The following is a 57,671-nucleotide window of genomic DNA, read 5'->3' on the forward strand; positions in this document are numbered from 1 at the left end:
AAAACTTCGTGCGTTTAAAATCATTGCATTGCCTAATTTATAAGCTAAATGATTATGGATTCGCGCTTTTGCGGAATCTTGCTTAGGATTTTGGGTATTTGCGCATTTTTGTTTTTCAGATACTAAGGATTCTATCTTTGCTTCAAGATTCTTAATTTCTTGCTGTGGAGATTTTACCAACCCCAACGCCAAGCAGTATTGCTCAATCACTTCTTTGATGAATTTTACATCAGGAATCAGGGCTTTAAAATCATATTGGGATTCTACGATAACATTTGCCTTATCAAAAGGAATCCCATATTCCCAACGACCGCCCTTTGCTAGGAAAAAGTCAATCAGGTTAAAATAAGGAATTGTATAAGAATGAGGCGTCAAAACCACCGCTTCACTTTTTTCGGTAAATTTCGCATTCTCATCAAAAGCACAAAAACTCTGTTCATCAAGCACTAATTGCGTATTTAGAGTATTAAAAAGCCGAATCAGCGAACTTGCCTTACTGATTTTGTCTGTCTTTGTCGCAACACAAATGCAAGAATAAGGGTTATACACACTGCAAGGTTTTGTGGGTTTTTCAAAATTCCACGCGTGGATTCCAATAAGAGTCCAACCCGCGCAATCTTTAGGAAAATAAAGCCTCTCACCCACCCTTAGCGGATAAGCTTCTTCGCAAAACGCAGAGTTTTGCAGAAGAATTTTAGAATCTAATAGGCTAAATCCCCCCCCCCCCCCGCAGAAGTGTGCATTGCTTGTGTTTCTTTGTGCATTTGTGCTGGAGTTAGGATTCTAAATTCTGGATTTTGATTGCAAGGCACATTGGCTTTAGGGTTCTTGAAATTTGAAATATTTTGGATAATTTTCTGCCCAAAATAGCTCATCAAAACCGCCATTTGGTGCGCCCCAAAAAAATCATAGAATCCAAAAACACCTTCTTTTTCATAATGCGTCTGCATATCAATGATATTAAAACCATATTGATTTGCGCAGATTCTATGGGCATTATCGATACGACGCGCCTGTGCGTAACGGTTTGGATTGTAAGGTAATAACAAAATCAAGACTTTTTTGCCCACACGATACAGCTCCTCATAAAGCCAATAAATACCCGCTAGAATCGTGGGAAGTGGAATCTGTGAATAGGCATGATGATTTGCAATCTCATTAATATTACTTTCTGTGATAATCAAATCTGCATTTTTTAGAATCTCTTGGTTTCTCTCACGCTTCAATTCATAGAGATTTTGCAACGCAATAGACGAGCCTAGAGCCAAATTTGTTAGTCGGATATTTTCGCCTTTTAAGCCCTTTTGCAAACCATTCACCATTACTGAATTACTCCCACCCAACAAAACCACTTGATAAATTCCCATTTGAAGAATCCTTGTAAAAAAGTCTTGTATTTTACAATAATTCCTCGCAGATTCTCTAAAAGATTCCAAAACTTGCAAAAATCTGCTAAAATTCCAAACTTTATTAATCTTAATCAAGGATTTATTAGTGAAAGTTTTATTACTACAAGATGTCAAAGGTTTAGGCAAAAAGGGTGAAATCTGCGAAGTAAAAGATGGCTATGGAAGAAATTTTTTAGTTGGCAAAGGATTGGCGGATTTCGCGACTAATGAAGTGATTAATCGCTACAAAGCTGCGCAAAAAAAGGCGGCAGAACTCGCAGCAGAAGAAAAATCTCTAATGGAAATGACAGCCAAAAAAATCTCTGAAATTTCAGTAAAAATTGTCCAAAAAGTAGGGGCAAATGGCTCACTCTATGGCGCAATCACCAAAGAAGATATTGCCGAAGCTTTAGCCAAAACACACCGCCTAGAAATTGACAAAAAAACAATAGAACTTAAAGCCCCAATCAAATCTACAGGAATCTACGAAGTAGAAGTGAAATTAGGACACGGCATTAACGCAACACTAAAAGTTGATGTAGAGGCGCAATAATGTTTCACGCAACAACCATTTTAGCCTACAAAAGCGACAAAGGAGCGGTGATTGGCGGAGACGGGCAAGTAACCTTTGGAAACTGCGTTTTAAAAGGCAATGCGACGAAAATCCGCACACTCTATAATGGCAAAGTCCTAAGCGGATTTGCTGGAAGCACAGCGGACGCCTTTACGCTTTTTGATATGTTTGAACAAATCTTGCAAAACAAAAAAGGTGATTTGCTAAAATCCGTTATGGAGTTTTCTAAAGAATGGCGTAAAGACAAATACCTAAGGCGACTAGAAGCGATGATGATTGTGCTAGATAAGGAACATATTTTTATCCTTAGTGGCACAGGCGATGTTGTAGAACCCGAAGATGGCAAAATCGCAGCAATCGGAAGTGGTGGAAACTATGCCCTAAGTGCCGCGCGTGCATTGGAGCGGTTCAACAACACCTTAGAACCCAAAGAACTCGTGCTTGAATCCCTAAAAATCGCGGGCGAACTTTGTATTTATACCAATACAAATATTAAAATTTTAGAACTTTAGGAAAAATCGTGGAAAATATGACAGCAATGACCCCCAAAGCGATCGTGGAATATTTAGATGAATACATTATCGGGCAAAAAGATGCCAAAAAAGTCGTAGCAATCGCACTTAGGAATCGCTATCGTAGATTGCAGCTCCCCAAAGAGATTCAAGAAGAAGTAATGCCAAAAAACATTCTAATGATTGGCTCAACAGGCGTGGGCAAAACAGAAATCGCAAGAAGAATGGCGAAAATGATGGGATTGCCTTTTGTTAAAGTAGAAGCAAGTAAATACACAGAAGTAGGATTCGTCGGGCGTGATGTAGAATCTATGGTGCGGGATTTGGTGGTTGCTTCTATTAACCTTGTCAAAGAAGAACACCGCCAAAAAAACACTAAAGATATTGAAAAATATGTGCTGGACAAAATCATAGAAAAGCTGATTCCACCGCTACCTAAGGGTGCGAGTGAGCAAAAAATAGAAGAATACGAAAATGCAAGTGCCAAAATGCGCACCAAAGTGCAAAATGGAGAAATGGACCATTTAAAAATAGAGATTGAAACACCTAAACGCGCCTTTGAAATTGAAGATAGCAATATGCCAGCAGAGTTTGCTAAGGTGCAAGAGACGATTGCCAAAGTCTTCATCGCTTCTCCCAAAGAAAGCCCCAAAAAAGAAGTAACCATCAAGGAAGCCAAAGAGCTACTTAAAATTGAAGCAAGTGAGGCGTTATTGGATTTAGAAGCCATCAAACACGAGGGATTAAAACGCGCGGAGAGTAGTGGAATCATCTTTATTGACGAGATTGATAAGGTTGCCGTTAGCAACAATGGACAAAGCCGCCAAGACCCTAGTAAAGAGGGTGTGCAACGCGATTTGTTGCCTATTGTCGAGGGGAGTGTTGTTAATACCAAATACGGAAGTATCAAAACAGACCATATTTTATTTATCGCCGCGGGTGCATTTAGCCTAAGTAAGCCTAGTGATTTGATTGCTGAATTGCAAGGACGATTCCCATTGCGTGTGGAGTTAGACAGCTTAGATGAAGAGGTGCTTTATAAGATTCTAACACAGACAAAAAATTCTATTTTGCGCCAATATGAAGCACTCTTAGGCGTAGAAGGAGTTACGCTAAAGTTCAGTGATTCGGCTATTTTAGCCTTAGCGCATTTCTCGCAATTAGCAAACGAAAAAACAGAAGATATTGGCGCAAGACGCTTACATACGGTGGTAGAACAAGTGATTGAAGAAATTAGCTTTGAAGCAGAAAATTACCAAGGGCAAGAAGTGGAAATCACCGAATCCCTTGTTAAAGAAAAGCTAGAATCGCTCGTAGCAGACACCGACACTGCGCGTTATATTTTGTAGTTTTGGATTCCTTTGAAACACTCACAAAACACTCAAAACCCCACGAACAACGCAGAATCCAAAGCCCACGCACAGGATTCTTTAGAATCCACAAAGGCAGGATTCGTAGCCGTGCTTGGACGACCCAATGCGGGTAAAAGTAGCTTCTTAAACGCGCTTTTAGGGGAGAATCTCGCTCTTGTTTCCCACAAAGCAAATGCAACGCGTAAGCGAATGAATCTCATTGTAATGGAAAAGAACACCCAAATCGTGTTTGTGGATACGCCCGGAATCCATATTCAAGAGAAATTGCTTAACCAATATATGCTCAAAGAAGCCTTAAAAGCGATGAATGATTGTGATATTTTGCTATTTTTAGCTCCCATTACAGACAAAGTAAGCTTTTATGAAGAGTTTTTAAAAGACGCGAAAAAACCGCATATTTTGTTGCTTACCAAAATAGATTCCGTTCCTAAAGAAACGCTTTTTGCGGCGATAAAAGCTTATGAAAAATATCAGCAAAACTATCTTGCTTTGATTCCTATTTCTATCAAAGATTTAGGTAGTTTGCGGCGCGTGGTAGAAGTCGTCGCCAAACAAATGCCGCACAATCCCTATTATTACGACCCCGAGATTCTAAGCCCAAACACGACTAAAGAAATCGCAAAAGAAATGATTAGGGAAGTGGTGTTTGAAAATCTTAGTGATGAATTACCTTATGAAAGTGATGTGCAAATGAATTTTTATCGCGAAAAACCCCACATTCACCATATCAAAGCTACTATTGTCGTGCATAAAGAAAGCCAAAAAGGTATGGTGATTGGCAAAGGTGGCGCGACGCTTAAGCGGATTGGGCGTGAGGCGCGGTTAAAACTAGAATCCTTTGTAGGGCAAAAGGTATTTTTGGAATTATTCGTCAAAGTTATTCCTAGCTGGTGCAAAGAATACGAAAGTCTTAAAAAAATGGGGTATAATTTTGAAGACTAATTATGAAAGTGGAGTTTTTATGAAAATTTTTAAAATTTTTGGATTATTTTTAGCAGTCGCAGTAGCACAAGCAAACGATTTAGAATGGGTAAATCTCTATAAAGAGGGCGGAATCAAGGCGGTAGAACTTAAGCTTAAACAACTCATACAAAGCTCACAACCTCAAGAAAAACCTCTCACCCAAGAAAACCTTTTCAAGGGAAGAGATGTGCGTTTTGGATATTATGAGGATTTACGCTATTTATTTATCGCAAGTAAAGACGCTCCAACCTTGAAACTTTATGTATTAAACGACAAAAACCAATGGGAAGAGAAGCTTAATGCCGATAGTTTGGTAGGTTCTAAAAGCGGACACAAAGAAAAAGAAGGGGATTTGGCAACACCTATTGGCGTTTATACGCTTAATGCGCGTCTTAAAAATTTAGACCAATACTATGGACCTCTTGCGTTTAGCACAAACTACCCAAATCTTTTTGATAAACTACAAAAACGCACAGGATATGGCATTTGGATTCATGGTATGCCGCTTAATGGCAATCGTGAAGAGCGCAACACGCGCGGCTGTATCGCTATTGAAAACAATCTACTCTCTTTTGTAGATAGCATTATTGATTATAGAGATTCTCTGCTTATCACTTATGAAAATGCGATTCAAGAAGTCAATGAAGCGGATTTACGCATACTTCTTAACGATTTACAGGCTTGGAAAGAAGCTTGGAAAAATAATGATGTAGAGACTTATTTGGGATTTTATAGCCCTAATTTCGTCCGCTTTGATGGGACAAAATACAATAAATTTGCGGAGACTAAACGCATTATCTTTGCCAAAAAAGAATCCAAACAAATTACATTTTCTAAAATCAACATTTCACCCTACCCTAATGACGAAAACAAAAATTTATTTAGAATCTCATTCTTTGAAGATTATAAAGCCCCAAGCTACAAGTTTCACGGCAACAAAGAGCTTTATGTAGAATTAAAAGATTCTAAAATGCGAATTTTGGTTGAACGCTAAAATCTCTGCATTTAAGGGATTCTACTACTGCGTCATTGCGAACAAAGCGTAACAAAGTGTGGCAATCTATAATATTTGGCAACCCTTGACTTCGCAATGGAATCTTTTACTCTATAATTTTAGGCACAATAAAAAAGTTATCTTCCGTGCTTGGGGCGTTTTTGAGAATGTCTTTTGCAATCTCTGGCTTGGATTCTACGCAATCTTGGCGCATGGGCAATTTAGAATCTAGCGGGTTAAAAGAAGCAGGAATCCCGTCCAAATCTAGTTTATTAATGTTTTCAACAAAATTCACAATCTCGCTCAACTGATGCTTTGTTTCCTCTACTTTTCCCTCTTCTAGCGCGATTCCGCCAAGCTTAGCTAATCGTTGTAATAAATTCTCATCAATAATCATTAAATCTCCTTATAATATTTAAGATAAAGCATAAAAAACTTAACTGCTCGTTTCAAATCCTCTTGAATCTTGTCGTCCTTTGGAGGCTGATAATTAGAATCTAATAGCGAATCAAACCAATAAGATTCAATAATGAGATGAATAAAAAGTCTCGCACATCTTTCTATCTCTTCGTCTTTTAGATTCAAACTTTGCTCACTATTATAGTGCTTGATTCCTTGAGAAACAATGCTAAAAACCATAGAATCCGAAGAGCGGCGAAAAGTCTCAATGAAACTTTGATTGCCATAACCCTCCAAAATCATCAATCGCAAAAAAGCAATATTATTCGCCTTTAAAACCTCCCGAATCAAATGCAAACCAATATTATAAAGATATTCATTTAAATTCAAATCCGAATCCATATTTTGGATAAAAATTTGATTCATCGTTTCGATGAATTTTTGTCCATTAAACTCTATCACCTTTTGAAACAAATCTTCTTTGTTGCCAAAAACCTTATAAATCGTGGCAAGAGAACCGCCTGTTTGCTTGACAATCATTTGGAGGCTTGTTTTTTTGTAGCCGTATTTTAAAAAAAACTCATTCGCGACTTCTAGAATCTTTCTTTGTTTTTGTTCCGTAATATGCGTTTTATAGGGTTTTGGCTTCAAATAATCCCCCCCCCCCGAAAAGAATCCAATGTGGAATCTAATGCAAATTCTAGTGCTTGTTTGTTTTTCATTCTTTGTCTTCGCAACGCCCAACCTTTTCTAATAAACCACCATAAAAACCTAAAATTCAGCTTTTATGCCCAAAAATCTAAAAAATTCTAATAATTTTATAAAAAAAGAACTTAATATCAACTGCGTTTAAAAACTTTTAAATTATTATTCCTCTTAAATTTTAAGGAGTGGCAAGTGAAAAAAGAAACCAAAACTTACAGACCCAATGTCGCTGCTATTATCCTTTCTCCCAAATATCCCTTAACTTGCGAATTGCTCATTGCAAGTCGCACAGATATTAAAAACGCTTGGCAATTCCCGCAAGGCGGTATTGACAAATCAGAAACGCCAAAAGAAGCGTTATTTCGGGAGCTAAAAGAAGAGATTGGCACAAACAAAGTAGATATTGTCGCGGAATATCCGGAATGGATTAGTTACGATTTCCCTCCGCAAGTGGTTCAAAAAATGTATCCCTATGATGGGCAGATTCAAAAATATTTTTTGGTAAGGTTACGCGAACAAGGAGAGATTGATATTGACACAGAAAAACCGGAATTTGACGCATATAAGTTTGTAAGTGTGAATGATATTTTCAATCACATTACTTATTTCAAGCGACCTGTTTATAAGCAGGTGTTAGAATACTTTAAACGAAAGGGTTATTTATAATGTTGATTGTCCAAAAATATGGTGGAACAAGTGTTGGGGATTGTGAAAGAATCCAAAATGTTGCAAAACGCGTCATTGAAGCAAAAAAAGCTGGAAATGGCGTTGTAGTTGTCGTTTCTGCAATGAGTGGAGAAACTGACAAGTTGTTGGGTTATACAAAATTCTTTTCTCGTTTGCCAAATGTGCGTGAAACAGATATGGTTTTAAGCGCGGGAGAGCGCGTAACAAGTGCGCTTTTGGCGATTGCGCTAGAGGAATTGGGTTATAAAGCAATCTCTCTAAGTGGCAGAGGCGCGGGAATGATTACGAATAATTCACACACAAAAGCAAGAATAGAATCCATAGACACGACGCGGCTCAATGAACTCTTGGCAAAAGACTATATCGTCGTAGTTGCAGGATTCCAAGGCGTTACACAAGAGGGCGAAGTAACCACACTTGGGCGTGGCGGAAGCGATTTATCTGCAGTTGCCCTTGCAGGTGCATTACAGGCAGATTTATGCGAAATTTACACCGATGTTGATGGAGTTTATACGACAGACCCTCGCATTGAACCCAAAGCAAGGAAAATTGACAAAGTCAGCTACGATGAAATGCTAGAACTCGCTTCTATGGGGGCAAAAGTCTTGTTGAATCGTTCAGTAGAACTTGCCAAAAAACTCAATGTCAATCTCGTTACAAGAAACAGCTTCAATCACAATGAAGGAACATTAATCACAAAGGAAGAAGAAATTATGGAACACCCAATCGTAAGCGGAATCGCATTAGATAAAAATCAAGCAAGAGTGAGTATTTGCAATGTTGAAGACAGACCCGGAATCGCAGCGGAGATTTTTGGAGCGTTAAGCGAAGCAAATATCAATGTAGATATGATTGTGCAAACCATTGGTAGAGATGGCAAAACCGATGTGGATTTCACAATCCCTGAAGTGGAGCTAGAAAACACAAAACGCGTTTTAAAATCGTTTGAAGGAAGCGTGGAGAGCATTGATTATGATAGCGACATTGCGAAAGTCTCTATCGTTGGCGTAGGTATGAAATCTCATAGTGGCGTGGCTGCAAAGGCATTTCAAGCACTCGCAGAAGATAATATCAACATTATGATGATTAGCACAAGCGAGATTAAAATCTCTATGGTGATTCGCTTGAAATATGCAGAATTAGCGATTCGCACTTTGCATAGCGTTTATGAATTAGAAAAACAATAAACCTTATGCAAGATTTATCTAGCTGGACTTTACAAGCCCTACGCCACGACGCAAGCCACCCAACTTGGCTTGAAGAGCGTAAATTTGAGTGGATTCCATTAATCAAACGCGCCTTGCAGAGAATCTTTAATGGCGAAAGTATGATTTTAGTTACCGATAGAGATAGGGAATGGTTTAGCCATTATGTCATTCACTCTATCAACAAAACCAACAATCGCCCTTATGTGCCGATTCTTAGCATTAACGCGCTTTTTCCTCAACTAGATAAAACACACAAAGACGAAACCGAAATCCCTCTAATCACGGATTATTTGGATAATATCTTTTCGCAAAAATATTTTTTTTGGTATGTGGGACGCAACGACACAACACAAGCGAAACTTGCGCTAAGCCACGAGGATTGTTTTTTGTGGATTTTTGATACACATTTGCAAAACAGCTTTGCTTTGCAATCCACCGATTCGCTAGTAGATCTTCGTCTAATGCAAATGTATAGAATCTTTAATCTCACTTTAGAAGCTGTGATGTTTGGACAGATTAACTTGGAAATCTAGGATTCCAAATGCAAGATTCTAATGCCTCAACCAGCTTCACCGCGCCCAATCCAAATTCAAAAATCGGACATATCTTGCTTGTAAATGACCCAATCTCTGAAGCAAATGCGTATTACGAACAGCAAAATCCACAAAACTATCGTCTTTTTTGTGCAGAAGAACTCAATATTGAAACTTCACGCGCCATCATTGATGAAAGCTATATTGCGAGTGAGGGGACGAAAACTATTCTAATTGCGGCAAATTCCTTTAATATCTACGCCCAAAACGCGCTTTTAAAGGTTTTAGAAGAGCCACCAAGTGGCATTGTTTTTATTCTCTATGCGAGAATGAAATCCCTGCTTCTCCCTACGATTCGCTCCCGTTTGCCTATTTTAAAACATATCACCAAGCAAAAATTACCACATTTCGCGCTAGAAATTCGCACACTTAATTTAGAAAATATTTATTTATTTTTAAAAGAAAAACAAAAAGAAATCCAAAGCACGACCCTAAAAGCAGAGATTCAAAGCCTCTATTTAGATGCTATCAAGAGCGGATTGCATTTTGATTCCAAAGAAACGCAAATATTTGAACGCGCGATTCTTTGGGAAGAACAGCACGAAAAACCCCACAATATTCTTTTGGTTTTGTTGTTGCTTATTTTGCGCAAGAAAAAGCAAACATTCGTCTCCCAAAATCATTTTATCTCTTAAAGGAACAAAATGGCATTTGTGCAATATCTAGAAAATTGCGAGAGAGAACTTAAGAATCTTCAATGCGACCCAATGGGCTATCAGATTCTGCGCAAGAAAAGCAAGGTTTTTTGTTTTTTTATCCAACACTTAAAAGCCCCTGCGGCAAATATTTTAAAACAAGAATCCCTAGCCATAGGTGCGGACTTCGCCCTGCCAAGAGACGCGATTTGCTACCAACAAGAATTTTATAGCGGAATCCTAATGCTCACCCTCTCGCAAAGCAAAGCATTATTAAAAAAGCTTAAAATACAGCCTTTTGGGCTTAAACAAGTCGCGTTTGCGTTAGAATCGCATTTGCGATTCCACACCCAGAAGCCAAAAATTATGGGCATTATCAATGCAACTCCTGATAGCTTTTATCAAGATTCTAGAAAAAACACACAAGAAGCCAAGCAAAGAATCCTAGAAATGATTGAAGAGGGGGTAGAAATCATAGATATTGGCGCAGCAAGCACGAGACCGGGGAGTGCTTGGGTGAGCGAAGAGGAAGAACACGCGCGTCTAAAGGAGATTTTGCAGTTTTTAAAGCAAGAAAAAATCTATGAGCGCACTACCTTAAGCATTGACACTTACACGCCAAGTGTTGCAAGAAAATGCCTTGATTTTGGCTTTGGAATCGTCAATGATATTACGGGATTCACCAATAAAGCGATGATTCAAGCTCTGCAAGGATATGATTGTGAGTGTGTTGTTATGCATATGCAAGGAAATCCTAAAGAAATGCAGAAAAATCCGCATTATCAAAATTTATTCTTAGAAATTGATAATTTTTTTGAACAACAAATTCGCGCCCTAAAAGATTGCGGAATCTCAAAAATCATTTTGGATATTGGGATTGGATTTGGCAAGACCTTAGAGCATAATTGTGCGCTTATTAAACATTTAGGGCATTTTCTGCACTTTGGCTATCCCCTATTAGTGGGCGCAAGTCGCAAAAGTATGATTGACAAAATCACTCCTTGTAATGTGGAAGACAGACTAAGTGGGACTTTAGCAATCCATTTAGAATCCCTCAAAAATGGCGCGAGTATTATCCGATGCCACGATACAAAAGAACATATCCAAGCACTCAAAGTTTGGTTTGCGCTACAAAATGCAGAAATCAACGCACCCTCACAACAACTTAAGGAACGACAATGAATCGCAGAGAAATTATTTGGCAATTAAGCCATCATGGGTATCCTAAAGAAAAGCTTGAAAGTATGCCAATGACAGACCTTGCAAAGCTTTTTAAGCAAACCAGCAAAGAACGCATTATGGATTATATGAATGCTTTACGCGCCGATAAAGAACACGAAATCATACCCGAGGATGAGGGCAACTACATTGACCGCGAAATGGAGTTGGTTTATCATGCTATTTCCATAGAAGAAGTTAATTTCCCGATTCTTTATGATGCAATTGAAAGAATCTTTGAAAAATACGATTTAAACGAGGCAATTGAACTCGTGCTATCCCAAGCAAGCGATAAACAATACAAACAAATGACGCAAATCACAGAAGTCGCCTATCGCGCCTATCAAGAGATTCTTTTAGATAGGATAGAAAAACTTTGCGAATTTTATCCCGCAGAAGAAAGGTTTGAACAATTAAAATTCTATGGAGATAGACGAGAGGATATTAACTTTTTGCGCGAAAGCATTGCAAATATGAGCGCACCCAACAACCAAGAGCGTTTAAGTAAAATCGCCTTGCTTAAATACGATATTATTTGTGATTATTTTCCTGATTCTATGTATGAAAACTACGAAGAATTTTATGAGAACGAAGAAAAGAAAAACGATATTATCGAACGCATTATGTCTCTAACAAAAGCCTACACGCGCGCCGCATTAAAAGCCAAAAAGTTTCAAGTGCTTTCCCATATGGAGCGCGTTTTGGTTGAAGATAGAGATAGAGAAAAAGAAGAAAAAGCCCTCATTAAACAATATACCAAAAAGCTTGGCGATGTGATTTTAAGCGAAGATGAACTCGCCTTTTCAATGACACTTAAAGAGGCTTTAAGCGTGTTAGATGAACGCGATGTTGCACGCATTATTAGCAACTTTGACATTTCAAGCAACCCTATTTTATTGCAAAGATTCAATGTGATTATGAGAGACAATCGCAGGACAAATTAAGGACATATTATGGAATCAGGGATTCAACTAGAAAACATTAAAATAGATTCAAGCTGGAAAGAAGTGCTAAAAGACGAGTTTTTATCGCCCTATTTTGCAGAAATCAAACAACACTATCTTAAGGCGAAATCACAAGGTGCGATTCTCTATCCACCCGCCAAACTTCTCTTTAACGCTTTTAATCTTACGCCTTTTGATAAAGTCAAAGTGGTGCTTTTAGGACAAGATCCTTATCATCAGCCAAATCAAGCTATGGGATTGTCGTTTTCTGTGCCTTATGGGGTGAGGATTCCGCCATCATTGCAAAATATCTACAAAGAACTACAAGCAGACTTAGGAATCCCACCTAGCAAAAGCGGGGATTTGAGCCATTGGGCGCGTGAGGGTGTGTTGCTACTAAATAGCATTTTAAGCGTAGAGGGGGGCAAACCTGCTTCGCACCAACATTTTGGTTGGCAACATTTCACCGACGCAGTCATCGCCCAAATCAACGCGCATTGCAATGGAATCGTCTTTTTGCTTTGGGGCAACTATGCAAAGGCTAAAAAAGCTTTAATTGACACCAACAAGCATTTCGTCCTTGAAGCAGCACACCCCTCGCCTTTAGCGCGAAGCGGATTTTTAGGTTGTCGGCATTTTTCAAAGACGAATGAGATTCTACTAAGCTTAGGCAAAACCCCCATTCATTGGAATCTCGATTAACTCCTTATGGTTAAATTACGACGCAATAGCAAATTCTCGCAATTTAAAATCCTATATCCAATCCAACAAAATATTACCAATATTATTTTCTTCTATTTTTGCTTTAAGATTCTGCATTTTCTCCTTTCCATCAGCGAAAAACCTCTTATGCGTCTCGCACACGATATAATCAATTCTTTGCCAAAATTTTTGTGCAATGATTTTATTAAGGATTCCAAACTCCACTTCCTCCACATCAAACTTTAGCAAGTAAATTCTTAGGGTTTTTCTAGGATTTGCGAAAGAATCTCGGTCAAATCTAGCACTTCTACTTCGTAAGTTTTCTGCGATGGAGGACCAAAATCCGCGATACGATTCCCCTCACTCACGATATGATATTCTGCAAAATGCGTTTTAAAATTCGTATCTCCTATGGCATTTTAATGCAAGATAACATTGGGATTGCCTTGATATTTTTGCCTCAAAATCCAGCCAAATAAATATTAGGCTCAAAAGCATAGGAGATTCCGCCACATTGCAAAATAATAGAAGTTGTAAATTTGTTGTCCTTTTAAACATTGATTTAGCTTATTACTTTATATTTTTTTGCTTAATCTACTTCTATGAAATCCTCTTTTAGCGGAATCTCTAACGCCTTGACATTGCCAATCGCATTTCCCGCGATTCCTTTAAAAGAACCATACATATTAATCGTGCTTTCAAGCACTTTTTGGATTTGCTTCTCACGCTGCTTCCATAGCCGCTGCATTGCGCGTTTTTCACTATCCAAATCATTTTGCATTTGCACAAACCCTTCCACAATCGCTTCCATTTGCATTTTAAATTCAGAGCTTGTGAGATATTGGTAAAGTAAAGCCATTTTATCTTGTTTGTTTTCTTGCGATTTTTGGGCAATCTGCACCTTGATTACACTCTCCCTTAGCACCACACACAACGCCTTAAATTCCTCAAAAGTGCAAACCCAAACCCCCTCAAACAACCCCATTCTTTCCATTTCCTTTGGCATTGCTTCACTGACAATCACGCCCACATCTGCGCCAATTTCTCGCATATCGGACTTAAACTTCTCAACCCAAACGCGCTGAAAATCTTTCGTGCGTTTGCTTTCGTAATAAATTTTACCACAATTTGGAATCTCCCTCGTATGCACAACCTGCAAACAATCCCCACCATGCGCACCTTTTTTAATCTCCACAATCTCATCTAATGGGAATTGCGCCTTTAAATACTCTTCAATTGCGATTTCTTGCACCTCTCCTTGAAGCTGTTGTGAGCCTAATTCCACCTTGCGTTGCGCTTCTTGCAGTTGTTTTTTAAGCTGTTCTAACTGCTGTTCTTTCTCGCGAAACTTCATTTGATTTTGCGATTCTAGCTCTTTATAGGTTTTTTCCTTAAAATCTGCCATTTCCTTCGCCAAACGCTCCTGTTCTTGGGCTTTGATTTTGGATTCCATTTCGCCTTTTTCTCGCTTTAGCTTCTCTATCTCCACTTTGCTAAGATTCAATTCTTTGACTTGATTGGATTTTTCCTCCAATTCTTTTGTTAGTCGCGTCATTGCTTCTTGATATTCTTGCGTCATTTCTTGCTTTAAAGATTCTTCAAGCTTCTTTCTCTCTTGCTTTAAAGATTCCTTTGTCGCTTCTGCAATCCTCTCTTGCATTTGCTCTTGTTCTGTTTTTAGAGATTCAAAAGCCTTTTTATATTCTTCTCGTTTTTGTGCTAACTCTGCTTGAAATTGTTTTTTAGATTCTAAATTCTCTTGATAAATCTTTTGCTTAATCTGATGATACACAATTTCTTGCACATCAATTTCTTCACCACAATTTGGGCATTTGATACTATTTTCTTGATTCATTCCTGCTCCTTTGGTTTATTATAACTCAAGATTCCACAATGCAATCTTTAGAATCCTATTATTCCTCCTATTGGCACATTTGCACAAAGCCCAAAACTTAGCTATAATCCACAAAAACTTCAAGGATTCCTAATGCAATTTCTTTTTAGATTACAACCTTATTTTTTGGCTTTTTATTTGTTGCTTATTGGCGTTACGCTTGGAGCAATCATCGCTTGTGGAGTATTTAGTGCACCTACGATTTTCCGTGCTTCTATGATTGTGCCAAACTTAGAAATCACCCTCTTCCAATCGGGTATTTTAATGACAAGCATTTTTACAAAATTAAATTTTTTGTTGAATCTCTTAGCGGTTTTTATTTTGTTTTATGAGATTCTATCCATGCGCATAAGTGGAGCTAAAATCGCTCCTATTTTAGGGCTTTGTAGCCTGATTTTAATCTTTCTTTTTACGCTTTATTACACGCCTTATATTTTACAAGCACAAAGTTTAGGCGAAGAGGCAATCGCAAACCACGCATTTGATGCGATGCACACGCAATCTGTCTATGTTTTTAAAGCTTTAATGGTGAGTTTGCTTCTGCTTTTTATCATCAGAGCTTTAGATGCGATTAATAGCGGTTGCAAAGGTAAATAAAATCGCAATACTTGCAAGTCTCATATTTGGGTGCTAACTCAAAATTGACTTCTTTGCAATTTGCTCGGATTTTTTCTAGCTTTTCTTGCAAATCCTCAATTTTGGCATTCAAATCTTTTTCTTGCTCAATCTTTGCTTCATACAAATCATAAAATCCCGCTTGGATTTTCTCTGGCACACTTCCTATTACGCCCTTTTGAACCGCCAACGCATAAAGCGGTAGTTGAAAATCTGTGGCTTTTTCGTAATTTTTGGATTCCACTTTTAAATTGCGTTTGTATTTATAATCTAGCACACAAACTTCATCTCCTCTTTTATCAATCCTATCCATTCTTCCTCTTAGAGTGAAGCCAAACAAATCAAAGCAAAAATCTTGCTCAAAACAAAAAGGAATCCAACCACTCTCCAAACGGCTTTTTTCCGTTTCAAAGAATCTTTTAAGATATTTTGCCGCCAATGCGCTGTCAAAAAATTCTCGCGCAGAATCGCTTTTTTTTAGCTTTTCACAAACCTCTTGATACATAGAATCCATATCATAAGTTTTTGCGCTACAATAAACCATTTTCAGGATTTCATGAATCTTGCTTCCGATATTTACCGCCCCGCTAGGCGGCTCTTTGAACCCCAAAATATAGCGATAATAATATTTCCTCTTGCAAGTCAAAAAGCATTGCAAACTCGTCGCACTAAAGGATTCCACATTCATCGGAGCGATAATCTCGCGCTCTTGATAATTCAACGCCTTGCCACTCAAAAAATACTCGCTATATTTCAAACTTGCCTTTAAGAATCGTGCGTGTCCAAAAATAGAATCCTCTAACAAAAAGCGCGAGGGTTTGCTTTCATCATTATCAAGGCACATAATCCAAGTTTGGCGGCTTTTTTGGATTAATTGAGCGTAATAATGTTTTTGCAGATTCTCGCGATTCTCCCTTGTTGGCAAACCCACCCTTTGACGAATCGCAGTGTTCAAAAACAAATCTTTTTCGCTAAAGCTTGGCACATTTCCTGCATTGAACTCTGGGATAATCAAATAATCAAAGCAAATGCCGCGCGTCTCCAAAATCCCAATCACACTAATGCGTCCGCCCCCCACATCATCAAGGCTCACTTCCTCTATGAGATTCAAAAAAACTAAAATTTGCTCTTTTAAAGAAAGGGGCTTTAAATACTCTAAAGCAAACTCAAACTGCCCCAAAGTTTCTAAAAACTTTTCTTTGATGGTTTGTGATGCTTTAGAGTGGGTTTCTAAATTTTGCAAAAATTCCTTAAATGCTTCAAAACTTTGAAAATTTGGAATCAAACTAGAATCGCAAACATCCCCTTCTTGTGGCGATTCTAAATTTTCTTGTGCGGATTCCGACTTTTCTTGCACGAAACTTTTAAGATTCCGATACAATGCAGAATCTTTTAAAGAATTTCCCATAGCAAAGTTAAAATTCCGCGCCTTGTCAAAAAGCTTCAAATACTGCGCGAAATCTTCATTGGGCAATACAACACAAATTTGCTCCGGCTTAATCCCTTGTTCAAGCCACACATCAATTTGCGCAAAAATCCCTCCCACTTCTGCAATCTTATCATTGAACTCCAAAACTTCAAGGGTTGGATTCTGCCAAGCTTTTTGTTGCGCGTCGGGATTCTCTAAATTTGAACCTTTAACGCTAAACTTCTCACGAAATAGTGTAATTTCATAGAATCCCAAATCCAACTCTAAACCAAAAAGATTTTGATAGTAAGCTTGATTAAAGGAATCCAAAGTGAGCCTAAAAGTAATTGGCAGCTTTTGTGCAATTTTCGTAAAAACTTGCATTTCAAAGCGATTTAAAAACCCTTCCAAATGAACCATAATCGCATCAAATCTATCAAGCAATTCAAAAGTGATTTGATAATCTTCTAAGAAATATTTATCAAAAAAATGAGCATTAGTTAAGATTTCTTGATAAGTTTTAAAAATCGCCTTTAAAACTTTCAAATGATCATCGTAAAAAGCATAAATATCAAGCTTTTCTAGCGACTCTATCAAAACGCATTCGGCACAAAGCTCATCATAAAACTTTAAGAAAAAGTTAGAATTAAGTAAAAATTGTGTGAAATTTCTCGCGAAACTTCCTAATTTTTCTGTTTCTTGAGCATTAGCACGGATTGCCTTATAGAGATAAAAATGACGCAAAAATGGAGGAATCTTGCGCTTTTTATCCACTCTTAAAATGAAATCCAAAAACTCGGCAATGCTCTTGGAAGTCGGCAAAAAATCTTCTGCGAAATTCTGCGCAAAAAAATGCTTCATTGCGCGCATATTTGAAAAAAGATGAAGAATCTCCACCGATAAACTTTATCCTAAGTGTTTCTTAGCCATCGCAACTACATTTTCAACACTAAAACCAAAGTGTTGGAACAAAATTTCTCCCTTGCCACTCGCACCAAAACTAGACATACCTACCACCTCATCTGCAAAGGCAAACCATTCTAAACCTCTACTTGCTTCAATGGCAATCACTTTGCCTTTAAGTAAGGAATCTTGATAGGTTTTGTCCGTCTGAATAAACAAATCAAAACAAGGTGCACTGACGACTTGCGTTGCGATTCCACATTCTTCTAACTTTTCTGCGCTTTTCAAAGCCAATTCCACCTCGCTACCACTTGCAAGAAGCGTGATTTGTGGATTTTGTGGATTGGTTTTAGAAGCGAGTTTCAAATACGCTCCTTTGCGCACTTCTTCTGAATTCACATTATCTAAAATCGGTAAATTTTGGCGACTTAAAACAAAAGCACAAGGTCCTTCACATGCAAAAGCAACCTGCCAACAAGCCACATTTTCTAGCGCATCGCATGGGCGGAAAACATTGAGATTCGGCATTGCGCGGAAATGGCTTAATTGTTCAACAGGCTCGTGTGTCGCGCCATCTTCCCCTACACCAATAGAATCGTGCGTCCAAATATAAAACACTTTGCTTTTCATCAAACTTGCCACGCGCACACTAGGAGCTAAATAATCGCTAAAGACAAAGAAAGTCGCACAAAATGGTAAAAATAAGCCATAATTTGAAATCGCATTGCTAATTGCACCCATAGAATGTTCGCGGATTCCAAAGTGAAAATTGCTTCCATTTGGGAAATCGCCCTTGCCTTTTAGCTCGGTATTATTTGAAGGTGCTAAGTCCGCACTTCCACCTACAAATCCGGGTAAAGTCCGCGCAATGGCATTTAAGATTTCCCCATTACTCGCGCGTGTTGCGATTCCTTTGCCATTTTCTTTTTGGGCTTCGAAGTTGGGATACACGATTTTGCTAAAATTTGGATTCAACATTTCTTCTAAAAGGGATTTTTTATCGCTATTTTCTAATGCTTTATTCCATTCTACATTTGCCAATTCGCCTAATTCAGCTGTATTTTGGAAACGAATCCTAGAAGATTGCGGGACAAAAAAGAGTGCTTCGGGGTTAAATCCTAAGCTTTCTTTGGAGATACAAATCTCTTCCGCCCCCAAAGGCGCACCATGCGCTTTATGCGAACCGCAAAGGTTTTGAGAGCCTTTGGCGATTTGTGTTTTAGCGATAATTAACACAGGTTTATGTGCGCTTTTTGCTTTTTTTAGGGCTTCATCAATCTCTAGTAAATTATGCCCATCTATGCTTAAAACCTCCCAATTCTGTGCTTCAAACCGCATTTTGATATTTTCGCTCATCGCGACACTACAATCTCCTTCAATCGTAATATTATTAGAATCGTAAATCAAAATCAGATTATCTAGCTGATGATGCCCGGCAAGAGAAGCCGCCTCATAGGAGATTCCCTCTTCCAAATCCCCATCACCACACAAACAATAGACTTTATGATTAATTAAATCTTCTCCAAGCATTACGGAAGCGAGTTTGCCAGACATTGCAAACCCTACTGCATTCGCGATTCCCTGACCCAAAGGTCCTGTGGTGATTTCTACTCCGGGAGTGTGCTTGTATTCCGGATGTCCGGGTGTTTTAGAGCCAAATTGACGAAAGCATTTCAAATCCTCCAAACTCACATCAAAACCCCACAAATGCAACAAAGAATACACAAGCGCACTTGCATGTCCACCGCTAAATACCAATCTATCGCGGTTAATCCATTTGGGATTCTTTGGGTTGATTTTGATATGCGCTCCAAGCACCACAGCAATCTCTGCCAATCCCATAGGAGCACCGGGGTGTCCACTATTGGCGTTTTGCACCATATCAGCGCAGAGAAAACGCAGGGAATTTGCCATTAAGGCGTATTCATTGATTTCGTTTTTGTCTAACATTTTATTCCTTTATGGCTTTGGTTGGATTGCTTGTTTGCAAGCTTTGCAGTTAAAAACCCCACCTGCACGAATCTTCTTATCAACATCAACAGGCACATAATGAATCTTGTTAGGACACCCGCAAATGTATTCAATCTTGTTGTCTGCTGTTTTGCTTGGCTGTTCTTCAATCTCGGGTTCTGCTTGTTTTTGTGGGAGAGGACAAGTGTTGCGACGGAATTTTTCAATCTGCATATCCTCTTGAATAATATGCACTAAAAGCCAATTTTTGGCGATTTTTGCGATTTCATCTTTCAAATCATTAAGATTCTGCACTCTCGTAACAGCTCCCACCATATCTTTAATAATTCCTTGATGAATCGCCCTATGAGCCTCTAAACGCGGGAAAGAAATGGATTGCATATATTCTTCCTCGTCCTTAAAATGCTCTTTTGTGTATTCAAGCAACTCACGCAAAACCCCAATCACTTCTTCCTTGCTTGATTTTTTCTCCGTCATCATATAGGCACGACCCGCAATTTCAAATAACTTTTTGTGTTGCGCATCAATTCTATCATTATGCACACTGATGTCTTTAGTCCAAGTTGGCAACATAACAACCCCTTTCTAACCACAATCACTTAAATTTCCCAATTCTACTATAAAACTACTTAATTCTTTTTGTTTTTATATAATTTCGCGCTTAAGTTTGTAGAATCTATCTTGACAAAAGGATTTTTGAAATTTTTTCTTTTGATTTTTGAAGAAAAAGATTTTGATAATTTTTACGATCTTCTTGCCAATTTGGAGGCAGAACTACATAATCATACCAACCTCCATAAGCTCCACATGCCCATTTTCTACTTTCGCTTTGTCTGACGATTTCCAAAGTTGGGATTCTAAGATTATCGGCAATATGGACATTTGCAGTATTCACGCTAAGCAATAAGTCTAAAATTTGAATGAGTGCCACTAGATTTAGCAAATCCTCATTGTTTTTAAAAACCTTAATATTGTTCTGCGTAAAATCCACAAAACTAGCCTTAGATTCGGGATAATCCATCAAAATAAAATCCACTTCTAGATAAACATCTGCTAAGATTTGGGTAATTTCTATCCATTCTTGCAAAGTAAAATTACCATTAAAGCGCAAGGAGCTTCTCCCAAAAAGGTGAAATTCCAACTATTTTTCTCCTTTTGGGTGGAATCTTTATCCCCAAAGACCGCATCACAAAACTTCTATTTTCTTCTCCAACCCCAATCCTAGCCTCTAAAAAATCGTATCTATCCTGCTGTCATAATACTTTTTATCCAAGGAGCACACGAGATTCAAACTGCTCTCTATAATGATATATTTTTGCCGCCAATAGGGGTTAATCACTTTTGTGATATTATTATTCTTGCCAACTTTATACCAAAGATATTGGAATCCCATTTTAAGAAAAAGGGGGTTAGAAAAAGTCGTAATAAACCTTTTAGCTTGGATTTTTAACGCTTCAACTAGCATATCTAAATCATTATGCTTAATGACAAAAAAACACAATATCAAAGTTTATTGCAAGATAAGTAAAAATCCTAGAAACACTGCAAGAACGCGATAAAAGATAAGTTTCATATTGTGGATATAATTTTTTAAGAACAAAAAGCATCGGAAGCATCATAACTTCATCGCCTATTGCATTAGGTGTGCCAAATACAGCTATTTCTAGCTTAGAATCCCCCCCCCCCCGCTAACCTAGATAAAAATTTCATTGGCGTTTCCTTTGTTTTTCAAACCATGCTTTCCAAAGTTTATAAAAAATCAAAATCGTTTTTTGAGGATTCTTTAACAAGATGAGATTCTCATCAAGATGAGCCAAAGCTCACCTTAAATAAGTCAGTGGTGTGAGACTTTGTCTCTGACAAGGAAGAAAATGCTTCCTAAGATTCCTGCGGTGAGTGAGGCAATCAAGATAGAAATTTTCGCAACATCTGTTGCTACAAGCGCGTGTTCTCCGCTAAATGCAAGGTTTGTTACAAACATAGACATTGTAAAGCCGATTCCGCCTAATGCTCCAGCACCAAAAATCTCAACCCACGAAACGCCATTAGGACGCGCTGCGATTCCAAGCTTTTCTGCGATAAATGTGAAAGCAAAGATTCCAATAGGCTTACCCACAACAAGACCAAGAAGAATCCCTAAAAATACATGGTCAATATTGAAATCAATATTAGAACCAATCGTAACACCTGCGTTTGCAAAAGCAAAAATCGGCATAATAAGGTAATTACTATAAGGCGCGAGTGCGTGTTCTAGTCTTAGAAGCGGATTTTGCACTGCATTTTTTTCTTTACCAAGATGGTGCAACGCCTCTACTTGCTCATTTTGCAACAAGATTCCGTCTTTCTTACTCTCTGCTTCTTGAAAATGGCTTACGATAGTTTTTAGTTTTTCCATAAAAGAAAGCGTATCAATCTTTGGCGCAACAGGAATCGTAAAGGCAAGCATTACCGCTGCAATAGTCGCATGCACACCGCAATTATGCACGGCAATCCATAAGAATACACCCAAAACCATATAAGGCTTTAAGGATTTTACACCCATTTTATTAAGCACGATTAGCACCGCGACGATTCCAGCCGAAATTGCCAACCATTCAAATGAGATTCCGCTTGAATAAAACAATGCAATCACAATAATCGCACCCAAATCGTCCGCAACTGCCAAAGAAACCAAGAATACCTTAACAGAAATTGAAACGCGCTTACCTAAAGTCGCAAGCACACCCAAAGCAAAGGCAATATCTGTCGCCATTGGGATTCCAAATCCATGCTCTGAAAGCGTGCCGGCATTAAGTGCGTAATAAATAATTCCCGGTCCTATCATACCACCAAGTGCCGCGATAATTGGCAAAGCAGCGCGTTTAAAACCCGCCAACTCCCCAAAAAGCACTTCGCGCTTAATCTCTAAACCAACAACCAAAAAGAAAAATGCCATTAAAACATCGTTAATCCAATGCTCTAAACTCATTCCGATAAACACGCCATCGACGCTAAATCCGAACTTTGTTTTCCAAAGTTGCGCATAAGCTTCACCCAAAGGTGAGTTTGCCACAATCATCGCTAAAACCGCGCAACAAAGCAACAACACACCCGCAAACGATTCGCTTTGTGTGATTTTACTTAAAGTTGCTAAAAAACCTTGTTTTTTTTCTGCTTCCATACTTTCCCCTAAACTTCAACTAATCTTCCCTTGCCTTGTGTGTAAAAAATATACCCATAAGCTTTTTTATTCAATATCGCATTAACGGATTCCATATATTCGCGCACTTGTATTCTATGAGATTCTTTTGGTGCGCCACTCTTGTAATCCACGATAAATGCTTCTTTCTCTCCTACGATGAGAAGATCTAAACGCTTTTGCCTACCACTAGACAAGAAAGGAATTTCACATTTTACACTTCCTTTAGCCAAAATTTCAATTAATTTTTGATTTTTTAATACAAAATTACATTGCGTAATGATTTTTTGCAAATCTACTCGCTCCAAATAAAATCCCATTTGGTTATCTAAAAGCTCCAAAATCAACTCATCGCACAGCTTGTTTTGAATCTTTTGTTCCATCACAAAATGCAGTGCGATTCCATAATAAATTGCTTTTAAATTCCCCTGTTCTCTCTCTTCATTATCTTTATTGGATTCTAACGCATCTTCTCCCACATACATTTCTTGTTGTCTTCCTAGATTTTCCAAGCTCAATGGAGCGGACGCAGTCGCATAAAAAGCCTCTTTGGATTCTATGTGTTGTATTTTTTGTCGGTTTTGGATTTGGATTCTTATTGCTTCTTTCAAATCCCCCAATTCTTGCGTATCTAGCCCCAAAGTTTCAAAGGCACTTTTTTCGTTCAGACAAAAAAGATTCATCGTGTTTTTCGCGCGTGTGAGTGCGACATAAAGTTGGTTTTTCAAATCCTTTATATGCAGAGATTCTTCTTTGATTAAGGCTTTTTGATACTCCTCATCTAAGGCACTTCTAAGGCTACTAATCTCTTTGTTGGAATATTGGAATATTCTTTGAATCCCAACTCCATCATCTTTTAATTCAAAAAGAATTCTCTGATGCCGATTATTAGTCGTCTTCCCTCTATCTACCACAAGCACATTTTCAAACTCCAATCCTTTAGACTTATGAATCGTCATAATCACAATCCCGGAAAAATCGCTAGAAATAACATCTAAAGCAAAGGATTCCACCTGCTCTAGCAACTCCTCTATCGTAGAAAATTGTAAAGAAGATTCCAAAAATTTCTTCGCACTTAAACTTGCAATGCGATAGAATTTCATAATCTTTAGCAAAACTTTTGCAGGTTCTTTAATCCGCACAATAGAATCCAAAAAACTCTCCAAATCTTTACGACTAGATTCCGTAATCTCCAGCCCTAAAAGCATAAAAAATTCTTGCTCGTATTGAATGTTTTTTGTTTGGATAAACTTCAGAATCTCAATGAGTGCGCGCACTTCGTTATGATTAATGAGTTTCGCACTTGTATCAATCACTACTTTTACGCCCTTTTCTTGCAAAAACTGCGCCAACTCTACGACAGATTGATTATCAAACACTAAAATTGCAATCTCTTCTTCTATTGCACCCAACACCTTAAGGGATTCTAATGTCTTAAAAACTTCCAAATAAAGATTCTCTTCTTCGCACATTTGCACACCGACATAGCCCTCTTCCTCTGCCTTTGGAATCTGCGGGATAAAATCCTCAATATTATCTTTAAAAACCTTATTCACAAACTCTACGACAAACTTAGCACTCCGATAATTTTCTTCCAAATTCTGGGATTCCATTCCAAGACTTGCGACTTTAAACAGCTCTGGATTCCCTCCACGAAAACGATAAATAGACTGCTTAATATCTCCGACATAAAAAAAGCTTCGTTCAAAATTCTTCTGCCCGATTCCGCCTTTAATCTCCTCAATCAGCGGCTTTAGAATCTCATATTGCAAAACACTTGTATCTTGAAATTCATCAATTAAAATATGGCTTAGTGTGCTATCTAGTCTAAAATACAAAAAATCTTTGTTAATGAGATTTTTTGCTAATAAATCATAGACTTTAGAAGCCACCGCATTGAAGCTCAAACAATTTTTTTGCCGATAGTATTGTTCTTTTGCATTCAAAAAACACTGAAAAATCCGATAAACTTGCGCTAAATATTCTGCTTCTTCTTCAAGCAAGACTTGATGGACTGCCTTTTTTAACAGCACAAAATCTTCTGTTTTAAAAGGAATTGTTTTAAAGCCTCTATAATCGTTGATATTTTCCTTTGTCAGCCAAGTTTTGCCTTTGTCCAACAAGCCTTTAAAATCCTTGAAATCCAAACTACTCGGAATCTCTCCCTTTGTATTATAATAAGTCTCTTTCAGGGCATTTGCGTATTGCATTGCCATTTCTTTAGTGTTTTTTTGCAATTCCACTCGTTGGGCGTTTTTTTCCAAAATTTCATAAACAAACAAAGAAGAATCCAACATTTCTTTAAAAAAATCCAAAAACACACATAAATCCAAAATGCTTTTTAAGCTTTGCTTCTTATGGTAACAAATCTCTAAGATTCGCTCAAAATCCGATTCTTTTAAATGGGACAAAAAAATCTCTGTAATTGTATCCAAGTCCTCTTCTTGTAGCTCAAAATCATATTCCACGCCCACATACCAACAAAAATTCTTCAAGATTTTTTGGAAAAACGCATCAATTGTGGTAATTTTCAAATCTTCGCGCAAAAACTCATGATAAACTTGATGGATTTTATCTTGCCATTTTTGCCAATCTTGTTCATCTTTGATAGTAATAAACTCAAAATTATTAATATAATCTCTGTTATTTTTATTATCATAAAGTTCTTTAATCTTTTTTAGGATTCTTTCTTCCATTTCTTTGGCGGCTTTTTTGGTAAAAGTAATCGTCAAAATACTTGATGGTTTTGCACCTAAAAGCAATAAATTCAAATAACGCATAGTGAGTTGATAAGTTTTGCCACTTCCCGCACTTGCGCTCAAACATAAAAGCGGATATTGCATAGATTCCTCCAAAAATTGTAATTATAACAAAAGCAACCCAAAAAATAGAATCCCAAAAAAAACCCAAGATTCTTTCTTTGCATTCTTTTTTGTCAAGATTTTCTCTTCAAAGTTGATTGACATAAACTAAAGTTTTATTATATAATAAACTAAAAGTTTTGAATTATTTTAAGGAATCAGAAATGTCAAAAAGTCTTTATGAAACACTTGAAGTCTCTCAAGACGCAAGTAGCGAAGAAATTAAAAAATCTTATCGTCGTTTAGCAAGAAAATATCACCCCGACATCAACAAAGACGCGGGTGCGGAAGAGAAATTTAAAGAAATTAATGCCGCTTATGAGATTCTAAGCGACGCCAATAAGCGCAAACAATACGACCAATTTGGGGATTCTATGTTTGGCGGACAAAATTTCCATGATTTTGCAAGAGGGCAAGGCAATGTCAATTTAGATGATATTTTAAGCCAAATTTTTAGTGGCGGATTTGGTGGATTTGGCGGGGCAAATTTCGGTAGCTCGGGATTCAATGGCTTTAGCAGCAATGGATTTAACTTCTCTAACACACGCAACCAACCCAACCTAGACATCAATGCGCAAGTTACGATTCCGTTTGTAACCGCTGTTTTGGGCGGCAAACATAGCGTCCAAGTGCAAGGTAATCATTATGATATTAAAATCCCAGCAGGAATTAAAAATGGCGAGACGATTCGCCTTAAGGGCAAAGGACAAAGTTTAGGAGCACAAAGCGGTGATTTACTCCTTAAAGTCAGTGTAGCACCCCACCCACAATACAAGCAAGAGGGCGATGATTTGACTAAAAAATTTGATTTACCGCTTAAAATTGCGTTATTTGGTGGCAAAATTGAAATTGAAACTTTGCAAAAAACTATTACTTTAAAAATACCCAAAAACACCAAAAATGCCCAACGATTCCGCGTAAAAGAGCTTGGCGCATTCAATCGCAAAACAAAAACTTATGGCGATTTATATTTGGAAGCAAATATCATTTTGCCTGATTGCGATTCTATGCCAAACGAACTTAAAAACGCACTTGAAAAATACTTATAGGAGTTTTTATGTATAGTTATGATGAACCTGTTTATCTGATTAGTGTGGTTGCTAAAATTCTAGCTATTCACCCCCAAACACTGCGCCAATACGAACGCGAAGGCTTAGTAGAGCCGGGAAGAACCGATGGCAAAATGCGCCTTTATTCCCAACGCGATATTGATAAAATCAAAATGATTCTGCGCTTGACACGAGATTTAGGCGTCAATCTTGCAGGAGTTGATATTATTTTGCGTCTCAAAGACAAGCTAGATGAGCAAGATAAAGAGATTGAAGAATTGCACCTTAGCTTAGAAAAGCTTAAGGCAAATCAACCAAGCAAATCAGTTGTCAAAAAACAAAGCTCCTATGAAGTGATAATCTTTAAAGAAAGCTAACGCTTTCTTTAACCGCGCCAATTTGCCTTAAGATTCTTGATGTTTTGCTCAATATTTCCTTGCCAAATACTGCTAATACACGCCACCATTTGTGCGGATTTTAATTGCGCAATATTCTCTGCATTGATTCCGCCAATCGCACAAGTAGGAATCGGATTTGGCATTGCGCTAAAATTCTCAAATAATCTCAAATCAATCCTTTTTGCCTTAGGCTTTGTGGGAGAGCTAAAACAAGCTCCAAAAGCCACATAATCCGCTCCAGCTTTCTTTGCATTTAATGCCAACTCTAAGCTCCCATAGCAAGAAACGCCCAAGATTCCACGATATTTAGCGCGAATCTGACGCAACTCCTCCAAAGTATAAGGGGTATCATCGGGCTTTTTGCCAATATGCAAAGCCTCCACATTAAAACGAATCGCCAATTCTACCTTATCATTCAACACAAAAAGAACGCAATTCTCCTTGCAAATTTGCCCCAATGTCTGACAAAGCCTTGCGATTTCCTCCTCACCACTTTCTTTATCACGCAGCTGAAAAATCTCAATCCCTCCAAGAATCGCTTTTTGCAGAGATTGTTCTATTGTGTTTTTTGGCGTCAAACGCGTATCGCTAATTGCATAAATTCCTTTTAACATTATCCAAATCCTAATCAAAAATATTTTAAAATTCTATATTTTAAAAAATAAAAAGAGTTTGAAAATGAATGGAATCGGACAATCTAAATCCACGATAAAGCCTCTAACTTATGAGTTTCGTCTGCAAGGAGTAGTGCAAGGAGTGGGATTCCGTCCTTTTGTCTATCAAACTGCTATAAAGCACCATATTCAAGGCTTTGTGCGCAACGATACGCAGGGAGTTTTTATCCTCGCTCAAGGCAAAAAAGAGGATTTAGAGAACTTCACCAAAGCCCTACAAAATCCCCCAAGTGCTGCAAAAATCACACATTTTGCCCATTCTAGGATCCCAACCCAAACCATCTACCCAAATTTTACAATCCAACAAAGTGAGCGAAATTCTCCTTTAAGTGCTACGATTCCAGCCGATATTGCCCTATGTCAAGATTGTTTGCAAGAATTGTTGGATTCCAATAATCGCCGCTTTGGTTATGCCTTTATTAGCTGCACAAACTGCGGAGGACGCTATAGTCTCATATCCTCTTTGCCCTATGATAGAAAAAACACTGCGATGAATCGTTTCTTAATGTGCAAAGAATGCCAAGATGAATACGATGACCCAAATTCGCGCAGATTCCATTCAGAAATTAACTGCTGTCAAGTTTGCGGACCAAAATTATTTTACGCGGATAATTTAAAGGATTTTATGAATCTCAAAGAATTTTTTTCATTGCCAGATTCTAGGCTTTGCGAGATTTTAGAATCCCAAAATCCACATCTAACTCTAAACCCCTTAGAAAAGGCTATTGAAGCCTTAAAAAATGGCAAAATCCTAGCCCTCAAAGGAATCGGGGGATATACACTTATTTGCAACGCGCTCAATCCTCAAGCAATTTGTGAGCTTAGAAAACGGAAGTACCGCCCAAGAAAACCCTTTGCGATTCTATGCAAAGACTTCACAATGGCAGAAAAATATGCGATTTTAAACGCACAACAAAAGGAGATTCTAAACGCGCCAAGTGCACCAATCCTCCTCGCACAGGCGAAACTTCCCAATAACCTCACAGAATCTCCCAATACTTCTTATTACCAAGATTCCACTTTGCCTTTTTCTTTGATTGCGCCAAATTTAGATACTTTGGGCATTATCTTGCCCTACACTGCTTTGCATTATTTGCTAGTCAATGCACTAGATTTCCCGCTCATTTTTACAAGCGCAAACATCAGTGGAGAACCAATTATTAAAGACTTTGGTACTATCTTGAAGAATTTAGGGGAAGTTTGCGATGGTGTGCTGTTTTTTAATCGGGATATTTTCAATGCCATTGATGATAGTTTAGTGCGGCATTTTGGAATTCCAAACCGCACGGAAAAAATGCAGATTTTAAGACGCGCAAGAGGGTTTTTATGTGATATTTCTTTGCCAAAAACCGCTAATTCTTCCAAAAGCTTTATCGGCTTAGGAGCGCAACAAAAGGCGACTTTTTGTCTGCATTTTAGAGACAAAATACTCTTAAGTCCGCATTTAGGGGATTTGGATAATCTAGCAAGTTTGGAGAATTTCACTCACACCCAACAGCTTTTTTGCACACAATACCAAACCAAGCTAGATTCTTGCGCACTAGATTTGCACCCCAACTACACACAAAGGAATCTAGTGGAAGCAAATATGCAAACCTATTTTGTCCAACATCATTTTGCGCATTTACTTTCCAATATCGCCGAAAACTCCATTGATTGCGAGGTTTTAGGCGTCATTTTTGATGGCACAGGCTATGGCATAGACAAGACAATATGGGGTGGCGAGTTTTTACAATGGAATCCCAAAAAACCCTTAGAATTTTCTCGTCTTGCCCATTTTGACCACTTCGCTCTTTTGGGCGGAGAAAAGGCAATCAAAGACATTAGAAGACTTGGGATAGAAGTCCTATTTTGCGCATTTAAAGAAGATTCTATAAAACTAGATTTGCCCTTATTGGAATCCCTTAAAGAAGAATTTAATCCCACGATTTTAGAGACTTTTTATAAGCTTCACCAATCTAGCGCAAAAGTCCTTTGTGATTCGGTGGGAAGATTGTTTGACGCAGTGAGTGCGCTTTGTGGCGTTTGTTTCAAAACCGATTATGAAGGAGAGGGTGGAATGATTTTAGAATCCCTTGCAGTAAAGAATGGAATCCCACAAGCCTATCCCTTTGAAATACAAAACAACATTATCCTTTGGCAACCCATTATCAAGGCAATCCATCAAGATTTATGCCATGCGATTCCATTGCCACAAATTGCACTAAATTTCCATTATACTCTTGCACAAATTATTGCACAAATCGCCAAAGATTCTCCTTGTATCGCCCTAAGTGGCGGGTGTTTCCAAAATGCACTTTTAACGCGCCTCACCTTAGAAGCATTATCGGATAAACAAGTCTATTTGTCTTCTAAAATCCCTTGCAATGATGGCGGAATCAGCTTTGGACAAGCATATTATTTGCAGCTCAAACACTCTCTCCAAGAATCCATAAATCCATAAGGACTCCAATCCTTAAAATGTATGGATTAATCAAGAATCTTAATCTTTCCATCTTGCAACAAATTTCATCAAAGTGTGTAGAATCTTTAAAATACACCAACAAATCCACCCTCTTTAATGTGGAAATTTTAAAACTGAATCTTATCAAGATTAATTTAAAGCTTTACTTTTTGATAGTTTTGCCCTCTTGTATTTTCACACGAAAAACCGCCTCACGCACTGCATTGAGATAGCTTGTAGAATCTGCTTTGTGTTGATAAGCAATATCAAAAGCCGTGCCATGATCTACTGAAGTGCGAATAATAGGCAGATTCAAAGTCAAATTAATGCTTTCTTTAAAATACAAAGTCTTCAAAGGAATCAATCCTTGATCGTGATACATTGCAACATAATAACGCAAATGCTTACCAACAAATGCTGTATCTGGCACAAGAGGTCCGACAAAGAGCCTTTGTTTAAGCGCGTTATTGGCTTCCTTGATTGCTTGTGTAATTGCCTCTTCTTCATCTCCTAAGACGCCAAAATCCCCCGCGTGAGGATTCAGTCCAAGTACACCACAGGGAGCTTTAGTGATATGTGGCGCAAGACTAAGCAAGAAGTTTTTAAGGGATTGCGCATCAATGGATTGCGCGACGCATTTTAGCGGTATATGGTCTGTAAAAAGCGCGACATAGAGCTTTGGAGAACCCAATACCATAATGGCTGGATTCTGCTGTGGTTTTAGCAATGCGCGCATCGCCTCTGTATGCCCCGCATAAGGAATCCCAGCTAATTGCCAAGCTTTTTTATGGATTGGCAAAGTAACGAGTGCTTTAGTTTTGCCTTGAAGCGTCCAATCTAGCGCAGTTAAAAAGCTTTCATATGAATACGCGCCACTTTCCGCGCAAATCTTTGCAGGTTTAATAGGCGGAATCTTGGCATTTGGAGCAATGCACTTTAGCGATTTTGGGTATTTTATCTTCAGTTTTCGTGCGGCTTCTTTTAAGAGAGCTTCCTCTGCACAATAAAGCGGTGTGCAAAGCTTAGAAACTCGCTTATGATTAGCGAGTAGAATCTCCAAACCCACCCCATTACAATCCCCAATGCTAATTACGATTTTCATAGCACATCTTTTGCTTTAATAACAAGCCCCTTTAGTCTCCATAATAAAATCCATATTTTCTTTTGGAGAGGGGATAATCAGCTTAAACTCCATAGATTCTAACTTTTTAAGCGGAATCTTGTAATTTTCTATATGAAGATATTGCGGCTTGATTTGATATTTAATGCGTTTGTGTTTTTTCAGTCCTGCAGGGATAAAATTCACACTCAACACACAACCTCTAAAATCCAACAAACCCACATTTGTGAATTGCCCTTCCACGAAATACGCGCCATCATAATGCAATCGTTCATTATGAAACAAAGTCAAATCTATTTGCTTAAGATAGGATTCCATAATCATCTGATACAAAAAAGGCGCACTAAAAAGCAAGATTCCACTAATAAGGAAAGTCAAAGTCGCAACAATCGCATTAAAACGCAATGCAACACTCAACAAAAAAAACAACAAAATCATTAAAAAAATGCAACTAAGCACCAAATAATCGGGCAAAGAAAAATAATTTGCAACATCTAAAAAAGTCATCAAATGATTTTTCATTTCATTCATTAAATAAAATCCCTTTATTTTAATAAATCCTCATTGCGATTCCGCGAGTTTTTCTCTTCAATCCCGCTCAAACCGAAGCGGCGCGCTAATTCTTGTCGCACCAAATCAGGAGAAATATCGCGGAAACTAAGCCCCACTAAAGCATGGTAAAGCAAATCTGCGGCTTCATAAATGATTTCTTTGGAATCTTTGTCTTTAATAGCAAACCCAAGTTCCGCCGCTTCTTCAACGATTTTTTTCGCGATTGTATTCTCGCCCTTACTATAAAGCGACGCCGTATAAGAAGTCTTACAATCCGCACCCTTACGCTCTTGTAAAATATGATAGAGAGAATCCACAGCTCCATAAACTGCACTCATATCTTTCTGTGGCAAAGACAAATCTACCACAATTCCTTGTATGGTAATTGCGTTAAAAAAGCAACTCATCACGCCACTATGACAAGCCACGCCCTTTTGCTCCACTTTCAAAAGCAAACTATCTTTGTCGCAGTCTAGCAAAACTTCGTGGATTTTTTGCGTATGTCCGCTTTGCTCACCCTTTTTCCAAATGCGTCCTTTGGAGCGCGAAAAATAATGCGCAAATCCACTTTGCAAACTCAACTCCAACGCCTCTTTGTTCATAAAAGCAAGCATAAGCACCGCTTGCGTTTGATAATCTTGCACCACAACAGGAATTAAGCCATTAAGCTTTTCCCACGCAATAGACTTTAGAATCTCTTGCACCTAGAATCCTTAACGACTTATAGAAGAGGAGCGTTGGCTATCTTTGGAATCCAACCAAATATTTGGTGTCGCTCCGCCGGGTGTTAAAAATATCTTGGCATCACGATTATTTTGCAACGCTTCATTAAATTTACCCTGCACTTCAATTTGTCGTAATTGCAATAGCGGAGCATTAAGGCTTTGGCTAATCAAACGATTCGCTTTTGCTTGTGCGTCTGCTTCAATAATCGTCGCATCGGCGACCCCTTTAGCAAGTGCAGCTTTTTTTTCTGCTTCTTGCTTTGCGCGTTCTACCTCATATCTTGCGCGTTCCGCTTCTTGTCGTGCAACTTGTACGCGTTCAATTTGCTCTTTAATGGCAATAGGCAAAACAATTTCTGTTAGCTGGATAGAAACTAGCTCCACAGGGCGATTTTCAAGCCCATTGATATTTTCGCGGAATTTTTCATCAATCAGCGTTGCAATTTCATTGCGTTTGGTAGGCAATTCCTCTGCAGGGAAACTTCCTACAACATTCCGCACGATTTCACGAATCACAGGAGTAATAATTCTTTCTTCCCAATTTTGCCCCCATGTCGCAATAGTTTGTGGCACACTTAAAGGATCTAATCTATACTGCACTGCAAGTTCCACGGAAACAGACAAACCCCTAGAATCCAATACGCTAATCGCTTGGTTTCTCAAACTCCCCTCATCGCGATTCCGATAGCTTGAAGTCTCCACGCTTGTAAATTCCGCGATTCTAACCTTTGTATTCACAGCAATAATTCTTTGAATACCCGGAATATAGAAATGAATGCCCGGTTGCAAGGGGGTAGGATCAAATTCCCCCGTGGTGATTTTCACACCTACTTCCCCACTATTAATGATTGTAAAAGGCTTTAGCAAGAAAAATAGAATCACAAGAATTGCCAACACATACAATCCCGCCATCTTCCTGCCATTTGGCATACTAAAGCTAGGCATTTTGGGAGCTTGAAATCCATGATTCCCATTGTTTCCTCCATTATCTCCACCCCCATTATTAGAATCCTTATTGGGGTGCTGATAATTCTTGTTTTTCTGTCTTAAATGTTCATTTAAATCAATCGGCATAGATGACCTTTATTTAATATAAGTAAGCCAATGAGCAAATCTCTCATTGCGCCCATAAACCACATCAAAAAATGCGTTTTGGAGTTTATGTGTTACCTCACCGCGTTTGCCATTGCCAATCACACGCGCGTCTAATTCGCAAATCGGGGTAACTTCCGCCGCAGTGCCGGTAAAGAATGCTTCGTCGGCGATATAAACTTCATCACGCGTAATATTGCGTCTCTCTACTGGAATCCCTAAAGTCTTCGCAATCTGTATCACGGAATCTTGCGTGATGGATTCTAGCGCACTATCACTTGGAGGAGTAATCAAAGTCCCATTTCTCACAATGAAGAAGCATTCTCCGCTACCCTCTGCAATCATTCCACTATCATCTAACAACAAAGCCTCTTCATAGCCACATTCAATCGCTTCAAACTTCGCCATTTGTGAGTTTAGATAATTACCACAAGCTTTTGCTTTGCCAAAAAGTGATTTCGCAGAATTTCTAACCACAGAGGCAGTTTTCACGCGAATCCCTTTTTCTAAACCCTCATCACCAAGATATGCACCCCATTCCCACGCAGCAATCGCTACTCTTACCGGTGCTTTTTTGTGATAAACACCCATCACACCATAGCCCAAATAAATCAAAGGGCGAATATAGGCATTGCTTGGGAATTGATTGTCTTTCAACAATTCAATTTGCGCTTGTTCAAGCTCTTCTTGTGTATAAGGCACATTAATAGCTACAATCTTGGCAGAATTTAAAAGTCTCTTTGTATGTTCTTTAAGACGAAAAATCGCCATACCTTTATCAGTTTTATAAGCTCTCGTGCCTTCAAATACACCATTTCCATAATGCAAAGTATGAGTTAAAATATGGACATTTGCTTCTTTCCAAGCAACTAACTTGCCGTCCATCCAAATTGATTTTGCTTCATTCATCATAAACTCCTAAATCAAAGCTGTTTTAAAGTTGTTTGCCATTTTGTGGGCGGATATAAAATTTTAGCAAGGTAGCATAACAAAATCTTGCTTAAAAGAATGGTAAATAAGGAATTTTATTAGGAGATTCTGCAATTCTAGCAGAATCTTTTGGGATTCTGCATTTTATGCCAAGCCATAGAATCGCAACATCTTTTTAGAAGATATTGAAGCTGTGTTTTTGCGAGGATTATTCCTCTTCTTGATAACTCGCTTTATCCCAACCCCCACCAAAAGCTTTATAAAGGCTAATTGCGGCACTTAAAGTTTCTAATTTTGCGCTTTGTTGATTTAATTCCGCGCCAAAAAGCGAACTTTGCGTGTTTAAAACTTCAAGATAGTTCGTATAGCCCTCGCCATAGCGCAAGTCTGCAAGCTCCAATGTCCGCTTTAATGCCAAAACTTGCTCATCTAAGCTTACCAACTTTTCACCTGTCATTTGGTAGTTAAACAAGCTCTCACGCACTTCTCCAAATGCTGTGCGCAAAGTTTGTCCATAGTTTAACACCATTTCTTCATATTGTGATTTTGCCAAATCAATATTCGCGTTTGTGCGCCCAAAATCAATCACATTGCCGATAAAATTCCCACCAAAATTCCATGTAGAATTAGAAGTGCTTATCAGCTCGTTTAACTGCGGACTAACATAGCCAAAAAGCCCTGTGAGAGAAATTGTAGGGAAATAAGCACTTCTTGCGATTCCGATATTAAAATTCGCAGCTTTGAGATTCTGCTCTGCTGCTTCAATATCGGGTCGTTTCTCCAAAATCGTTGAAGGCAATCCCGCTTCAATCGTTGGAGGATTGGGTAATTCCTGCGGCTGTGTTGGAATCTCATTTGCAAACACTCCTGCGCCATCGCGTCCAAGTAGAATCAAAAAGGCACTTTGTGCGGAATTTTGCTCCATCAAAATACTTTGCAACTGCGCCCTAACACTTGCCATTTCAGATTTCGCTTGTTGCATATCAATCTCTGAAATTTTTCCCACATCAAACTCTTTTTTGCGGTATTCGTAATTTTCCTCACGACTTTTTAGAGTATCTTGAGAAATTTGCACTTGATTATTAAGTGTTAGGATTCCAAAATAACTTTCCACAACACTAGCAACGAGACTTAAACGCACCATATCACGATTTGCCTTGATTGCAAAAAGCTGCGCTAAAGCTCGTCTATCTGCATCTCTAGCCCTCCCCCACAAATCAAGTTCAAAGTTCAAAATCGCGCTTAGAGAAAAGTTATTGTAATTCTCCACTTTTCCAAGTGTTGGATTCTTGCGATTCTTTAAAGCCTCACCACTTGCCTGAATATTAGGATAACGATCACTTCTAGCATAGCTCCATTGACTACGCGCTTGTTCTACTCTCTGCATTGCAACCAAGAAATCATAATTATTATTTAATGCTTCTTCTACAAAGCGATTTAGCGTCTCATCTCCAAAATCTTCCCACCATTTTTGAGAGATTGCTATTTCTTGTGCTGCTTGTATCGCCTCTTTGGAATCCGGCAAACCTGTTGTAGGCTGCACATATTTAGGAGAAAGCGAACACCCGCTTCCTACAATCGTAAGCAAAGCAATATAAAAACAAAATTTAAAACTCTTAATCATGTTTGCTCCTAAAAGATGCAATAAATTCGCTTAATCTTGCAAAATAAGTATAGAATAGTGGGATAAAGAAAGTCGCGATAAAAGTCGCGGCTAACATTCCTCCAATTACCCCTGTCCCAATCGCATGACGACTAGCCGCCCCTGCTCCTGTGCTAATCGCAAGAGGAAAAACACCAATAGTAAATGCAAGAGAAGTCATTACAATCGGGCGGAATCTAAGTCTAGCTGCTTCTACTGCGGAATCATAAATATCTTTGCCCTCATACTCACGCGCTTGCATTGCAAATTCAATAATCAAAATCGCATTTTTTGCCGCTAACGCAATGAGTGTAATCAAGCCAACTTGGAAGTAAATATCATTATTTAAGCCTCTAAGCCAAGTTGCAAAAATCGCCCCAAATACCGCAAATGGCACAGCAGTAACAACTGCTAAAGGCATAAGCCATCGCTCGTATTGTGCCGCTAGAATCAAGAATACAAACACAAGCCCAAATACAAAAGCCACCGCACCCGTTCCGCTACTTGCCTTTTCTTGATAAGAACTTCCGGAGAATGCCACAGAATATCCTTCTGGCAATACTTCTTCTGCCACTTGTTCAATCGCCAAAAGTGCGTCCCCTGATGAATAGCCTTGTGTAGCATCTCCCATAAGTTTCGCTGCAGGGAAAAGGTTGAATCTCTCCAAAATATCCGGACCAATCACGCGCTCATAACTGACCAATGCGCTAATTGGGACTAATTCCCCATTGGTGGAGCGCACAAAAACATTGCGCAAATCTTCCGGAGTTTCCCTAAAGGGGCTTTCAGATTGGATATTTACCTTATAAGTGCGCCCAAAAAGGTTAAAGTCATTGACATAATACGCGCCAAAAGTCGCTTGAAGTGTTGTAAAGACATCACTAACATTCACGCCCATAGCCTTAGCCTTTTCTCTGTCCAAATCCACATAATATTGTGGCACATTCACACTTAAAGTCGTGCGCACTCCTGTAAGCTCTGGACGCTTTTGCGCTGCCTCTAAAACTAGCTGTGTGGCTTTTTGCAATTCTTCTGTGGAAGCACCGGTGCGGCTTTGGATATACATTTCAAACCCATCAGTCAAGCTAAGCCCCATAATTGGCGGAGGATTCAGTGCAAAAATAATCGCATTGGGATATTGCATTAATTGCCCTGTAAATTCACCTGCTAAGGCTTGGGAACTCTGATTTGCTTGTTTTCTTTGTTTCCAATCTTCTAGCTGGACAAACGCAGTCGCTCCATGGCTTCTCACCGCACTTGAAATCATATCATAACCCGACAAAGTCAAAACGCCTTCAATATTTGGATTATCTAAAACATATTTTCCGACAAAATCCACCATTTCTGTTGTTTTGCTCTTAGCAGTAGCGGGGGGTAGTTGCATAGAAACCAACAGGATTCCTTTATCTTCTGATGGCACAAGCCCTGTTGGCACACGCGTAAAAAGCCCAACCGTAATAGCAAGTAATCCAAAAAACAACAACACATACAAAGTGCCTCTACGAATCGTATGCGCGACTTTATCGGTGAATTTATGTGTAAGCCAATCAAAGAAATTATTAAATTTCTTCACAATATAAAAAGGCTTGGGTTCTTTGGTTTTAAGAATCGAAACGCAAAGTGCGGGCGTGAGCGTCAAAGCAACAAATCCTGAAATCACAACGGATACGACAATAGTAATCGCGAATTGCTTATAAATTTCTCCCGAGAATCCTCCGATAAATGCCACCGGGATAAACACTGCTGAAAGCACTAGCACAATGGCAATTACCGGGCTTTGAATCTCCTCCATTGCTTTAATTGTCGCGTCTTTAACGCTAAGCTTCTCGGTATGAATCAACCGCTCCACATTTTCAATCACGATAATCGCATCATCTACTACGATTCCAATAGCAAGAATCAAACCAAAAAGTGTCAAGAGGTTAATAGAGAATCCCAACAAATACATTCCCGCAAAAGAACCAATAATAGAAACCGGCACCGCAATGACGGGGATAATCGTCGCTCGGAAATTCTGCAAGAAGAAATAAATAACAATTACAACTAGAATAATGGCTTCTATAAAAGTCTTAATCACTTCCCCAATAGAAACTTTTACGAATTTCGTTGTATCATAAGGCACTGCGTATTGCATACCATCAGGGAAAGACCTAGAAAGCTCCTCTAGCTTTTGAGATACACCATCTGCGACATTAAGCGCATTTGCTCCGGGCTGTAAGAAAACCCCAAAAGCAACCGCTGGTTTCATCTTATAAAAGCCTGAAACACTATAATCTTCCGCCCCCAATTCAATGCGTGCAAGATCTTTTAAACGCAAAGCAGAACCATCATCATTGGTTTGAATTAAAATCTCTTCAAACTCTTTTGCGTCGCTAAAACGCCCTTTTGTTGTAACGCTATAGGTAAATTCCAAATCACTGCGCACCGGCTCACTTCCAAAATACCCCGCAGCAAATTGTGAGTTTTGCTCCTGCACTCGTGCAATGACCTCGGAGGGCGTGAGATTGTATTTAAGCAATTTATCTGGAGAAAGCCAAATACGCATAGAGTAATCTTGCAAACCAAACAAAGTCGCATCTCCAACACCCGGTACACGCTTAAGCTCATCTAAGATGTTGATAGAAACATAGTTGGCAATATAAGTAATATCTTGATTGGGTAAATCAGAATACACCGCATAAACCGCTAGAATCGTGGAGCTTCTCTTATCCACCGTTACCCCATAGCGTTGCACTTCTTGAGGCAATTTACTCAACACTGCTTGAACGCGGTTATTGACATTAATCGTTGCTTGGTCAGGGTCTGTTTCTTGAGTGAAATAGACATTAATACTCAAAGAACCACTAGAAGTAGAGGAGCTTTGCATATAAATCATGTTCTCCACCCCATTGATGCTATCTTCAAGCACACTCGCCACATTACGCGAAATCGTTTCCGCACTCGCACCCGGATAAGTCGCCTGCACTACAACTTGCGGAGGCGTTACTTGCGGATACTCTTCTACCGCTAAAGAAAAGGCGGATAAAGCACCTGAAATCACGATGATAATAGACATTACCATCGCCAAAACAGGGCGTTCTATAAAAAACTTAGAAAACATTTAGAACCCCTCTTAAGGCTTTGGTGATTGGTTGATAGGCGTTACAGCAGCACCGGGTCGTATTTTGATTAACTGACTAGTAATCACAACATCACCATCATTTAAACCACTCTTAATAATCACATTGTTGCCTACATTATAACCCAAAACTACCGGAGTTTGTTGCGCTTTGCCATCAACAAATTTATACACATAACTTCCTTTAGCGTCTTGCATTAATGCAACTTGTGGAATCACAATGGAATCTTTCGCGACGATTCCCTCTAAACGAATGCGCGAAAACTCTCCGGGAACTAGCAAATGCTCGGGATTCTCCACAATCGCACGCGCTTTAATCGTCGCAGTGCTTGCTTCTAAAACACTATCAATAAAATCTAGTTTCCCCTCCCTTTCATAAGGCATTCCATCGGGCATAAGATAAATGGCTTTGACATTTTCATAATTCAAAGTGCGCACAAAATAATAATCATTGCTTGGAATTGAAAATTCTGCATGGATAGGATCTAACTGCGTGATTGTAGTTAGCACATTGTCCGCGCCTGTTTTCCCTACTAAATCCCCAATATCATAACGCTTCATACTAATCTTGCCACTTGCAGGTGCAATCACATCGGTATAGCCCAAATCAATCATCGCATTATCCAAATTCGCCTTAGCACTTGCCACAGCCGCACTTGCTTCTTCATAAGTAGATTGTGCTAAATCGTATTCTTTTGGGCTAAGAGCTTTTTTTTCAAAGAGTGCTTTTGCTCTTTTCCAATCACGACTTGCAGCCCTTAAATTCGCTTGAGCAGTAAGCAACTGCGCTTTTGCCATATTTACATTTGCTTGATATTTCGCTGGGTCAATCTTAAAAAGCTTATCACCCTCTTTAACAAGGCTTCCTTCAACGAAATTTTGAGCCAACAATGTCCCTTCAACACGCGCATAAATCTCTACACTTTGCAAACTTGTAAGTTTGGAGGGGTATTCAAAGCTAATTTGCACATCTTGAACTTGCACTTTATGAGTATTTACGGGGATTGTCATATTCTGTTGTTGCGCATTGGTTTTATCTTCTTTAGAGCAACCCATAAATAAAACAACACCACAAAATACACCCAAAAATAATTTAACAAACATTTTCAGATTCTTCATTTTTCCTACTTTTTATTGAAATTTTATTCCAAAGCATAGGATTTTATATGCTTTGTTTGACTTAAAAAAGAACTTCTTACAATTTGTGTAATTGAAATTACACAAATCAAACGCGCAATTTTAGCTAGAAAAACCTTAAAAAACTAAAAAATTAGAATCTTGAATCGATAAAAAATAGTAAAAATCGTGCAAACTAATCCAAAATAGCTTTTCCTCCTATTTTTTCCAAACATTTTACATTTTTATGAATCTTGGCTAATAATTGCTCGTATTCTTGGCAAATGCACTCGGCGGCACTTCGCAATCCCAAACCAATTCCCTCCAAAGTTTTGTCCGCCAAACGCGCACTAGAAGAAATATCATGCAAGATTTTATTGGCATAAATTGCGTCTTGTTTTTTGCCAAGCTTTAGCGTCAAAAGGCTGACTAATTCACCATTTTTTTGCATTAATTTTAAAACCTCCAAAATCTCTGCCAAATCCACTTGCACAAGTGCAAAATCTTCTTTTAAGGTTTGTGCTTTTGTATGCAAAATCGCTAATAAATTGCAAATTTCTATTTGGGATTCTTCATTTTTTGAATCCTTGTTTTTGGGCATTTTAATCTTATTGCAATCATTAAGTAAGTTTTTAAGATGAATCTCAAATTCCATAAGTTTTGACATAAGATTATGCGAAAGTGCCTCAAAATTCTTTTCATGGCTTTTATTGTGTAAATTTTTATCTTGCAATTCCTGAATGGATTGGTGAAAAGATTCGTTATCCATTGCATTATTATCAAACTCTATTGCTTTTAAACGCAAATGCTTAATCTGTGCCTCGTAATGCTGTTTTAATGCTTGTATTAACATTTCTTTCCTTGATAAATTAAAACCAAAATCTACGCGTTGTTAGATTGGGATAAATTGGAAATTTTAAAATGGCTAAAAATATCTGTATCAAGGATTTTTTAGATGAAAAGCTAGAGAGATTCCACGCAAAAAACAAAAATGTAAGATTTGCACGATTGCTAAATTGCAAATTAGATTCTTGGCTTCTAAAAAAGCCCCCCCCCCCCGCTAACCTTTGCAGGTTTTAGACTAAAGGATTGCCAAATTTTCCTTTGCATTATTGTTGCCATTGTTTGCCCAAATTTTAAAAACATTCCATTCCTTAACCAACTCAAATTTTCTATTAAATCTTAGAATGAAATTCTAGGACAAAAAGACAAGTGAGATTGTTTATTATAAAAAAATCAAAATTAAAGATTCCTAAAAACTGCGTCTTTGTGCTATTTTAGAATTTCATCAAAGCCTTATAATAATCAATAATATAAAAGAATATGCGGGATTTAACGATAAACACAATGTGATGATAATTTTGAACAACAAAACTTTGTGGATTTTGAGAGATTGGGAGTAAAAAACATTAGAGTGGTACGCCCGGAGGAATTCGAATCCCCGACCTACAGGACCGCAACCTGTTGCTCTATCCAGCTGAGCTACGGACGCACAAATGGTGGAGTGTAGGAGGATCGAACTCCTGACCTCAACGCTGCCAGCGTTGCGCTCTCCCAGCTGAGCTAACACCCCTACACTTAGTTAAAAGGCGCAATTATAGCAAATAAAGCTTAAATTAAATTTTAAGCTTTTACAAAGTGCGCAAATAGCTTTCTATAGCACTTTGCAATTCCTCCAAAGTGCCGTAATTTTCAATCACATCACTTGCCATTACGCGTTTATCTTCTAAAGAAATCTGCGATTCTATGCGTTTTAATGCTTCCTCTTCGCTTAAATGATTGCGCTCTTGGAGGCGTTTAAGCTGTAATTCTTTAGTCGTATAAATCAACAAAGAACGCGAAATCGGGTAAGAGTTGGTTTCAAAAAACAAAGGAATATCTACGAAATACGGAATCCCTTTGCTCTCTTGCATTTGCGCTTGGGATAAAATCTCTTCTCTAATTTTTGGGTGCAAAATAGATTCCAACTTTTGCCGCGCGTTTTTGTTAGAAAACACAATTGCGCCTAATTTTTGGCGATCAATCTTTGAAGAATCCAAATCCCTGTCTTTTAAAATTCCCTCTCCAAAAGCTCTAACAACTTCTTCTGCACTAGATTCTAGCTTCTGATGTGCAATCTCATCAGCACAAATAATATGGTATCCATAAAGTTTTAATAGCGAAGCCGCCGTGCTTTTGCCGCTTGCGATTCCACCGGTTAATGCGATTGCAAGGCTAAGATTCAATTTCTAGCTACCCCAAAAAGTGCGGTTTTAATGGCTTTTGGCAAAACAAACGCGCTTTCGTGCAAATTGGCGTGATAATATTGCAATCCCTCCAACATATCCGCGCGTTGGAGTTGAATATCTGCTGTGGGGTGGTAAGCTTTAGAAGCAAAAATATAACAATCTTGCAAAGGCGACAGAGGTGCAAAACAAGGCATTTTCACCCTAAAATCTTCTAAGGATTCTAATAACTTCTTGACCTCCAAAGTCTCTAATAAAATCTGTGGAGATTTTATCATCAAGATTCCTTTTGCGTCCAATAATTCTTGATAATCCTGTGCTTTTTGTGCGGAATCCAAAAACAAGATAATATCATAATGGGCTTTGCTTTCTTCTCTGTTTTGCGCTAAAAACTCTTCGCTTTTTTGTGGTATCAGCGTAAAACGCGGGGATTCTAAAACTTGTTTATAATGCGGCAAAAACCCGATAAGAGATTCTAAAACTTTCAAATCAAATTGCAAAAAATCTACGGACAAATCCTCGTGGCGCAAAAACTCAAAGGCAATTTCCAAGTTAAAACTTCCCGCAATCAATACGCGCCTAGGCTCTTTGTGAGAACAAGCAAGAATGTGCGCCAAAAACTCACTTTGCACACAAAGGAGATTCTGAAGCAACATTCCCTCATCTAAAAGCGCGATTTGCCCAAAAGCTTCCGAGTTAAAAAGCTCTAGCGTATGCCTTTCTCCTTTGATTTCGTGAAGTTTGTTTTCTATTTTATATTCTTGTTGAAATTTATCATTATAGGATTTTGTAACCCACATATTTTATCCTTTTGGAAATCTTAAAACCTAAAGCCTATTGTAATTTTGATAAATTTATCTTTAAACTTTATCTATTTAATTCAAGACCAAATAAAAATCTTTGCCAATAAAGAAAATTTTACTCATTCCCTTAACTTCTTCAACCACAAGAATCTTTGTCTTAGCATTCAAGAAATTTTGCGTGATAATATCCTCTTGCTCCATCACTCTTGGTTCGCACATTTTGCGCGTCATTCCAACAGAGTCTGGGGTAAAAAAGTTTTCTTCAATCCTAAAGCTACCAAAGAAATTATTACAACCAAAAGTTCCATTGATTTGATTATTAGAGAATCGCAAAATAGGAGGATTCTCCTCTCGCACCAAAGTTTTTGTTTCGCCTTGATAATGATAAGAACTCACTTTCCATTCTTCTTTGGATTCCAAAATCTTTTTAAAGTCTATTTCCTCGCAATTCTTTGCGGTGTTAGTTTCTTGATTAAAACACTGCTCAAATCCTAATTCATTAGGCGTAATGGCACTTTTCGCACACCCGCTTATGAAACCTGCTGCACTCATTACCATACAAAACACACCGATTTTAAGACACTTTTTTAACGCTTCTTCTTTTTTCATTTCTCGCCTTTAATGCAAACGCACAATATTGACTTTAGCATTGGAGCGCAACTTTTCAAAGTATTCATAAATCAAATAATCCTCTTTTTGTTCCATTATTTTTTGCAATACTACATTGCGCACACTCTCATAGGGCAAAAGTGCGGGGTTATTTTTGGCTTGAATCAAAAACACAACAAAATCATCAGAGACGGGAAAAATCGGCGTGAATCTTCCAATTGCTCCTTGTGTGAAAGCCTGAACGATTTGTGGGTGCAATTCAATCGTCTGCAAAACCTCATTCGTTTTTTGCACATTCTGTGGAATCGCTTTACCATTGGTTTGGACTACCTTTTCAAGGGCTTTTGCGTCTTTGCTAGAATACTTCACCACATCAATGCTTTGTGGGATAGAAAACTCTTGTGTGTGCGTGTTGTAGTAGCCCTCAAGCTCCCTTTCATCTACCATTCGCAAACCCTCTTGCGTGATAGATTGGTATAACTTCCGTTTTTGTAGATTATGCTTGATTTCTTCTTTATAATGCTCCCAATTCCCGCCATTTCCTTGAATATAGTTTCGCACTTGTTCTAGCGTGGCTTGTTTTTGCTTTGCGATTCTTGCAATCTCATCTTCAATCTCTATATCATTGACGACAATTTTTCTTCTATCAATCTCTTCTTTATGCAAACGATCGTTGATTAACAAATCTATCGCGATTTGTTGCGTAACCTTATCGCGTTGTTGAATCTTATAAACTTCCATTAAAGTAACTGGATAATCATTTACGAAAAAAGCGATTCCATTGACAAGCGAGGGCGCAGCAAAAAGACTAGAACTCGCCAAAATACCAAAACTAGCGAGGCAAAGCAATTTCAGATTCCATTTGTTTTTTATCATTGGGGATTCCTAAGAGTAAATTTTACGCAATTTTAGCAGAATCTCTTTAGGATTTCACTAAAATGCTTGGAATCTTTCAAGCACACTCTGCAAAATCTCATCAAAGCGCACGAAACTCTCCAAATCTAGCTGTTCATTTAGCGAATGCGGATGTGAAATGCTAGGACCAACAGAAACAAAACGCATAGAAGGATATTTTTGTTTTAAGATTCCACATTCAAGCCCCGCATGGATACTTTTTAACTCCGCTCGTGGATTCTGCTTAGAGACAATTTCCCACACGGTATTAAGCAACGCACTCTCTTCTCTTTCCCAAGGCGCATAAACATCAATCAAATCCACACAAAAGCCGAGTGCTTCTAGTTTTTTTGTTTCTTTTTTGATATTTTCTTGCATTAAAGATTCTTGATTGCTACGCCCCATTGCCACAAAGCTTACTTGAATCTTACCTGCCTCATCGGTTTGTTGCAAGATTCCAACATTACTAGAAAGAATCGGCGCGTTTTGACTTGATACAATCACGCCATTTTGCACACCTAAAAGTGCTTGTAATAACGCATTGGGATTAAAATATCTTGCGTTTTGAAGGCTCACTTTGACAACTTCAAAACAAGCGGAATCCTCTAATTTTATCGTAGAAATTTTCTCTAAAGATTCTTGATATAGTTTGCTTTTATCTCGCGGAATCGCAACTTGCAAAAGTGCATTGGTAGGGATAGAATTTCTCTTCTCTCCACCGCAAAATTTCACGACAAGTGCGCCACATTCCACCAAAGACTTCGCAATTTTGGCAAGTTCTAAGATAGCATTAGAAATGTTTTTATGAATCTCAATCCCGCTATGTCCACCACGGAATCCTTGTGTGCGAATCTCCAAAAAGTCGCAATCTTGTGGAATCTCAAAAGTCTCCAATTCTGCCTTGCATTCCAAATCATAGCCCCCCGCACACGAGACAACCACTTCATCAATCTCTTCGCTATCACAATTTAGCATATAGGGGGATTGCAGGGACAATGCAATCTCCCTTGCACCCAACATTCCAACCTCCTCATCAATCGTGAATAAACACTCAATATTACGGGATTTTCTTAACGCCACTATCATACTTGCAAGTGCCGCACCATTATCCGCGCCAAGACTTGAATTCTCCGCACACAAAATCGCTTGATTGCCGCTTTTTACAAACTTCGGCTTCACTTCAAAAGCCGCACTATCGCCAACATACACCATATCATAATGCCCTTGTAAGCATAATTTAGGCTTTCCTTTGCTACATAGCACATTCCCGACTTTATCACATTGTATCGTTGCATTGGCTTTTCGCGCTTCTTGGATAATCCATTCTTTTAATTTCTCTGTCTTGAAACTCGCGTGTGGAATCGCGCAAATTTCCAAAAAGACTTTCAAGGGTTCAAAGTGTTGATATTTTTGCATTCTTTTTCCTTATATTTTATGCTGTTTGCAATACTCTACGATTTTGCCATGAAACCTTGCAAAAAGCAAATTAAGCGGGATTTGGAATCCATAAAGTGCGCAAACTTTATCGTAGTTTTCTGTGATTCCGCACTCTAACCATTCTTGCAAATCACAATAAGATTCCAAAGTATAGCCATAACTTCGGAGTAGCTTATAAGTGTAGCGGTCTGCGACCATTACTTCCCGCCCCAATCCATAGCACAAAATCGCATCGCAAGTCTCTTCTCCGATACCTTTTTGGCTTAAAAGCCATTCGCGCGAAACTTGCGCACAAAAGCTTTCATAATCCCCAAAACTTGCTAAAATATTTTGGCAAAGCCTTTGGATTCTCTCCGCCTTTTGACGATAGAATCCGACATTTTGGATTAAACTTTGCAAAGAAACCAATGGAATCACGCCTAGAGATTCCAAGTCCAAAAGATTGCAATTCTTTAAGCTTTCTAACGCGCTAGAAACCTGTTCCCAACGCGTATTTTGCACCAAAATTGCGCCAATTATCACTTCAAAACTTAAAGCATTGGGCCACCACCAACACGCTTGCTTTTGTGTTTGAAATCTCTTTACATCTAGGGGTGGGAGCAAATTTTGCGCCTTTAAAAACTCCAAGAGTTCATAGCTATTTGCGATTCTCAAATTCATTCCTGTTTTTGATTTTTTGGATTCTTTGCACACTTTTTATGCTTACAAAATGAAATTATCTTTTGATTTGCTTTAATTTCTCTTAATCTAAATTTTTATCGCCTTTTCTTGCGGAATTTCGCGAGAGAGGATTCTATGGCAAAAGGGGACTCTATGGATTATCGTTTGCGTTTCAAAAAACGCACAAAAATATGGGTTTAGCTAAGGATTCTATGCATTTGTATCGTAGAATCTAACTTGATAAAGGTTTGTTTAAAAGTCTAGGAGAATCTAAGAAAATGGTGCCGAGGGTCGGAATCGAACCGACACGGGGTTGCCCCCACCAGATTTTGAGTCTGGCGCGTCTACCAATTTCACCACCCCGGCTAAAGTAGTGTAAAAGCTAGAATTATATAGCTTAGAAACAAAATTTTAGCTTAAAATAGAATCTTTCAATCCTATTTGTCTTTTTCTAAAATCTCATCTAACGCGCTTTGCACATCTCCATTATAAACAATTCCTTGTGCGCTAGATTGCTCATTTTGCAAAACTTTAGGCACACTTTCTTGTTTGGCAATCTCTTGACGCATTGCTTCTAGTTCTGTGCTATGATAAGCATAAATCATCTGCGCAGATAAAACCCCCTCTATCTTCTCAATCCGCTTTAACAGCCTAATCTCTTCCTCTATGCTTTGGGATTCTAGTGTAACGATAATCTTGCCACTTCCATCTCTGTAATGACACTCCGCGCCTTCAATTTGGTTGATTTTATCCCATAAGGATTCTATATTTTGTGGGGTGCATAACACCACGAGAGAGGATACATTGAAATCTTCTTGCATTTTTTCTCCTTAAAATTTCCAAATTAAAATATTTTTGCCATCTTCACTGCTGATGATTTGCCTAGAAGAAGCGAAAATAATATTATTCAACAAGCTTGTATGCCCCTTAAGTAGGGCAATCTTACGCTTACTAGCAATCTCAAAAACCACAATTTCGCTTTTTTCATTCTGCATATAAGCCCCAAGCCTAGAATCCTTGCTTATTCCTACACTATAAATCAAAAAATCCGCGTGGATTTTATACGAAGTTGTTTGCTTGGTTTGCAAATTCACTTGATACAATCCCATATTTCTATCTTGTCCTGCAGTGATAAACGACATCACATCTCCCAAATGCGCGAATTTGACTTGATAAACATTGTCTTTGTTTTCTCCCTCAAGTTCTTCCAACACTGCGCCATTATGAATTGTGCCAAAATACAGAATCCCAGATTCACAAGCCGCGACATAATAATCCTTTGGAATCTCTAAAGCAAAATCAGAGAAAGAAGCCTCTGAAAGCTGTTTGCGATATAAAATCTGCTGATTTTTTAAATCATAAAGCACGATTTCATTGCTCACAAGCCCCAAAAAAACCTTTTCTTCATCTACAAAAGCTGCTTTTTTGATATTAAAAGATTCCATATTAGGCAACTCTTCCAAACGCCCCTCTGTGAAAACAAAAAGTTTCTTTGTGCCATAATCCCCCTCGCTATGAATCAAAATCTTCCCGCCTAACCTATCTAAACTATACACTTTAGGCGCGTAAGATTCTGCATAAAAACTCTTAATATCCGGAAGCTTAACGAGTGTTTTTAAAGAATCGCTTTGTATTGCATACTCCAAAACTTCCCCAAAATCCGTGCCAATCAGCAAAGAATCCCCAACTAAATTGGTTACGACAATATTATTTTCTAAAGTAAGAATCTTCGCAGGAGTAATCCCGCGTATGCCTCTTAAGGATTCTGACAATTCCTCATTTTCAAGCTCTTCAACAAAAGCCATCAAAGGCAAGACAAATAACACTAAAGCAACCTTTAAGATTCGCTTTAAATACTTTAACATCAACGCTCCTTGAGTTTATAAATCCGCTTTGGATTCCAATACAATCGCATTTGTGGGACATACACTAATACATTCTCCACAGCCGATACAATTTGCTTGAATCTGCGGATAAAAAAGCCCACTAAAAAGAATCGCATTTTGCCTCCCTAGCACACTATAACAAACATCTTTGCATACACAACACAAAGTCTTTTGATACGCCAAACAAGCAATTTCAGAGATTCTAATAGCAAAATTCCAATGAGGATTCTGCGCCTTTGCCAAACCCTCATCTAGCACATTATGCGGACAGGCTTTCGCACATTCTCCACAAAGCTTACAACCACTCTGTTCAAACTCTATACAAACCTTATTTTCCTTAATCTTTAAGATTCCGCGTTTATTTTCTTGTTTATAAACCTCATCGCACACCTGCACGCAGGGAGTTTGTTTGTTTCGCTCTTGAAACTGCGCAACACATAAAGCGCAAAATTTAAAAACAAGAGAATAATCTAAAATATAAGGCGGCAGGGGCGTAAAGCCCTCTGATTTTGGCTTCAACAAGGTAGTAAAAAACTCCCTGCGATTGCGCATTAATTCACACCTTCATTAATAATATCAATCAAATTAGATTTGGTATTTCCATTTTCTTGACGAAAATCAGGCGCAAACTGATTGACCACCAAAGGAGCGGCATTAACTTGTGTTGCGTGGCAAATCACACAATTAAAGCGATTCTCGTCCATTTGCCCTCTTAAGTCTTTGTTTTTGCGAAAATTATAAAAATGCGATTTTGGCATTGGAATCGCGCCCACCGCTTCTGCAATCTCTGGCAAATGGCAAGAGGTGCAAGCATTGCTTTCTTTTGTGATAGGCAACATATCCTCCACAGAGTGAGAAATCATCGGCGGAGCATTTTCAAATGCTCTTTCAATCAATTCCGATTCTCCCGCAACCTTGCCATTGTAATCATACTTAGTAACCTGAACTTCCTCGTTAAACAAAGTGCTTTTGCGCAAACCAATCTCATTATCACTCGTTCCGCTTTGACACCCAAAAAATGCGAATCCAACAACTGCCAAACTCACAACCCTTATCATTTTATTAAAATTCATTTTTTCTCCTTTAGAAAACTTAGAAGATTAAATGCTAACGCATTGTCTCCACAAACTTCAATACAACGCCCACAACGTGTGCATTCACCACTTTTTATTGTGCCGCTTTCCTTTCCGATGATTCCTAAAACTTGCTTTTGGGGGCAAATCTTTTTGCACTCCATACAATGGGTGCAAGATTCCAAATCATAATTGACTTTAAGAATCGCAAAACGGCTTATCAGTGAATAAAATGCGCCCAAAGGACAAATATGCCCACAAAAAGCGTGTTTTGCCACAAACAAATCCAACAAAAACACACCCAAAACAGATAAAAATCCAAACCATGCGCCAAAAATGATTCCACGATGTAGCATAGAAATCGGGCTGATGGCTTCAAATGCTGCGATTCCAAAAACAATCGACATTAACAAGCTTAAAACCAAAATCACATAGCGCAAAGAGTTTTTAAAATGGACCAAATTTCCAAGTGCATCCAAACCCAAAATACGGCGCAAAAACGCGGCGAAATCCGTTACAAGATTAATGGGACAAACAAAAGAACAATACGCCCTACCCAAAAACAAACCATAAACTAGCACGATAATCAAAGCCCCAAGCAATGCGTCCGCTACAATAATCGTCCCGGCAAAGAATAATTGCACGATTGCATAAGGATCGCTTAGAGGAATCACACCAAAAAGGAGTGAAGCACTAAGATTGCCTTGCAGAATCTTAAAACTCGTGTAATTTCCCAACACATACAAGACTAATAGCCCAATTTGCACGATTCTACGCAATAATAAATATCGGTATTTCTTCATCACAAATCTCCGCTATTAAGATAATCTTGCACTTTTGTGTTGGAATCTTGTTTTAGGATTCTACCCTTAGCCTCTTGTAGGCGCATTTCATCTTTTGCTTCCCAACCTTTAATGTAATTCGTCCCTACTTCGCCCAAAGCAACTTCTCGTGGCAAAACCATAATCGCAGCTTTTTCTGTAACACACGCTTTTTCGCATTTACCACAACCCGTGCAAACTTCGCTCTCAACCACAGGCAAAAGATAGGAATGCTTACCTGTGCGCTCGTTGCGCTTTAGTTCTAGCTTGATTGCCTCACCCAAAAGAGGACATGCGCGATAACACGCATCGCATTGAATGCCCCAAAAAGCCACGCAATGCTCTTTATCCACAATGGCAACTCCCATTTTAGCTAAGCGAATCTCAAGCCCTTTTGGATTAGAAACCAATTTAGAATCTAGCGCATTGGTTGGACAAACAGGCACACAAGGAATATCTTCGCACATTTCACACGGAATCTCTCTTGGCACAAAATAAGGTGTGCCAATGGGTTTTCCACTTCCTGCGTCTGCAAGTTTTAGCGTCCCAAAAGGACAAGCCTCCACGCACAAACCGCATTTAATGCAAGTTTTAATGAATTGCTCCTCACTCAAAGCTCCGGGCGGTCTTAGAAGTAGAGGATTCGCCTTGCTCTCTTGCAAAAACGCACCCCAAATTAAACCGCCAATCCCCGTGAGCGCAATTGCTTGTGCGCCGCTTAATAAAAATTTACGCCGATTCGTATCCAAACGCATTTTATGCCTTATAGATTTTTACCGCACATTTTTTAAAATCTGTTTGCTTAGAAATCGGACAAGTCGCGTCTAAGCAAACTTTATTGATATAGACTTTTTCATCAAACCAAGGCACATAAACAAGCCCTAAAGGCGGTCTGTTGCGCCCACGCATATCTACACGCGCTTTGACTTTACCGCGTCTGGATTCTACCCAAACTGCGTCATTTTGAGCAATCCCTAACTTCTTGCCATCTTCTGGATTCATATAGCAAAGTGCTTCAGGCACTGCACGATAGAGTTCTGGCACACGCATAGTCATCGTTCCACTATGCCAATGCTCCAAAACACGCCCTGTGCTTAACCAAAACGGATATTCTTTGCTTGGCATTTCGGGCGGATCCATAAAAGGACGGAAGAAGATTTTTGCTTTGTTTTTAAGCGAAAACTTTTCTTGCGTTTTAGGAGTTTGCAAATCACCTCTTGGCAATTCTTTGCCCAAAGGTCCATAGAATGCAAACTCTCCATTATTTGCTTTTCTTGCATAATAATCGTATTTCGCATTGAATCGCCATTGTGTTTCTTTGCCATCTACGACAGGCCATCTTAATCCCCGCACTCTATGATAAGTATCAAAGTCTGCCAAATCGTGCGCGTGTCCTACGCCAAACTTACGATATTCTTCCCAAAGGTATTTTTGCACGAAGAATCCATAGCCCCTAAACACTTCTCCATCGCTGCCAACAACTTCGCGTTTATCGCCAAAAACTTCGGAATTAATAGTATCTTTTAGCATCGCATCGGTTGTTTTATAGCTTTTTGCTTCGCCGTTTGCATAAAGCACATCATAAAGTGTAGAATCCTCGCTATACCCCATGGCTTTTGCTTCTTCAAGCACATTAGGAAGTGTAATCTTGTCATTGATTTTTTTCTCACCCCAAACTTCTTTGAGTTTGAATCGCTTAGCAAACTCCATCATTTGCCAAGTATCGCTCATCGCCTCGCCTTGTGGAAGCACTTGTTGTTTCCAATGTTGCGTTCTGCGCTCCGCATTCCCATAAGCACCCCATTTTTCATAAATCATTGCCACAGGCAAAATCAAATCCGCCACTTTCGCGCTAATTCCGGGATATGCGTCAGATACAACGATAAAGTTATCCATTTCTCTAGCGGCTTTAATCCAATGGTTTGCATTGGCGGTGTTTTGCCAAGGGTTATTAACATGCACCCACGCCCATTTAATTTTACCATCTTCAAGATTCCGCATAATCTGCATAAAATGCGCACCAACTGCCGGATTTAAAGTCCCATTAGGAAGCTTCCAAATCTTTTCAGTCATTGCTCTATGTTTTGGGTTTGCTACCACCATATCTGCGGGTAATCTATGAGAGAAAGTCCCCACTTCACGCGCTGTTCCACACGCACTTGGTTGTCCTGTCAAAGAAAATGCGCCACTTCCGGGTTTTGCTTGTTTTCCAAGCAACATATGCACCATATAGCTTTGCTCATTCACCCAAGTTCCTCTTGTGTGTTGATTCATTCCCATTGTCCAAAAACTCACGATTTTGCGATTTTTTTCAATGTAATAATTCGCAAGTTGTTGAAGCTTGGATTTAAAGGATTCCAAACTCTCATTTGCATCGCCCTTTGCGAGTTTTGCGACAAAATCAAGCGTGTAAGGCTCTAATGCTTTTTTGAAATCTTCAAAGGAAATTTCCCAATGGTTTCCAGCAGCTGCAGCATGTTTGTTTTCCATCACATCGCCCTCTTTCATGCCCAAATAAGCAAGTGTTACACTCTCTGCTTCACTGATAACTTTGGATTTTTCTTTTGCTGCGGTATCTAGCTCTGCTGTGCCATATTTTGCGTGTTTGATATTCTCACGCATACCATAACCAATATCCGCGAATCCTGTTGTGAAAATACAATTTTTATTGACGAAATTCCAATCAATCACTTTTGGATTGTTATAGACAATCTCGTGCGCAATGTAATTCCAAATCGCCAAATCTGTATGCGGAGCGAAGATAATTTCAATATCTGCTAAATCCGAAGTTCTATTGGAATAAGGCGTGAGGTTGATGACTTTTACTTTCTCTGGATTTGTGAGTTTTCTATCTGTAACCCTCGCCCAAAGAATCGGGTGCATTTCTGCCATATTTGCACCCCAAGTAACAATCGTATCAGTAAGCTCAATATCATCATAACAACCCGCTGGTTCATCAATTCCAAAAGTTTCCATAAAACCAACAACCGCACTTGCCATACAATGTCTAGCATTGGGGTCAATGTTATTGCTTCTAAAGCCACCTTTAATTAGCTTCACCGCCGCATAACCCTCTTGCACAGTGTATTGTCCCGAGCCAAAAACCCCAATGCCTGTGGGTCCTAGCTCATTGTATGCCTTTTTAAATTGTGCTTCCATTACATCAAAAGCTTTTTGCCAACTCACAGGTTGGAATCTCCCTTTTTTATCAAACTCGCCTTTGGAATTTACGCGCAAAAGCGGTTGCGTCAAGCGGTCTGCGCCATACATAATTTTGGCATTAAAATATCCTTTAATGCAATTCAATCCACGATTTACAGGAGCTGCTGGGTCTCCTTTGATTGCAACGATTTGTTCGTCCTTGGTCGCAACCATAATCCCACAGCCTGTCCCGCAGAATCTACAAACTGATTTGTCCCATTTCCAACCACCTTCTGCCTCTTTTGCCGCCGCTAGTGCGTTACTTGGCAATGCGATTCCAACCGCACTTGCCGCACTTGCTGCTGCCGCTGTTTTTAAAAATTCGCGTCTATTGTATGCCACAAAAGCCTCCTTAAGCTTAAATTTAGCATTTTTTAATGCGAAAAAATTATAACGACTTTGATATTTTTAAGAATTGATTTAGGTCAATATATAACTTTTTATATTTCGTATTTTAGGCGATTTCAGAGATTTTATAGAAGATTTATTAATAGATTTTTTTATGATTATAAGAAAATTTGAAAGGATTTTCCTCGCACTTTTATGCGAGTTTTATCCCCAAAACAACCCAAAGCATTATTCGTGGCGCAAAGCGTCAATGGGATTTAGTCTTGAGGCGCGACGCGCGGGGAGATAGCCAAATAAGATTCCAATAAACGCCGAAAACACAAAGGCAATCAAAGCAATGCTATAATCAAAATTAAAAGGCAATTCCATAATATGGCAAACTCCAAGCGAACCAAAAAATGCCAAAATCACACCCAAGATTCCGCCTAATGCGCTTAAAGTTAGAGATTCTATCAAAAACTGCAACAACACTTCACTTTGCATTGCACCAATAGCCAAGCGTGTGCCAATCTCGCGTGTGCGCTCTGTTACAGAAACAAGCATAATATTCATAATCCCGATTCCGCCCACAATCAAACTCACCCCGGCAATTGCGCCCAAAAAAATCGTTAGATTCGCAGTCGTGTTTTGCATCATTTCAATTACTTGTTTGGTATCCATAATCTCAAAATCATCTTTTTGCCCCTCGCGGATATTCCGAATCTCACGCAACGCATTAGAAATCTGCGTCGTTGCAGAAGTGGAATCCACATCATCTTTAAGCGAAATCATCAGTCTTGAAATATTATAAAGTGTGCTAGATTTGGAAATACTGCGTTGGTATGTGCGAAGTGGCAACAAAATCACATCGTCTTGATCATTTCCCATCGCGCCTTGCCCCTTTTCTTCCAAAATCCCGATACACTCGCACACAATATTTCCAAGTCGGATTCTACTTCCCAAAGGATTCGTAGCAGTTTTATCAAACAGATTCTTTTTCACACTTGCACCAATAATACAAGTATTGCTTCCAGCACGATAATCTTGTGCGCTAAAACCTGTTCCCGCTTCAAGATTCCAATTCGTCGCAATAAAAAAGTCTGTATTGACACCTTGAATCTGTGTTTGCGTGTTCTCTTGGCGAAATTGCACCAACACAGAAGTCGTAGAAATCGGTGCAATCGCGCGTGTGAGGAATCCTACTTGCAGATTTAAAGCTTTGATATTTTCTGCGCTAAAAAGCTTTCTGCCACTTCCGCCAATCGTTTGATTACGCGCAGGGAAAACAAGCAAAATATTACTTCCTAAACTACTCATACGCTCAGTAATGACTTGCGTCGTGCCATTTCCAATTGTAATCATAATCACAACCGCCCCCACGCCAATGATAATTCCAAGCATTGTTAAAAGTGCGCGTAAGAAATTGCGCCGAATCTGACGAAATGCAAGAAAAAAGGCATTAAGAATCATGGTTTTCCTTTCATTACGCTTGTTTCCTACAAAGTGCTGTGTTTGCAGAATCTCTTTGAATCAAGCCATCTAGAAAGACAATTTCACGCGTTGCATATTGTGCCATTTCTGGCTCGTGCGTAACCATTAGAATCGTGATTTTGGATTCTTGATTCAAACGCGCAAGAATCTCCATAATCTCCACGCTTCTTTTGGTATCCAAATTTCCTGTTGGCTCATCAGCAAGCAAAAAGAGGGGTTTAGAGGCAATCGCACGCGCAATCGCCACGCGCTGTTGCTGTCCGCCACTTAGTGCATTGCTTTGGTGGTTATACCATTTCTCTAAGCCTACCATTTCCAAAGCCTGCATAGAAAGTTTAATACGCTCTTTTTTGGGAACTTGACGATAAAGCAAAGGGAGCTCGACATTCTCCAACGCAGTCGTGCGTGGCAAAAGGTTGAATCCCTGAAAAATAAAGCCGATATAATGCCGCCTTAAAAGTGCTTTTTGTTTCAAGTTCAGATTGCTCACATTGACGCCACAAAACTCATAGATTCCGCTTGTTGGGCTGTCCAAACAACCCAAAATATTCGCCAAAGTGCTTTTCCCACTCCCACTGGGTCCCATTAATGCGACAAACTCGCCCTCTCTAATCTCTAAATCAATCCCGCGCAAAGCTTCAAAGGCATTGGGAGGCTTTCCATAGGTTTTGTGAATCTTATTTAGGCAAATAAAAGACATTATTTTTCTTCTTTTTGCGCTATGATAATTAGCATACCCGGCTGAATGGAATCGCTAAAGATTTGCGTTAGAGTTCCATCGCTAATCCCCACTTCTACTGCAACTTCTTTAGGGACGCCATTTTCTAGCACCCAAATGCTAGAATTTGCTTGGCGTTTAGCTCCACCGCCTCTTGTGCGTTGTGGGCGTTGCTGATTCATCGCAAAAGGATTCATTGAAGAAGACTTGGCGGATTCTTTACGCGGAGTTTGGGGTGTAAAATAAAGTGCACTAGAGGGAATCAGCAAGGCATTTTTGGCAGAATCTGTTACAATATCTGCCGTCGCACTCATTCCGGGTTTGAGCAGCAAATCTTGATTGCCAACATAAATCCGCGCTTCATAGCTTACGATATTATCCGTGCTTTCACTTGCGCCAAAATTCACCCGTTCCACCACCGCTTCAAAGACTTTTTGAGGATAGGAATCCACGCTAAACTTCACGCTTTGCCCTACTTTGACTTTGCCAATATCTGCTTCTGAAATACTCACATTGAGTTCCATTTCCTCTAGACTTTCGGCAACGATGAAAAACTCTGGAGCTTGGAAACTCGCCGCCACACTCTGCCCTACTTCAATGGAGCGACTAAGCACAACTCCATCAATGGGCGTTGTGATATGAGAATTTTTCAAATCCACTTGCGTGGAGCGAATCGCAGTTTCAATCTCTTTGATATTTGCTTGGCGCAATTCCACTTCGCTTAAAGCGGAATTATAAGCGGTTTTTGCGCTATGCAAATCTAGCTTGGAGGGCGTTTTGCCATGGGTTGCTTTAAATAAATTTTGGAGTTGATTGTATTGCCATTGTTTCTCTTCTAATGCGACTTTTGCGCTTTTAAGCTGTGCTTTTGCGCTTTGGAGTTGTGCTTCATAGCGATAGAGGTCTTGTTCAATGCTCTCACTATCAATTTTGGCTAAAACT

The 57,671-nt window shown here is 38.9% G+C and carries 54 protein-coding genes, 3 tRNA genes and 1 pseudogene (1 of these 58 running past the window's edge); 16 read left to right on the plus strand and 42 right to left on the minus strand.

Features of this window, described 5'->3' with window-relative positions; all coding sequences use genetic code 11:
• Both LS69_RS04700 and LS69_RS10815 read right to left on the minus strand, forming a co-directional pair.
• Positions 1-645 (minus strand): annotated as a pseudogene (locus tag LS69_RS04700) (hypothetical protein); the annotation flags it as partial.
• Between the two features lie 56 nt (positions 646-701).
• The gene (locus LS69_RS10815) at positions 702-1,367 is read right to left on the minus strand and encodes a hypothetical protein (RefSeq protein WP_238699144.1); all 666 of its coding nucleotides are present in this window, start codon (positions 1,365-1,367) and stop codon (positions 702-704) included.
• Positions 1,368-1,494: 127 nt separating this feature from the next.
• On the opposite strand from LS69_RS10815, the gene rplI reads away from it, so the two are divergent.
• Genes rplI through LS69_RS04730 form a run of 5 tightly spaced genes read left to right on the plus strand, consistent with a single transcriptional unit; the run spans position 1,495 to position 5,804 of the window.
• Positions 1,495-1,941, plus strand: coding sequence for a 50S ribosomal protein L9 (gene rplI, locus LS69_RS04710; protein ID WP_138122661.1), 447 nt, complete (start codon positions 1,495-1,497; stop codon positions 1,939-1,941).
• A complete protein-coding gene (gene hslV, locus LS69_RS04715) occupies positions 1,941-2,474 on the plus strand; it encodes an ATP-dependent protease subunit HslV (RefSeq protein WP_138122663.1) in 534 nt (177 codons plus the stop codon). Before rplI ends, hslV begins: the two co-directional genes overlap by 1 nt.
• A 26-nt stretch (positions 2,475-2,500) precedes the next feature.
• On the plus strand, positions 2,501-3,823 hold the full coding sequence (gene hslU / locus LS69_RS04720; protein WP_138122837.1) for an HslU--HslV peptidase ATPase subunit: 1,323 nt from the start codon (positions 2,501-2,503) through the stop codon (positions 3,821-3,823).
• A 12-nt stretch (positions 3,824-3,835) separates the two neighbouring features.
• The gene (gene era / locus LS69_RS04725; protein WP_138122665.1) at positions 3,836-4,789 is read left to right on the plus strand and encodes a GTPase Era; all 954 of its coding nucleotides are present in this window, start codon (positions 3,836-3,838) and stop codon (positions 4,787-4,789) included.
• Between the two features lie 19 nt (positions 4,790-4,808).
• Positions 4,809-5,804 (plus strand): L,D-transpeptidase family protein, encoded by a 996-nt coding sequence (locus tag LS69_RS04730; RefSeq protein WP_138122667.1) that lies wholly within the window; start codon positions 4,809-4,811, stop codon positions 5,802-5,804.
• Between the two features lie 106 nt (positions 5,805-5,910).
• Here the strand turns inward: LS69_RS04730 and gatC are convergent, their stop codons facing one another.
• Positions 5,911-6,201 (minus strand): Asp-tRNA(Asn)/Glu-tRNA(Gln) amidotransferase subunit GatC, encoded by a 291-nt coding sequence (gene gatC, locus LS69_RS04735; RefSeq protein ID WP_138122669.1) that lies wholly within the window; start codon positions 6,199-6,201, stop codon positions 5,911-5,913.
• On the minus strand, positions 6,201-6,854 hold the full coding sequence (locus LS69_RS04740; RefSeq protein WP_194145413.1) for a TetR/AcrR family transcriptional regulator: 654 nt from the start codon (positions 6,852-6,854) through the stop codon (positions 6,201-6,203). The genes gatC and LS69_RS04740 overlap by 1 nt, the downstream gene beginning before the upstream one ends.
• A 246-nt stretch (positions 6,855-7,100) precedes the next feature.
• Between LS69_RS04740 and LS69_RS04745 the strand changes: the two genes are divergently transcribed.
• The 7 genes from LS69_RS04745 to ung are packed head-to-tail and all read left to right on the plus strand — an operon-like array spanning position 7,101 to position 12,895.
• Complete coding sequence (locus LS69_RS04745) at positions 7,101-7,574, plus strand: RNA pyrophosphohydrolase (protein WP_138122673.1); 474 nt, start codon at positions 7,101-7,103, stop codon at positions 7,572-7,574.
• Complete coding sequence (locus LS69_RS04750) at positions 7,574-8,782, plus strand: aspartate kinase (RefSeq protein WP_138122675.1); 1,209 nt, start codon at positions 7,574-7,576, stop codon at positions 8,780-8,782. The genes LS69_RS04745 and LS69_RS04750 overlap by 1 nt, the downstream gene beginning before the upstream one ends.
• Positions 8,783-8,787: 5 nt before the next feature.
• Positions 8,788-9,336, plus strand: a complete 549-nt coding sequence (locus LS69_RS04755; RefSeq protein WP_138122677.1) for a HobA family DNA replication regulator — start codon at positions 8,788-8,790, stop codon at positions 9,334-9,336.
• Between the two features lie 8 nt (positions 9,337-9,344).
• Entirely contained in the window at positions 9,345-10,031 is a 687-nt protein-coding gene (locus tag LS69_RS04760; RefSeq protein ID WP_138122679.1) for a DNA polymerase III subunit delta', read from the plus strand.
• Between the two features lie 9 nt (positions 10,032-10,040).
• A complete protein-coding gene (folP, locus tag LS69_RS04765) occupies positions 10,041-11,213 on the plus strand; it encodes a dihydropteroate synthase (protein WP_138122681.1) in 1,173 nt (390 codons plus the stop codon).
• Positions 11,210-12,193: a hypothetical protein gene (locus tag LS69_RS04770; RefSeq protein ID WP_138122683.1), complete on the plus strand. Its 984-nt coding sequence runs from the start codon at positions 11,210-11,212 to the stop codon at positions 12,191-12,193. Before folP ends, LS69_RS04770 begins: the two co-directional genes overlap by 4 nt.
• Positions 12,194-12,199: 6 nt before the next feature.
• Entirely contained in the window at positions 12,200-12,895 is a 696-nt protein-coding gene (gene ung / locus LS69_RS04775; RefSeq protein WP_138122685.1) for a uracil-DNA glycosylase, read from the plus strand.
• A 51-nt stretch (positions 12,896-12,946) separates the two neighbouring features.
• On the opposite strand, the gene LS69_RS04780 is transcribed toward ung, so the two are convergent.
• Complete coding sequence (locus LS69_RS04780) at positions 12,947-13,144, minus strand: hypothetical protein (RefSeq protein WP_238699146.1); 198 nt, start codon at positions 13,142-13,144, stop codon at positions 12,947-12,949.
• A gap of 340 nt (positions 13,145-13,484) precedes the next feature.
• Positions 13,485-14,750, minus strand: coding sequence for a DUF2130 domain-containing protein (locus LS69_RS04785; protein WP_138122689.1), 1,266 nt, complete (start codon positions 14,748-14,750; stop codon positions 13,485-13,487).
• A 132-nt stretch (positions 14,751-14,882) separates the two neighbouring features.
• Here LS69_RS04785 and LS69_RS04790 point away from each other — a divergent pair, with 132 nt between their 5' ends.
• Positions 14,883-15,386, plus strand: a complete 504-nt coding sequence (locus tag LS69_RS04790; protein ID WP_138122691.1) for a DUF4149 domain-containing protein — start codon at positions 14,883-14,885, stop codon at positions 15,384-15,386.
• On the opposite strand, the gene LS69_RS04795 is transcribed toward LS69_RS04790, so the two are convergent.
• From LS69_RS04795 to LS69_RS04825, 7 genes are all read right to left on the minus strand, one after another.
• Positions 15,361-17,673: a PD-(D/E)XK nuclease family protein gene (locus LS69_RS04795; RefSeq protein WP_238699147.1), complete on the minus strand. Its 2,313-nt coding sequence runs from the start codon at positions 17,671-17,673 to the stop codon at positions 15,361-15,363. The genes LS69_RS04790 and LS69_RS04795 overlap by 26 nt on opposite strands.
• A gap of 45 nt (positions 17,674-17,718) precedes the next feature.
• The gene (tkt, locus tag LS69_RS04800; protein WP_138122695.1) at positions 17,719-19,665 is read right to left on the minus strand and encodes a transketolase; all 1,947 of its coding nucleotides are present in this window, start codon (positions 19,663-19,665) and stop codon (positions 17,719-17,721) included.
• Positions 19,666-19,674: 9 nt separating this feature from the next.
• A complete protein-coding gene (locus LS69_RS04805; RefSeq protein WP_138122697.1) occupies positions 19,675-20,259 on the minus strand; it encodes a hemerythrin family protein in 585 nt (194 codons plus the stop codon).
• Between the two features lie 103 nt (positions 20,260-20,362).
• Positions 20,363-20,827 (minus strand): glycosyltransferase family 9 protein, encoded by a 465-nt coding sequence (locus LS69_RS04810; protein WP_138122699.1) that lies wholly within the window; start codon positions 20,825-20,827, stop codon positions 20,363-20,365.
• 87 nt (positions 20,828-20,914) lie between these two features.
• Positions 20,915-21,151, minus strand: coding sequence for a hypothetical protein (locus tag LS69_RS04815; protein WP_138122701.1), 237 nt, complete (start codon positions 21,149-21,151; stop codon positions 20,915-20,917).
• Positions 21,152-21,520: 369 nt separating this feature from the next.
• On the minus strand, positions 21,521-22,846 hold the full coding sequence (gene nhaA / locus LS69_RS04820; protein ID WP_138122703.1) for a sodium/proton antiporter NhaA: 1,326 nt from the start codon (positions 22,844-22,846) through the stop codon (positions 21,521-21,523).
• Positions 22,847-22,854: 8 nt separating this feature from the next.
• Positions 22,855-25,707, minus strand: a complete 2,853-nt coding sequence (locus LS69_RS04825) for a RecB-like helicase (RefSeq protein ID WP_138122705.1) — start codon at positions 25,705-25,707, stop codon at positions 22,855-22,857.
• Positions 25,708-25,889: 182 nt separating this feature from the next.
• Between LS69_RS04825 and LS69_RS04830 the strand changes: the two genes are divergently transcribed.
• Positions 25,890-26,774 (plus strand): DnaJ C-terminal domain-containing protein, encoded by an 885-nt coding sequence (locus tag LS69_RS04830; protein ID WP_138122707.1) that lies wholly within the window; start codon positions 25,890-25,892, stop codon positions 26,772-26,774.
• An 8-nt stretch (positions 26,775-26,782) separates the two neighbouring features.
• Positions 26,783-27,151, plus strand: coding sequence for a helix-turn-helix transcriptional regulator (locus tag LS69_RS04835; RefSeq protein WP_138122709.1), 369 nt, complete (start codon positions 26,783-26,785; stop codon positions 27,149-27,151).
• Positions 27,152-27,159: 8 nt separating this feature from the next.
• On the opposite strand, the gene LS69_RS04840 is transcribed toward LS69_RS04835, so the two are convergent.
• Positions 27,160-27,786: a thiamine phosphate synthase gene (locus LS69_RS04840; protein WP_194145414.1), complete on the minus strand. Its 627-nt coding sequence runs from the start codon at positions 27,784-27,786 to the stop codon at positions 27,160-27,162.
• Between the two features lie 64 nt (positions 27,787-27,850).
• Between LS69_RS04840 and LS69_RS04845 the strand changes: the two genes are divergently transcribed.
• Complete coding sequence (locus LS69_RS04845) at positions 27,851-30,289, plus strand: carbamoyltransferase HypF (RefSeq protein WP_138122711.1); 2,439 nt, start codon at positions 27,851-27,853, stop codon at positions 30,287-30,289.
• Positions 30,290-30,452: 163 nt separating this feature from the next.
• Here the strand turns inward: LS69_RS04845 and pdxA are convergent, their stop codons facing one another.
• From pdxA to LS69_RS04985, 28 genes are all read right to left on the minus strand, one after another.
• On the minus strand, positions 30,453-31,391 hold the full coding sequence (pdxA, locus tag LS69_RS04850; protein ID WP_138122713.1) for a 4-hydroxythreonine-4-phosphate dehydrogenase: 939 nt from the start codon (positions 31,389-31,391) through the stop codon (positions 30,453-30,455).
• 15 nt (positions 31,392-31,406) lie between these two features.
• On the minus strand, positions 31,407-31,940 hold the full coding sequence (locus LS69_RS04855) for a DUF2393 family protein (protein WP_138122715.1): 534 nt from the start codon (positions 31,938-31,940) through the stop codon (positions 31,407-31,409).
• 14 nt (positions 31,941-31,954) lie between these two features.
• Complete coding sequence (gene hisIE / locus LS69_RS04860) at positions 31,955-32,665, minus strand: bifunctional phosphoribosyl-AMP cyclohydrolase/phosphoribosyl-ATP diphosphatase HisIE (RefSeq protein WP_138122717.1); 711 nt, start codon at positions 32,663-32,665, stop codon at positions 31,955-31,957.
• Between the two features lie 9 nt (positions 32,666-32,674).
• Positions 32,675-33,760: a prohibitin family protein gene (locus LS69_RS04865; protein WP_138122719.1), complete on the minus strand. Its 1,086-nt coding sequence runs from the start codon at positions 33,758-33,760 to the stop codon at positions 32,675-32,677.
• 9 nt (positions 33,761-33,769) lie between these two features.
• Positions 33,770-34,687: a branched-chain amino acid transaminase gene (locus LS69_RS04870; RefSeq protein ID WP_138122721.1), complete on the minus strand. Its 918-nt coding sequence runs from the start codon at positions 34,685-34,687 to the stop codon at positions 33,770-33,772.
• A gap of 229 nt (positions 34,688-34,916) precedes the next feature.
• Positions 34,917-36,332 carry an efflux transporter outer membrane subunit gene (locus LS69_RS04875; protein ID WP_138122723.1) on the minus strand — a complete coding sequence of 472 codons (1,416 nt, stop codon included), beginning with the start codon at positions 36,330-36,332 and terminating at the stop codon, positions 34,917-34,919.
• Positions 36,325-39,450: a multidrug efflux RND transporter permease subunit gene (locus LS69_RS04880; protein ID WP_138122725.1), complete on the minus strand. Its 3,126-nt coding sequence runs from the start codon at positions 39,448-39,450 to the stop codon at positions 36,325-36,327. The genes LS69_RS04875 and LS69_RS04880 overlap by 8 nt, the downstream gene beginning before the upstream one ends.
• A 12-nt stretch (positions 39,451-39,462) precedes the next feature.
• Positions 39,463-40,572, minus strand: a complete 1,110-nt coding sequence (locus LS69_RS04885; RefSeq protein ID WP_238699149.1) for an efflux RND transporter periplasmic adaptor subunit — start codon at positions 40,570-40,572, stop codon at positions 39,463-39,465.
• A gap of 208 nt (positions 40,573-40,780) precedes the next feature.
• Complete coding sequence (locus LS69_RS04890; protein WP_138122729.1) at positions 40,781-41,437, minus strand: hypothetical protein; 657 nt, start codon at positions 41,435-41,437, stop codon at positions 40,781-40,783.
• A gap of 562 nt (positions 41,438-41,999) precedes the next feature.
• A tRNA-Arg gene (locus tag LS69_RS04895) sits at positions 42,000-42,076 on the minus strand.
• Between the two features lie 5 nt (positions 42,077-42,081).
• Positions 42,082-42,157: transfer RNA gene (locus LS69_RS04900), tRNA-Ala, on the minus strand.
• A gap of 58 nt (positions 42,158-42,215) precedes the next feature.
• Complete coding sequence (gene coaE, locus LS69_RS04905) at positions 42,216-42,809, minus strand: dephospho-CoA kinase (protein ID WP_138122731.1); 594 nt, start codon at positions 42,807-42,809, stop codon at positions 42,216-42,218.
• Entirely contained in the window at positions 42,806-43,609 is an 804-nt protein-coding gene (locus LS69_RS04910) for a spermidine synthase (RefSeq protein WP_138122733.1), read from the minus strand. Before LS69_RS04910 ends, coaE begins: the two co-directional genes overlap by 4 nt.
• Positions 43,610-43,684: 75 nt before the next feature.
• Positions 43,685-44,221 (minus strand): META domain-containing protein, encoded by a 537-nt coding sequence (locus LS69_RS04915; protein ID WP_138122735.1) that lies wholly within the window; start codon positions 44,219-44,221, stop codon positions 43,685-43,687.
• A gap of 9 nt (positions 44,222-44,230) precedes the next feature.
• On the minus strand, positions 44,231-45,097 hold the full coding sequence (locus tag LS69_RS04920; RefSeq protein WP_138122737.1) for a peptidylprolyl isomerase: 867 nt from the start codon (positions 45,095-45,097) through the stop codon (positions 44,231-44,233).
• Positions 45,098-45,154: 57 nt separating this feature from the next.
• Positions 45,155-46,531: a M20/M25/M40 family metallo-hydrolase gene (locus tag LS69_RS04925; protein ID WP_138122739.1), complete on the minus strand. Its 1,377-nt coding sequence runs from the start codon at positions 46,529-46,531 to the stop codon at positions 45,155-45,157.
• A 9-nt stretch (positions 46,532-46,540) separates the two neighbouring features.
• Positions 46,541-47,245 carry a 3-methyladenine DNA glycosylase gene (locus LS69_RS04930; RefSeq protein WP_238699151.1) on the minus strand — a complete coding sequence of 235 codons (705 nt, stop codon included), beginning with the start codon at positions 47,243-47,245 and terminating at the stop codon, positions 46,541-46,543.
• Positions 47,246-47,491: 246 nt separating this feature from the next.
• Positions 47,492-47,578: transfer RNA gene (locus LS69_RS04935), tRNA-Leu, on the minus strand.
• A 71-nt stretch (positions 47,579-47,649) separates the two neighbouring features.
• Entirely contained in the window at positions 47,650-48,033 is a 384-nt protein-coding gene (locus tag LS69_RS04940; protein WP_138122741.1) for a chaperone NapD, read from the minus strand.
• A 9-nt stretch (positions 48,034-48,042) separates the two neighbouring features.
• Positions 48,043-49,077, minus strand: a complete 1,035-nt coding sequence (locus LS69_RS04945) for a nitrate reductase (RefSeq protein ID WP_238699153.1) — start codon at positions 49,075-49,077, stop codon at positions 48,043-48,045.
• A 15-nt stretch (positions 49,078-49,092) separates the two neighbouring features.
• Positions 49,093-49,650: a 4Fe-4S binding protein gene (locus LS69_RS04950; protein WP_138122743.1), complete on the minus strand. Its 558-nt coding sequence runs from the start codon at positions 49,648-49,650 to the stop codon at positions 49,093-49,095.
• Positions 49,650-50,171, minus strand: coding sequence for a nitrate reductase cytochrome c-type subunit (locus LS69_RS04955; protein ID WP_138122745.1), 522 nt, complete (start codon positions 50,169-50,171; stop codon positions 49,650-49,652). Before LS69_RS04955 ends, LS69_RS04950 begins: the two co-directional genes overlap by 1 nt.
• Positions 50,168-50,974, minus strand: coding sequence for a quinol dehydrogenase ferredoxin subunit NapH (gene napH, locus LS69_RS04960; RefSeq protein WP_194145415.1), 807 nt, complete (start codon positions 50,972-50,974; stop codon positions 50,168-50,170). The genes LS69_RS04955 and napH overlap by 4 nt, the downstream gene beginning before the upstream one ends.
• Complete coding sequence (gene napG / locus LS69_RS04965; protein ID WP_138122749.1) at positions 50,974-51,747, minus strand: ferredoxin-type protein NapG; 774 nt, start codon at positions 51,745-51,747, stop codon at positions 50,974-50,976. The genes napH and napG overlap by 1 nt, the downstream gene beginning before the upstream one ends.
• 1 nt (position 51,748) lies before the next feature.
• Positions 51,749-54,535: a nitrate reductase catalytic subunit NapA gene (gene napA, locus LS69_RS04970; RefSeq protein ID WP_138122751.1), complete on the minus strand. Its 2,787-nt coding sequence runs from the start codon at positions 54,533-54,535 to the stop codon at positions 51,749-51,751.
• Positions 54,536-54,769: 234 nt separating this feature from the next.
• On the minus strand, positions 54,770-55,990 hold the full coding sequence (locus LS69_RS04975) for an ABC transporter permease (RefSeq protein WP_138122753.1): 1,221 nt from the start codon (positions 55,988-55,990) through the stop codon (positions 54,770-54,772).
• Between the two features lie 13 nt (positions 55,991-56,003).
• On the minus strand, positions 56,004-56,711 hold the full coding sequence (locus tag LS69_RS04980) for an ABC transporter ATP-binding protein (RefSeq protein ID WP_138122755.1): 708 nt from the start codon (positions 56,709-56,711) through the stop codon (positions 56,004-56,006).
• Positions 56,711-57,671, minus strand: partial view of an efflux RND transporter periplasmic adaptor subunit gene (locus LS69_RS04985; protein WP_138122757.1) — the 3' portion only. 302 nt of this gene lie beyond the right edge of the window; 961 of the gene's 1,263 nt are visible here — the last part of the coding sequence; the start codon falls outside the window, past its right edge; its stop codon occupies positions 56,711-56,713. The genes LS69_RS04980 and LS69_RS04985 overlap by 1 nt, the downstream gene beginning before the upstream one ends.

The organism is Helicobacter sp. MIT 05-5294, assembly GCF_000765675.1.
GTDB lineage: Bacteria > Campylobacterota > Campylobacteria > Campylobacterales > Helicobacteraceae > Helicobacter_D.

Bases quoted from the DNA above. Each gene is read 5' to 3' on its own strand.
- LS69_RS04925 (WP_138122739.1), bottom strand. From the start codon at position 46,531: ATGCAAAAATATCAACACTTTGAACCCTTGAAAGTCTTTTTGGAAATT.
- LS69_RS04770 (WP_138122683.1), top strand. From the start codon at position 11,210: ATGAATCGCAGAGAAATTATTTGGCAATTAAGCCATCATGGGTATCCT.
- LS69_RS04975 (WP_138122753.1), bottom strand. From the start codon at position 55,990: ATGATTCTTAATGCCTTTTTTCTTGCATTTCGTCAGATTCGGCGCAAT.
- LS69_RS04785 (WP_138122689.1), bottom strand. From the start codon at position 14,750: ATGAATCAAGAAAATAGTATCAAATGCCCAAATTGTGGTGAAGAAATT.
- LS69_RS04835 (WP_138122709.1), top strand. From the start codon at position 26,783: ATGTATAGTTATGATGAACCTGTTTATCTGATTAGTGTGGTTGCTAAA.
- LS69_RS04830 (WP_138122707.1), top strand. From the start codon at position 25,890: ATGTCAAAAAGTCTTTATGAAACACTTGAAGTCTCTCAAGACGCAAGT.
- LS69_RS04875 (WP_138122723.1), bottom strand. From the start codon at position 36,332: ATGATTAAGAGTTTTAAATTTTGTTTTTATATTGCTTTGCTTACGATT.
- hslU (WP_138122837.1), top strand. From the start codon at position 2,501: ATGACCCCCAAAGCGATCGTGGAATATTTAGATGAATACATTATCGGG.
- LS69_RS04950 (WP_138122743.1), bottom strand. From the start codon at position 49,650: ATGCGCAATCGCAGGGAGTTTTTTACTACCTTGTTGAAGCCAAAATCA.
- LS69_RS04920 (WP_138122737.1), bottom strand. From the start codon at position 45,097: ATGATAAAAAACAAATGGAATCTGAAATTGCTTTGCCTCGCTAGTTTT.
- pdxA (WP_138122713.1), bottom strand. From the start codon at position 31,391: ATGAAAATCGTAATTAGCATTGGGGATTGTAATGGGGTGGGTTTGGAG.
- LS69_RS04755 (WP_138122677.1), top strand. From the start codon at position 8,788: ATGCAAGATTTATCTAGCTGGACTTTACAAGCCCTACGCCACGACGCA.
- LS69_RS04945 (WP_238699153.1), bottom strand. From the start codon at position 49,077: ATGTTAAAGTATTTAAAGCGAATCTTAAAGGTTGCTTTAGTGTTATTT.
- LS69_RS04795 (WP_238699147.1), bottom strand. From the start codon at position 17,673: ATGAAGCATTTTTTTGCGCAGAATTTCGCAGAAGATTTTTTGCCGACT.
- LS69_RS04815 (WP_138122701.1), bottom strand. From the start codon at position 21,151: ATGCTAGTTGAAGCGTTAAAAATCCAAGCTAAAAGGTTTATTACGACT.
- LS69_RS04840 (WP_194145414.1), bottom strand. From the start codon at position 27,786: ATGTTAAAAGGAATTTATGCAATTAGCGATACGCGTTTGACGCCAAAA.
- LS69_RS04865 (WP_138122719.1), bottom strand. From the start codon at position 33,760: ATGCCGATTGATTTAAATGAACATTTAAGACAGAAAAACAAGAATTAT.
- napG (WP_138122749.1), bottom strand. From the start codon at position 51,747: ATGCGTTTGGATACGAATCGGCGTAAATTTTTATTAAGCGGCGCACAA.
- LS69_RS04855 (WP_138122715.1), bottom strand. From the start codon at position 31,940: ATGAATGAAATGAAAAATCATTTGATGACTTTTTTAGATGTTGCAAAT.
- LS69_RS04915 (WP_138122735.1), bottom strand. From the start codon at position 44,221: ATGAAAAAAGAAGAAGCGTTAAAAAAGTGTCTTAAAATCGGTGTGTTT.
- LS69_RS04750 (WP_138122675.1), top strand. From the start codon at position 7,574: ATGTTGATTGTCCAAAAATATGGTGGAACAAGTGTTGGGGATTGTGAA.
- LS69_RS04910 (WP_138122733.1), bottom strand. From the start codon at position 43,609: ATGTGGGTTACAAAATCCTATAATGATAAATTTCAACAAGAATATAAA.
- LS69_RS04760 (WP_138122679.1), top strand. From the start codon at position 9,345: ATGCAAGATTCTAATGCCTCAACCAGCTTCACCGCGCCCAATCCAAAT.
- gatC (WP_138122669.1), bottom strand. From the start codon at position 6,201: ATGATTATTGATGAGAATTTATTACAACGATTAGCTAAGCTTGGCGGA.
- LS69_RS04885 (WP_238699149.1), bottom strand. From the start codon at position 40,572: ATGTTTGTTAAATTATTTTTGGGTGTATTTTGTGGTGTTGTTTTATTT.
- LS69_RS04980 (WP_138122755.1), bottom strand. From the start codon at position 56,711: ATGTCTTTTATTTGCCTAAATAAGATTCACAAAACCTATGGAAAGCCT.
- LS69_RS04880 (WP_138122725.1), bottom strand. From the start codon at position 39,450: ATGTTTTCTAAGTTTTTTATAGAACGCCCTGTTTTGGCGATGGTAATG.
- hslV (WP_138122663.1), top strand. From the start codon at position 1,941: ATGTTTCACGCAACAACCATTTTAGCCTACAAAAGCGACAAAGGAGCG.
- LS69_RS04845 (WP_138122711.1), top strand. From the start codon at position 27,851: ATGAATGGAATCGGACAATCTAAATCCACGATAAAGCCTCTAACTTAT.
- LS69_RS04805 (WP_138122697.1), bottom strand. From the start codon at position 20,259: ATGTTGCCAACTTGGACTAAAGACATCAGTGTGCATAATGATAGAATT.
- LS69_RS04940 (WP_138122741.1), bottom strand. From the start codon at position 48,033: ATGCAAGAAGATTTCAATGTATCCTCTCTCGTGGTGTTATGCACCCCA.
- folP (WP_138122681.1), top strand. From the start codon at position 10,041: ATGGCATTTGTGCAATATCTAGAAAATTGCGAGAGAGAACTTAAGAAT.
- LS69_RS04730 (WP_138122667.1), top strand. From the start codon at position 4,809: ATGAAAATTTTTAAAATTTTTGGATTATTTTTAGCAGTCGCAGTAGCA.
- LS69_RS04825 (WP_138122705.1), bottom strand. From the start codon at position 25,707: ATGCAATATCCGCTTTTATGTTTGAGCGCAAGTGCGGGAAGTGGCAAA.
- nhaA (WP_138122703.1), bottom strand. From the start codon at position 22,846: ATGGAAGCAGAAAAAAAACAAGGTTTTTTAGCAACTTTAAGTAAAATC.
- tkt (WP_138122695.1), bottom strand. From the start codon at position 19,665: ATGTTAGACAAAAACGAAATCAATGAATACGCCTTAATGGCAAATTCC.
- LS69_RS10815 (WP_238699144.1), bottom strand. From the start codon at position 1,367: ATGGGAATTTATCAAGTGGTTTTGTTGGGTGGGAGTAATTCAGTAATG.
- LS69_RS04955 (WP_138122745.1), bottom strand. From the start codon at position 50,171: ATGAATTTTAATAAAATGATAAGGGTTGTGAGTTTGGCAGTTGTTGGA.
- LS69_RS04890 (WP_138122729.1), bottom strand. From the start codon at position 41,437: ATGTTAATACAAGCATTAAAACAGCATTACGAGGCACAGATTAAGCAT.
- napH (WP_194145415.1), bottom strand. From the start codon at position 50,974: ATGAAGAAATACCGATATTTATTATTGCGTAGAATCGTGCAAATTGGG.
- LS69_RS04870 (WP_138122721.1), bottom strand. From the start codon at position 34,687: ATGAATGAAGCAAAATCAATTTGGATGGACGGCAAGTTAGTTGCTTGG.
- LS69_RS04790 (WP_138122691.1), top strand. From the start codon at position 14,883: ATGCAATTTCTTTTTAGATTACAACCTTATTTTTTGGCTTTTTATTTG.